At 44.1% G+C, this 49,171-nt stretch carries 42 protein-coding genes and 1 tRNA gene; 18 read left to right on the top strand and 25 right to left on the bottom strand.

What is annotated here, in order from left to right; translation table 11 throughout:
• Positions 1-629: 629 nt before the first annotated feature.
• The 3 genes from AC4II3_RS04045 to lysS all read right to left on the bottom strand — a co-directional run bounded on the left by AC4II3_RS04045 (position 630) and on the right by lysS (position 4,295).
• Positions 630-2,264, bottom strand: a complete 1,635-nt coding sequence (locus tag AC4II3_RS04045; RefSeq protein ID WP_488010044.1) for an alpha-D-glucose phosphate-specific phosphoglucomutase — start codon at positions 2,262-2,264, stop codon at positions 630-632.
• Positions 2,264-2,401 carry a hypothetical protein gene (locus AC4II3_RS04040; RefSeq protein WP_488010042.1) on the bottom strand — a complete coding sequence of 46 codons (138 nt, stop codon included), beginning with the start codon at positions 2,399-2,401 and terminating at the stop codon, positions 2,264-2,266. Before AC4II3_RS04040 ends, AC4II3_RS04045 begins: the two co-directional genes overlap by 1 nt.
• 175 nt (positions 2,402-2,576) lie before the next feature.
• Positions 2,577-4,295, bottom strand: a complete 1,719-nt coding sequence (lysS, locus tag AC4II3_RS04035; protein ID WP_488010040.1) for a lysine--tRNA ligase — start codon at positions 4,293-4,295, stop codon at positions 2,577-2,579.
• A gap of 511 nt (positions 4,296-4,806) precedes the next feature.
• Here lysS and AC4II3_RS04030 point away from each other — a divergent pair.
• The 6 genes from AC4II3_RS04030 (at position 4,807) to atpC (ending at position 10,728) form a co-directional block, all read left to right on the top strand.
• Positions 4,807-6,129 carry a four-carbon acid sugar kinase family protein gene (locus tag AC4II3_RS04030; RefSeq protein ID WP_488010038.1) on the top strand — a complete coding sequence of 441 codons (1,323 nt, stop codon included), beginning with the start codon at positions 4,807-4,809 and terminating at the stop codon, positions 6,127-6,129.
• Between the two features lie 190 nt (positions 6,130-6,319).
• Positions 6,320-7,114, top strand: a complete 795-nt coding sequence (gene minC / locus AC4II3_RS04025; RefSeq protein WP_488010050.1) for a septum site-determining protein MinC — start codon at positions 6,320-6,322, stop codon at positions 7,112-7,114.
• Entirely contained in the window at positions 7,111-7,905 is a 795-nt protein-coding gene (gene minD / locus AC4II3_RS04020; RefSeq protein WP_488010036.1) for a septum site-determining protein MinD, read from the top strand. Before minC ends, minD begins: the two co-directional genes overlap by 4 nt.
• 76 nt (positions 7,906-7,981) lie before the next feature.
• Positions 7,982-8,299: a cell division topological specificity factor MinE gene (gene minE, locus AC4II3_RS04015; protein ID WP_488010034.1), complete on the top strand. Its 318-nt coding sequence runs from the start codon at positions 7,982-7,984 to the stop codon at positions 8,297-8,299.
• A 319-nt stretch (positions 8,300-8,618) separates the two neighbouring features.
• Positions 8,619-10,067 (top strand): F0F1 ATP synthase subunit beta, encoded by a 1,449-nt coding sequence (gene atpD, locus AC4II3_RS04010; protein WP_488010032.1) that lies wholly within the window; start codon positions 8,619-8,621, stop codon positions 10,065-10,067.
• 250 nt (positions 10,068-10,317) lie between these two features.
• A complete protein-coding gene (gene atpC, locus AC4II3_RS04005; protein ID WP_488010030.1) occupies positions 10,318-10,728 on the top strand; it encodes an ATP synthase F1 subunit epsilon in 411 nt (136 codons plus the stop codon).
• Between the two features lie 272 nt (positions 10,729-11,000).
• On the opposite strand, the gene AC4II3_RS04000 is transcribed toward atpC, so the two are convergent.
• Positions 11,001-11,300 (bottom strand): 30S ribosomal protein PSRP-3, encoded by a 300-nt coding sequence (locus AC4II3_RS04000; protein WP_293075362.1) that lies wholly within the window; start codon positions 11,298-11,300, stop codon positions 11,001-11,003.
• A 174-nt stretch (positions 11,301-11,474) separates the two neighbouring features.
• On the opposite strand from AC4II3_RS04000, the gene AC4II3_RS03995 reads away from it, so the two are divergent.
• Positions 11,475-12,287 (top strand): TIGR01548 family HAD-type hydrolase, encoded by an 813-nt coding sequence (locus tag AC4II3_RS03995; RefSeq protein ID WP_488010048.1) that lies wholly within the window; start codon positions 11,475-11,477, stop codon positions 12,285-12,287.
• A gap of 181 nt (positions 12,288-12,468) precedes the next feature.
• Here the strand turns inward: AC4II3_RS03995 and AC4II3_RS03990 are convergent, their stop codons facing one another.
• The 3 genes from AC4II3_RS03990 to AC4II3_RS03980 all read right to left on the bottom strand — a co-directional run bounded on the left by AC4II3_RS03990 (position 12,469) and on the right by AC4II3_RS03980 (position 15,527).
• Complete coding sequence (locus AC4II3_RS03990; protein WP_070391914.1) at positions 12,469-13,296, bottom strand: carbohydrate ABC transporter permease; 828 nt, start codon at positions 13,294-13,296, stop codon at positions 12,469-12,471.
• A gap of 14 nt (positions 13,297-13,310) precedes the next feature.
• Complete coding sequence (locus AC4II3_RS03985) at positions 13,311-14,150, bottom strand: carbohydrate ABC transporter permease (protein WP_488010046.1); 840 nt, start codon at positions 14,148-14,150, stop codon at positions 13,311-13,313.
• Positions 14,151-14,270: 120 nt separating this feature from the next.
• A complete protein-coding gene (locus AC4II3_RS03980) occupies positions 14,271-15,527 on the bottom strand; it encodes an ABC transporter substrate-binding protein (protein ID WP_488010027.1) in 1,257 nt (418 codons plus the stop codon).
• A gap of 1,256 nt (positions 15,528-16,783) precedes the next feature.
• On the opposite strand from AC4II3_RS03980, the gene AC4II3_RS03975 reads away from it, so the two are divergent.
• On the top strand, positions 16,784-18,229 hold the full coding sequence (locus tag AC4II3_RS03975; protein WP_488010025.1) for an MFS transporter: 1,446 nt from the start codon (positions 16,784-16,786) through the stop codon (positions 18,227-18,229).
• A gap of 138 nt (positions 18,230-18,367) precedes the next feature.
• On the opposite strand, the gene AC4II3_RS03970 is transcribed toward AC4II3_RS03975, so the two are convergent.
• The gene (locus AC4II3_RS03970; RefSeq protein ID WP_488010023.1) at positions 18,368-19,189 is read right to left on the bottom strand and encodes a tetratricopeptide repeat protein; all 822 of its coding nucleotides are present in this window, start codon (positions 19,187-19,189) and stop codon (positions 18,368-18,370) included.
• Positions 19,190-19,266: 77 nt separating this feature from the next.
• On the bottom strand, positions 19,267-20,358 hold the full coding sequence (ruvB, locus tag AC4II3_RS03965) for a Holliday junction branch migration DNA helicase RuvB (RefSeq protein ID WP_293101911.1): 1,092 nt from the start codon (positions 20,356-20,358) through the stop codon (positions 19,267-19,269).
• Between the two features lie 41 nt (positions 20,359-20,399).
• Here ruvB and hisF point away from each other — a divergent pair, with 41 nt between their 5' ends.
• The 3 genes from hisF to AC4II3_RS03950 all read left to right on the top strand — a co-directional run bounded on the left by hisF (position 20,400) and on the right by AC4II3_RS03950 (position 21,659).
• Entirely contained in the window at positions 20,400-21,170 is a 771-nt protein-coding gene (gene hisF, locus AC4II3_RS03960; RefSeq protein WP_488010021.1) for an imidazole glycerol phosphate synthase subunit HisF, read from the top strand.
• 126 nt (positions 21,171-21,296) lie between these two features.
• On the top strand, positions 21,297-21,509 hold the full coding sequence (locus AC4II3_RS03955; RefSeq protein ID WP_075897842.1) for a hypothetical protein: 213 nt from the start codon (positions 21,297-21,299) through the stop codon (positions 21,507-21,509).
• Between the two features lie 77 nt (positions 21,510-21,586).
• A tRNA-Ala gene (locus tag AC4II3_RS03950) sits at positions 21,587-21,659 on the top strand.
• 137 nt (positions 21,660-21,796) lie between these two features.
• Here the strand turns inward: AC4II3_RS03950 and AC4II3_RS03945 are convergent.
• The 3 genes from AC4II3_RS03945 to AC4II3_RS03935 all read right to left on the bottom strand — a co-directional run bounded on the left by AC4II3_RS03945 (position 21,797) and on the right by AC4II3_RS03935 (position 23,232).
• Positions 21,797-21,991, bottom strand: a complete 195-nt coding sequence (locus tag AC4II3_RS03945) for a hypothetical protein (RefSeq protein WP_070391920.1) — start codon at positions 21,989-21,991, stop codon at positions 21,797-21,799.
• 272 nt (positions 21,992-22,263) lie between these two features.
• Positions 22,264-23,064, bottom strand: coding sequence for an MOSC domain-containing protein (locus tag AC4II3_RS03940; RefSeq protein ID WP_488010018.1), 801 nt, complete (start codon positions 23,062-23,064; stop codon positions 22,264-22,266).
• Between the two features lie 27 nt (positions 23,065-23,091).
• The gene (locus tag AC4II3_RS03935) at positions 23,092-23,232 is read right to left on the bottom strand and encodes a hypothetical protein (protein ID WP_488029141.1); all 141 of its coding nucleotides are present in this window, start codon (positions 23,230-23,232) and stop codon (positions 23,092-23,094) included.
• A gap of 427 nt (positions 23,233-23,659) precedes the next feature.
• On the opposite strand from AC4II3_RS03935, the gene AC4II3_RS03930 reads away from it, so the two are divergent.
• On the top strand, positions 23,660-24,772 hold the full coding sequence (locus tag AC4II3_RS03930; RefSeq protein WP_488010132.1) for a pentapeptide repeat-containing protein: 1,113 nt from the start codon (positions 23,660-23,662) through the stop codon (positions 24,770-24,772).
• A gap of 53 nt (positions 24,773-24,825) precedes the next feature.
• Here AC4II3_RS03930 and AC4II3_RS03925 read toward each other — a convergent pair whose 3' ends face one another.
• A complete protein-coding gene (locus AC4II3_RS03925; protein ID WP_488010134.1) occupies positions 24,826-25,668 on the bottom strand; it encodes a DUF4058 family protein in 843 nt (280 codons plus the stop codon).
• 400 nt (positions 25,669-26,068) lie between these two features.
• Here AC4II3_RS03925 and AC4II3_RS03920 point away from each other — a divergent pair, with 400 nt between their 5' ends.
• Positions 26,069-27,469: an amidase gene (locus AC4II3_RS03920; RefSeq protein WP_488010136.1), complete on the top strand. Its 1,401-nt coding sequence runs from the start codon at positions 26,069-26,071 to the stop codon at positions 27,467-27,469.
• 182 nt (positions 27,470-27,651) lie between these two features.
• Here AC4II3_RS03920 and ilvC read toward each other — a convergent pair whose 3' ends face one another.
• Positions 27,652-28,647, bottom strand: a complete 996-nt coding sequence (ilvC, locus tag AC4II3_RS03915; protein WP_070396553.1) for a ketol-acid reductoisomerase — start codon at positions 28,645-28,647, stop codon at positions 27,652-27,654.
• Positions 28,648-29,193: 546 nt separating this feature from the next.
• Here ilvC and AC4II3_RS03910 point away from each other — a divergent pair.
• From AC4II3_RS03910 to AC4II3_RS03900, 3 genes are all read left to right on the top strand, one after another.
• Positions 29,194-29,493 (top strand): ferredoxin, encoded by a 300-nt coding sequence (locus tag AC4II3_RS03910; RefSeq protein ID WP_488010138.1) that lies wholly within the window; start codon positions 29,194-29,196, stop codon positions 29,491-29,493.
• Positions 29,494-29,534: 41 nt separating this feature from the next.
• On the top strand, positions 29,535-29,825 hold the full coding sequence (locus tag AC4II3_RS03905) for a ferredoxin (RefSeq protein ID WP_488010140.1): 291 nt from the start codon (positions 29,535-29,537) through the stop codon (positions 29,823-29,825).
• A gap of 197 nt (positions 29,826-30,022) precedes the next feature.
• Positions 30,023-30,313, top strand: coding sequence for a ferredoxin (locus AC4II3_RS03900; RefSeq protein WP_488010140.1), 291 nt, complete (start codon positions 30,023-30,025; stop codon positions 30,311-30,313).
• Between the two features lie 236 nt (positions 30,314-30,549).
• Here AC4II3_RS03900 and AC4II3_RS03895 read toward each other — a convergent pair whose 3' ends face one another.
• The 5 genes from AC4II3_RS03895 to AC4II3_RS03875 all read right to left on the bottom strand — a co-directional run bounded on the left by AC4II3_RS03895 (position 30,550) and on the right by AC4II3_RS03875 (position 38,520).
• Positions 30,550-32,136, bottom strand: a complete 1,587-nt coding sequence (locus AC4II3_RS03895) for a SpoIID/LytB domain-containing protein (protein WP_488010153.1) — start codon at positions 32,134-32,136, stop codon at positions 30,550-30,552.
• A gap of 324 nt (positions 32,137-32,460) precedes the next feature.
• Complete coding sequence (locus AC4II3_RS03890; RefSeq protein WP_488010141.1) at positions 32,461-35,760, bottom strand: hybrid sensor histidine kinase/response regulator; 3,300 nt, start codon at positions 35,758-35,760, stop codon at positions 32,461-32,463.
• 208 nt (positions 35,761-35,968) lie between these two features.
• Positions 35,969-36,724 (bottom strand): DUF1995 family protein, encoded by a 756-nt coding sequence (locus AC4II3_RS03885; RefSeq protein ID WP_488010143.1) that lies wholly within the window; start codon positions 36,722-36,724, stop codon positions 35,969-35,971.
• 133 nt (positions 36,725-36,857) lie between these two features.
• On the bottom strand, positions 36,858-38,021 hold the full coding sequence (locus tag AC4II3_RS03880) for a cysteine desulfurase family protein (protein WP_488010146.1): 1,164 nt from the start codon (positions 38,019-38,021) through the stop codon (positions 36,858-36,860).
• Between the two features lie 118 nt (positions 38,022-38,139).
• Positions 38,140-38,520: a DUF7682 family zinc-binding protein gene (locus tag AC4II3_RS03875; protein WP_488010148.1), complete on the bottom strand. Its 381-nt coding sequence runs from the start codon at positions 38,518-38,520 to the stop codon at positions 38,140-38,142.
• A gap of 300 nt (positions 38,521-38,820) precedes the next feature.
• Here AC4II3_RS03875 and AC4II3_RS03870 point away from each other — a divergent pair, with 300 nt between their 5' ends.
• Positions 38,821-40,188 carry a phospholipase D-like domain-containing protein gene (locus tag AC4II3_RS03870; RefSeq protein WP_488010149.1) on the top strand — a complete coding sequence of 456 codons (1,368 nt, stop codon included), beginning with the start codon at positions 38,821-38,823 and terminating at the stop codon, positions 40,186-40,188.
• 344 nt (positions 40,189-40,532) lie between these two features.
• Positions 40,533-41,684, top strand: coding sequence for an aspartate carbamoyltransferase catalytic subunit (locus AC4II3_RS03865; protein ID WP_488010150.1), 1,152 nt, complete (start codon positions 40,533-40,535; stop codon positions 41,682-41,684).
• A 20-nt stretch (positions 41,685-41,704) separates the two neighbouring features.
• Here AC4II3_RS03865 and AC4II3_RS03860 read toward each other — a convergent pair whose 3' ends face one another.
• The 6 genes from AC4II3_RS03860 to AC4II3_RS03835 all read right to left on the bottom strand — a co-directional run bounded on the left by AC4II3_RS03860 (position 41,705) and on the right by AC4II3_RS03835 (position 48,985).
• A complete protein-coding gene (locus tag AC4II3_RS03860) occupies positions 41,705-42,592 on the bottom strand; it encodes a DUF8581 family protein (protein WP_488010151.1) in 888 nt (295 codons plus the stop codon).
• A 67-nt stretch (positions 42,593-42,659) separates the two neighbouring features.
• Entirely contained in the window at positions 42,660-44,732 is a 2,073-nt protein-coding gene (locus AC4II3_RS03855) for a hypothetical protein (protein ID WP_488010152.1), read from the bottom strand.
• Between the two features lie 1,173 nt (positions 44,733-45,905).
• Entirely contained in the window at positions 45,906-46,979 is a 1,074-nt protein-coding gene (locus AC4II3_RS03850) for a hypothetical protein (RefSeq protein WP_488017412.1), read from the bottom strand.
• A 668-nt stretch (positions 46,980-47,647) separates the two neighbouring features.
• Positions 47,648-48,082, bottom strand: coding sequence for a hypothetical protein (locus AC4II3_RS03845; RefSeq protein ID WP_488013727.1), 435 nt, complete (start codon positions 48,080-48,082; stop codon positions 47,648-47,650).
• 99 nt (positions 48,083-48,181) lie between these two features.
• On the bottom strand, positions 48,182-48,775 hold the full coding sequence (locus AC4II3_RS03840) for a Maf family protein (protein ID WP_488013725.1): 594 nt from the start codon (positions 48,773-48,775) through the stop codon (positions 48,182-48,184).
• Between the two features lie 42 nt (positions 48,776-48,817).
• Complete coding sequence (locus tag AC4II3_RS03835) at positions 48,818-48,985, bottom strand: hypothetical protein (RefSeq protein ID WP_488013724.1); 168 nt, start codon at positions 48,983-48,985, stop codon at positions 48,818-48,820.
• Between the last annotated feature and the right edge of the window lie 186 nt (positions 48,986-49,171).

Below are 49,171 nucleotides of genomic sequence, written 5' to 3'. Positions count from 1 at the left end.
AAAAATTGATTATTATATAACATCAATCAGCTAAGAATTATGAATGAGTAATTTTTCCCTCCCTCAGAGTATTTAGGGGTTATACTAAATCCGGGTTAAAGAATTATCTTTTTCATTCAGTCCCTCTTTAATTAAGTCATTGAGGTGTGCAAGCAAGTTTTTGCCCCAATCAATTTACTGTGGGGCAAAAAGGGTTAACACAAGAGAATTTAAGATTAGTTTAAAAATTAACTAATTTACAATAAATAATGTTGAAATGTGGCCAGCTATTTCTTTACTTGACGAAATATCCAAAAACTATCTGTTTAGATCAGCTAAATGTAACAATGATGAAAATTTTTATAGGTGCGCTTTCCGTGATGGCGAGCAATCCCTTGACCGTAGGTCACGCGGGGCGCGTTCGCCATCACGGGTCGCACCTCTAGGAATAAAAATCTGTTGCTATTGAAATCTAGGCGATCCACTATTACCGATACAGTTATTCATTGGTTACGGATAATAGGTAATAGGTAACTGGTCGGGGTTGTACCAATTACTAATTACCTATTACCTATTACCCGTGTTGCTTTGTTTAACTGGGTTTGAGGATTTCCCTTCAAACTTTAAAGGCAAACGTTACCATCAAAACTTTAGGTAATTACAGTGGGAACCTCCCGCTCTGTAAACTTCCGAATTTGGGCAATCTCATGGGCAAGGGAAATCAGTGGTTCCAATGCTTGTTGAGTATCCACGTCATGCTTAGTGGAATCTGGCTCATAGCTCTCTAAATAGAGGCGTAGGGTTGCCCCTTTTGTGCCAGTACCAGATAGGCGGAATACAATCCGAGAGCCATCAGTAAAGCCAATCCGAATCCCCTGCTTCTGGCTGACGCTCCCATCTACTGGGTCTGTGTAACTAAAGTCATCACCATACTCTACCTGGTAAGAGCCAAATTGCTGTCCTTTCAGGTCTGGGAAACTTGAACGCAGACGCTCCATCAGTTCCTGAGCTCGTGCCCCATCTACCTCTTCATAGTCATGACGGGAATAGAAATTACGACCATAGGTTTGCCAGTGGCTACGGACAATCTGCTCCACTGATTCACCCCGTACTGCCAGGATATTGAGCCAGAATAGCACTGCCCAAAGCCCATCTTTTTCCCGTACATGGTTAGAACCAGTGCCGAAACTTTCTTCACCACACAAAGTGGCTTTACCTGCATCCAATAAATTGCCAAAAAACTTCCAACCTGTTGGGGTCTCATAGCAATCGATACCTAACTGAGCCGCCACTCGGTCTACAGCAGCACTGGTTGGCATGGAACGGGCTACCCCTGCTAAACCTTGACTATAACCAGGTACAAGATGGGCATTGGCGGTTAACACGGCTATGCTATCACTGGGGGTAACGAAGAACGAGCTTCCCAGAATCATATTGCGATCGCCATCCCCATCAGAAGCAGCCCCAAAATCCGGGGCATTATCACCATAGAGAATATCCACCAAGTCCTTAGCATAGACTAAATTAGGGTCAGGATGACCACCGCCAAAATCTTCTAACGGTATACCATTAAGTACTGTACCGTCTGGTGCCCCTAAGCGTTTTTCAAAAATAGCATGGGCATAGGGACCAGTTACCGCATGTAATGAGTCCATACACATCCGGAATTTCCCAGAGGTTAGTAGCTGGTGAATGCGGTCAAAGTCAAACAGGGACTCCATTAATTGAGTATAAGGCTCAACTGGGTCAATCACCTCAACGCTCAAGGTTCCCAGAGTAAATGCACCTGGTCGGTCTAGATTCACATCCGCAGCCTCCAGGATTTTGTAACTATCGATGACTTTACTCCGAGCATAGATAGCTTCCGTCACCTTTTCTGGTGCTGGTCCACCATTACTGGTGTTATACTTGACACCGAAGTCACCTTTTGGACCCCCAGGATTGTGGCTAGCTGAGAGGATAATGCCACCTAATGCCTTATGTTTGCGAATAAGACAAGATGCTGCTGGGGTAGACAGAATACCACCACAACCGACTAACAACCGACCTAACCCATTGGCGGCTGCCATTTTGAGAATAGTCTGAATTGCTTGCCGATTGTAGTAGCGACCATCACCCCCTACAACTAGGGTTTGACCTTCACAGCCTTCTAGGGAGTCAAAGATAGACTGGATAAAGTTTTCTAGGTAATGGGGCTCCTGAAAAACGGTGACCGACTTACGGAGTCCGGAAGTACCGGGTTTTTGGTCTGTAAAGGGCTTAGTCGAGACAGTGCGTATGTTCATTACAAGCTAGCTACAGGTTGTACTGCTAATTCTTTATTGTTAACTGTTACCTGTTCATTGTTAATGAAAAATTCAAAAGTCTTTGACAAATGACCGATGACTTTTAGCGATCGCACTATCAATCCTTGCTTATTCACATTTTTGTTTATTTGTCAATGCTTCACCTTAATCTATCTAAGCTACAAGCGATTAGCTAAACTTGTGCAAAGCTAATCGCTGATTAAGAACTAAATTGTCATCTGACCGCTCAACTTATAATCCAATACCAAGTGACTAGATTATGGCTGATGAGCCTGAGGCTGAATCCTTACACTAAATTTCTCGGTCGAAGCCATATTTTTCGCGGATATGGGTATTAAAATACTGACCGATAGAAGGATTATCTTTCAAACCCTTGTAGATCTCCTCTGGTACATCTCGATACTTGTAGATACTACCATTATTGAATTCAACCCGAAGAATTTTTTTGTCTACGTCGTAGTCGAAGGATTTAATCACAGCGCTGGTACTTTTCAGCAATGGGAAAGCAATGACATCCCGAATACTAGGTGAATTAGTGAGTAGCATCACTAAACGGTCAATACCAATACCTAAACCACCAGTGGGAGGCATACCGTACTCCAGGGCAGCGAGAAAGTCTTCATCAACATCTTGAGCTTCCAAATCTCCTGCTGCTTTCCTGGCTGCTTGAGCTTCTAGTCGTTGCCGTTGATCTATAGGATCAGTTAACTCAGAATAACTGTTTGCTGTTTCTCTTCCTACTATAAACAATTCAAACCGTTCCACTAAGCCTGATTTTGAGCGATGGGGTTTAGTGAGGGGAGAGATTTCCACAGGATAATCCAGAACAAAAGTCGGTTGGATTAACGTTTCTTCTACCTTCTGCTCAAAGGCTTCATTGAGCAATTTGCCAATAGAATAGCAATCATTGGGAACCTCCACACCAGCATCTTTCGCTGCTGTTTTTGCCTGTTCAATGTCGGTAAATTTATCAAAATCTAAACCGGTTTGCTCTTTGACTAACTCGTGCATCGTTACTTTACGCCAAGGAGGAGTTAGATCAATTACTTCACCTTGGTAGTTAATGGTTAGTGTACCTAACACTTCCTTAGCAGCATTACTGATCAGATTTTCCGTCAACACCATCATCTGATTATAATCGGCGTAAGCCTGATAGATTTCAATCATGGTGAATTCCGGATTGTGACGAGTGGAAATTCCTTCATTGCGGAAGACACGCCCTAACTCATACACCTTTTCAAAACCACCAACAATTAGTCGCTTCAGATGCAACTCGGTAGCAATACGCAGATACAAGTCCATTTGTAAGGTGTTGTGGTAGGTGATAAAAGGACGGGCATCTGCACCACCAGCCTCACTCTGAAGTACCGGAGTTTCAATTTCAATAAAATCCTGTTGGTTTAAATAGTGCCGAATAGAAGCAGTAATTTTGGCACGACGACGAAAGGTTTCCCGCACATCAGGATTAACAATTAGGTCAACATAACGTTGACGATAGCGCTTTTCTGTATCCGTTAAACCATGCCATTTATCTGGCAAAGGTAACAGAGATTTAGTCAGGATATCATACTCCTTGACATAGATCGAAAGTTCCCCTTTTTCCGTGCGCTTGACGGTTCCTTTTGCCCCAATAATATCGCCAGTATCAGTGAGTTTTTTGAGAATATTAAAAGCATTAGGAAGGTCGGCCATTTTAGCAGTAATTCTCTTTTTATCCAGGTAAAGCTGAATTGTCCCAGTCTCATCCTGAATATTGAAGAAAGCTAATTTACCAAAGACACGACGAGCTATAATCCGACCAGCAACAGCCACTTCCACATCTACTTCTTCGCCATTGCCTAGGTCAGCATAGTTTTGCTGCAATTCGGCAGCCTGAGCTGTAGATTCCCAATTATAGGCATAGGGAATTAATCCTTCTGCTTTCAGTTGTTCAACTTTTTCAAGCCGTGTGGCGCGAATTTCTTCTAGAGTTGAAGTGCTTTGTGGTTCTGGACGGGATTGGTCTGACATAATTTATAGTGACAATATAGTGGACAAATAGTTTATAAACTGTGAATTATTGCTGCTTAGTGACCCCTTATTATATAGCAATTATATAAATTAAACGTTAACATCCTCGTTAAACTAGGTAATGGGTAACATCAGGGAAGTCTAACTAGTTATCAAGAATCATTTACCACTGCTCTATACTTCTAATTATAGCTGATTTTTTTGAGCTTATCAACTATAAAAAGCTTTATAGATTGTTTTCAAAATTGCCAATTTAGGATACATGGCTAACTTCCTGTTTTTCCATGTATTGTAACAGTAGTGCTCTCTAGCAAATGCTCAGGTTTTTTGTTGATTTTTTTATTTATTTTGGGATAGTATTCTGTTATCTAAATTGCTATATATACCTCTAGCTTGAGCTTGATTTATTAATGATTCTGATCATTGCTATAATAATCACCAATTAACGATTACCGATTCCCCATTCCCGATTACTATGGTAAATAACTGACTTTAATGACAGGCTTGGGAAATGAGCAAAAAACCAAAAATTATTGTCCTCGATGATGACCCTACTGGCTCCCAAACCGTTCACAGCTGCTTGTTGCTGATGCACTGGGATGTGGATACATTGCGGCTAGGACTAAGGGATAACTCCCCAATCTTTTTTATTCTTACTAATACCAGAGCTCTTAACCCAGAGCAAGCAGCAACTGTGACTCGGGAAGTTTGCCATAACCTCAAAATGGCCATAGACGCTGAAGGAATTAAAGATTTTATGGTAGTCAGTCGCTCTGACTCCACCTTGCGGGGGCATTATCCTGTCGAAACTGATGTAATTGCTCAGGAAGTCGGACCATTTGATGCCCATTTCTTAGTCCCCGCATTCTTTGAGGGAGGACGAGTCACTGTCGATAGTGTGCATTACCTAATCATTGATGGTATTAGAACCCCGGTGCATGAAACTGAGTTTGCCCGTGACTCGGTATTTGGATATCGCCATAGTTATTTACCCGACTATGTCCAAGAAAAGACCAAAGGTCAGATCAAGGCTGATGCGGTCGAGCGGTTTTTACTAGCAGATATTCGTAACAGTAGCTTGGAGCGCCTTCTCAAACTTTCCAATAACCAGTGTGGCGTTGTGGATGGGGAAACCCAAGGGGATTTAGATCAATTTGCGGCAGATGTCCTGAAGGCTGCTGCCCAAGGGAAACGCTTTTTGTTTCGCTCTGCTGCTAGTATTTTAACCTCCCTTGCTAGTCTTGGCCCCCAACCGGTAGCCCCTATGGATATGGCTCAGTATGTCCGACAGGGGAAACCAGGAGCTGTGATTGTGGGTTCCCACGTTAAAAAGACTACCCAGCAGCTGGAGCAGCTATTGGGAGCATCTGGGATTGGCGGTATTGAGGTCAATGTAGCCAATTTACTAGATGAATCCGAACAGCAACGGGCAAAACTTTTGGCAAGTATTCTCGATCGCGTTCAGGAAATTCACAGTGCTGGTAAGACACCGGTGGTTTATACCTCTCGTCAGGAATTGGTTTTTGAGGATGTGCAGAAACGGCTGGCCTTTGGAACAGTAGTTTCAGGCTTATTGATGGATATCGTGAGGGGATTACCTAAAGATATTGGGTTTTTAATCAGTAAAGGGGGTATTACCTCCAATGATGTCTTAAGTACTGGTCTGGCTTTGAGGTCAGCACGACTACTGGGTCAGATCCTTCCTGGATGCTCAATGGTGCTAACCGCTGCTGACCATCCCCAGTTTCCTAATTTACCTGTGGTGCTATTTCCTGGCAATGTGGGAGATGTGAATGGCTTGGTCACGGTTTACCGTCGATTGAGTGCAAACTAAGAATGTTTGACAGGATATTCGGTTGTGGGTGTGGGGTAACAGAGCAATAGTATTCTTAAGTATATTCCCCTTTTGCCCCATACCACCATTAGCTACAATTCTCAACACTTATCCACTAGAACTTGCTGAAGAAGGTATGATCACGAAAGAATCTTTCTTCGGTGCGTTAACCAATCTAGCTCCTTGTTGCATGACTTCTGATTCTGCCCAACCATCACCAGTTTCAACGGTTTCCGACGACCGCAACTCGGTAGTTAACTGCCAAGGGCAAGTTCGCTTAAAAAGTGAGGGGAAACGGCTGTTGTTGATCTTGCCACCAGCCACTAAAAACCCTAGTATTGCCAATTGGTTAGACCTATGGGAACAATTCAAGCATCGCCTCAATGCTGGAGAGCGCTTTTGGCAGCCTGAATCCAGTGTCCATCTGATGGCTGGGGATCAATTGCTGGATGGGATGAAGCTACAAGCGATCGCTGATGCCCTTGGGGCAGTCCAGTTAAGGCTAAAGCGAGTTTACACCACGCGCAGACAAACTGCTGTGGCTGCTGCAGCTGCTGGGTACTCAGTAGAACAAGAAACTCCTAAGTACTCTTTGAATCAGAAGATTGATGAACCTACTGAATTACTCGCAGAACCTCTGTACTTACAAATGACCGTGCGTTCTGGTATAGAGATCCGTCACCCTGGCACTATTGTTATAATAGGAGACTTGAACCCTGGTGGTGCATTGATCGCAGCTGGGGATATATTTGTTTGGGGGCATCTACGAGGCATTGCCCACGCCGGTGCAAATGGTAATCGAAAATGTCGGATTATGGCATTAAAAATGGAACCCACCCAGTTGCGGATTGCTGATGCTGTAGCTAGGGCACCGGAGACACCGCCACTTCAGTACTATCCTGAAGTAGCTTACGTGACTTCCCTTGGAATTCGTATTGCTAGAGCTGCTGATGTTGCTAAAACCCACTTGTCGTTGAATTCATGAGTCGAATTATTGTTGTCACCTCTGGCAAAGGAGGGGTGGGTAAAACTACCATTACCGCCAATCTAGGTTTAGCCCTAGCTCGTCTGGGTCGTCGAGTTGCCTTAGTGGATGCAGATTTTGGTTTGAGAAACTTAGACCTGCTGTTGGGACTAGAAAATCGCGTAGTCTACACGGCTATTGAAGTATTAACAGGTCAGTGCCGCTTAGACCAGGCTTTGGTCAAAGACAAACGGCAGGAAGGACTAGTCCTGTTACCGGCAGCCCAAAGTCGTAACAAAGAAGCCGTTAACCCCAACCAAATGAAAAAGTTGTTGGGGGTGTTAGCCAAGAATTACGAGTACATCTTGGTGGACTCTCCAGCAGGAATCGAAAGTGGGTTTAAAAATGCAGTTACGGCAGCTACTGAAGCCCTAATCGTTGCTACACCAGAGATTACTTCAGTGCGGGATGCTGACCGAGTTATTGGCTTACTGGAAGCGGAAGGAATCAAGCAGACCCGCTTAATTGTCAACCGCCTGAAAGCCACAATGGTAAAAGCGGATCAAATGATGTCAGTTCAAGATGTCCAAGAAATTCTTGCTATTCCCCTAATTGGTGTTATCCCCGATGACGAACGGGTGATTGTCTCCAGTAATCAGGGGGAACCCTTGATCTTATCAGAAAAGAAAACCCTGCCTGGAATTGCCATTGAAAACATTGCTGCACGCTTAGAAGGTGCAAATATTTCCTTCCTCGACCTGATGGCAGAACACGACAACCTAATCAGCCGCTTACGCCGCCTGTTCCAATAAGGTTTTACATTGTGAATTGCCAAAGAGCCTCTTCCTTCTCTCCCTGTGTGACTTATTCACTACTCCAAAAAGCCCCATGATTATTGAAATTCTAGAACAACTTTTTTCCTGGAGGAGTGCTCAAAGTAGCCGTGAAGAGGCTAAGCGCCGCCTCCAACTGGTAATTGCCCACGACCGCTCTGACCTGAGTCCTACAATGGTGGAGTCGATGCGGCAAGACATCCTGGAGGTGGTCTCTCGCTACGTTGAGATTGATCCCGATGGATCAGAGTTTTCCTTAGAAAGCAACCAACGGGCAACAGCACTAATTGCTAATCTACCCATCCGACGAGTTAAGGAAAAACTACTAGAGGAAGAATCTAAACCCTTGACTCCAGACGAAGAAGAAGAGTAAGTCTCTAGTAGCTAAACGAGTGACAAGCTACGTGAAAAGTAGGTCAGTTGACCGGGCGAACGGGTGTGGGGTGTCTGTTTAAATTGAGCCTATTACTTGGGTGAAAAATTATCGGATCACCTTTGAAGGTAATTATGAAGCAAGGGATGCTTCTCTGGTCACCCTCCCAGGATGGGAGCTAAAGTCGTGTTTATATTTAATTTGGGATCAAGTTGCGATACGGTTGAACCCCAACAGTGGTAATCTGGAGAGTGGCATTACTAAATGTTAAGACTGTTTTCCAAAATCTGTAACAATAGCTTGACTAAATAAGCGCAATATGGTAGGCACCGCAGAACAAACAAACACGGGCGCTATTGCCCAAATTATCGGTCCGGTTGTTGACGTAGAGTTTCCCAGCGGTAAAATGCCGCAGATTTACAATGCCTTGAGAATTGAAGGCAAAAATGAAGCTGGACAAGATGTTGCTGTGACCTGCGAAGTGCAGCAGCTTCTCGGGGATAACCAAGTGCGCTCTGTTGCCATGAGTGGTACAGACGGTCTGGTGCGGGGTATGGAAGTTATTGATACGGGTGCCCCCATTAGTGTACCTGTAGGCAAGGCTACCTTAGGACGGATTTTCAATGTCTTGGGTGAACCAGTAGATAACAGAGGACCGGCAGAATCTGAGGATCGCTTCCCAATTCACCGGCCTGCTCCCAAGTTAACTGAGCTGGAAACCAAGCCCTCAGTATTCGAGACCGGTATTAAAGTAATCGACCTGCTGACTCCCTATCGACGTGGTGGTAAGATTGGTCTTTTTGGCGGCGCTGGAGTCGGCAAAACTGTGATCATGATGGAGTTGATCAACAACATCGCCACGAAACACGGTGGAGTATCAGTATTTGGCGGTGTGGGAGAGCGTACCCGTGAAGGGAACGACCTCTACAACGAAATGATGGAATCCAACGTGATCAACGCGGATAATTTAGGCGAGTCGAAAATTGCCCTAGTTTATGGTCAGATGAACGAACCACCCGGTGCGAGGATGCGGGTCGGTCTGTCAGCTTTGACCATGGCTGAGTACTTCCGGGATGTGAACAAGCAGGACGTGTTGCTGTTTATCGATAACATCTTCAGGTTTGTACAAGCAGGTTCGGAAGTGTCTGCTCTTTTGGGAAGAATGCCTTCTGCTGTAGGATATCAACCTACTCTGGCAACAGACGTAGGTGCTCTGCAAGAACGGATTACCTCCACTAACGAGGGTTCAATTACCTCCATTCAGGCAGTATATGTACCAGCTGACGACTTGACCGACCCAGCGCCAGCAACTACATTTGCTCACTTGGATGGTACAACAGTGTTGTCCCGTGGCCTAGCATCTAAGGGAATTTACCCGGCTGTGGACCCCCTCGATTCTAATTCAACCATGCTGCAACCGAGCATTGTGGGAGAAGACCACTACGGAACAGCTCGTTCTGTGCAGGCAACTCTACAGCGTTACAAGGAACTCCAAGACATTATCGCGATTTTGGGCTTGGATGAATTGTCCGAGGATGACAGACTAACGGTGGCTCGCGCCCGCAAGATTGAGCGCTTCTTGTCTCAGCCGTTTTTTGTAGCGGAGGTCTTCACTGGTTCTCCTGGTCAGTATGTTAGCTTGGACGATACTATCAAAGGCTTCCAAATGATTCTCAAGGGCGAATTGGATGACCTTCCTGAGCAAGCCTTCTACATGGTGGGCAGTATTGACCAAGCGATCGCTAAAGCTGAAAAACTGAAGAGTTAAGTCAGGTTTGATGCTAATAAGGTTATCAAGGTTGAAGGTTGAACGCGCAAGCGTGGCCTTTTGGCCAAGGTTATCAAGGTTGAAGGTTGAAGGTTGAAGGTTGAAGGTTGAAAGTTTGGGATTTCCACAGCAACCTAGTAACCTGTAACCTTCAACCAGTTAACCTGTAACCTTCAACCAGTTAACCTGTAACCTGTAACTTTCAAGCTGCTAAACTTCCAAGGTCCAACAAAAACAATTCATTCTGCTGATGGCTTTAACTGTTCGTATTATTGCTCCCGACAAAACCGTCTGGGATGACCAAGCACAGGAAATAATTTTACCCAGCACTACCGGTCAGCTTGGGATATTGAGTGATCATGCTCCTCTGTTATCAGCGCTGGATACTGGTGTGATGCGAATTCGCTCGGACAAAGAGTGGATACCAATTGCTCTTATGGGTGGATTTGTGGAAGTTGAAGATAATGAAGTGACGATTCTTGTCAATGGTGCTGAGTCCGGAGATGAAATTGACAAGGATGCTGCAGGTGTTGAGTTCAACGAAGCACAAGCTCGTCTAGAAGAACTTCAAAGCGAGGAGAATACCCAAGAAAAAATCCAAGCAACTCAAGCCTATAAGAAAGCCCGTGCTCGCTTTCAAGCTGCTGGTGGCATGGTGTAGTAACGCAACGTTAAATTATAACCCCGTAAACGAAGTAAGCAAGGGATTTAAACCCTATAAGCTCCGCATAAGCTCCGCGCTCTCCAAACCCCCCCCGAAACAGGGGGGTAGGGGAGCTTCTGGATTTGGTCACGGTCAGTCTGTTACTTGGATTAAGGGGGTTGAATTAAGGACGTTCTTCAACTAAGGAATCATCTCAACTAAGGTCGGATGAGTGGTCAGTTACCAATTCCCCATTCCCCTCAATCATTAGATTAATCAGCAAGGCTGGATTAAGCACTACCAGTAAAAACGACTTCCGGGAACTTAGCCTGAGCCTCAGACATAGGTCTACGCCTACCTTCCTCTTGCCAGTAGTTAATTACTTCAGTGGCTTTGTTGAGGATTTCAATGCGATCCGATTCAGTAATCCAGTGTTTGGCTTCCATCTCATCCTTGAGCTGTTCCCAGGCATCGTTCCGGGGCCAGAAAAAGTAACAAGTTAATGGGCTGGTGCCTTTGCCGACAATTTGATCAACTGCCAGGGCTACATTCTCATCTAGCCAGAGAACTTTTAATAGAAATTTTGACAATCAGGCCTCCCTCAGATATCCCAGGTTATCTTTAACTATAATATATTGTAGAGTTGACCATTTTAGCGCAAGAAGACTCTTCTTGATCAAGATTCAGGGATAGGTTTGTGATCAAATTGTTGGTACTATTGGTGCTGATCAGCAATATTGGCTCAACTAGCCCAAGCGTGCATGATGCCTAGTTCAGAAACATTCATTTCTAACTTTAATGCCATAGTGGTGTTCGACATTGACGGCGTGGTGCGTGACGTTAGTGGTTCTTACCGTAGAGCGATCGCAGATACAGTAGACCATTACACTGGTGGTGCCTATCGACCGACTATGGTAGAGATTGACCAACTTAAATCAGAAGGGCTATGGAATAACGACTGGGAGGCATCGCGAGAATTAGTTTATCGATACTTTGAGGCTCAAGGGAAAATGCGTTCGCGTTTTCCTCTCGACTATGAAGCCCTGGTTGATTTTTTCAATTCTCGCTATCGAGGAACAGATCCCAACCATTGGACTGGGTACATTTGTGACGAACCGTTATTGTTACAACCGAGTTATTTAGAGAGTTTGACAACAGCAGGGATTCCTTGGGGTTTTTTCAGTGGGGCAACACGACAGGAAGCGAACTATGCCCTAGAAGGACGACTTGGTCTCGAACGGCCTGTTTTAATTGCCATGGAGGATGCTCCTGGTAAGCCTGACCCTACAGGACTGTTTGCCGTAGTTCTACAACTAGAACAGAACCACCAAGTTAAGGTGAAATTGCCAGTTATCTACGTTGGTGACACAGTTGCTGACATGTACACTGTTGAAAAAGCTAGAGACTCTCATCCAGAACGAGTTTGGGTTGGGGTAGGGATTTTACCCCCTCATGTGCAGGAGATACCAGAACACCGGGAGGCTTATGGAGAGAGGCTAAAAGCTGCTGGTGCAACAGCAGTTTTTAATAATGTTGAGCAGCTGACTCCTGAACAGATTCAGAAAATACTACATTAGGGTTAATGCTTAAAGGTTCAAAGCCCTTGAGCTTCAAGCTAAATAGTCAATATTTAAACAATTCAGAGGTTCACGAAAAAAAAGAAGGACAAGGTCAAGAGCTTCCCTGTCTTGACCTTGGCATTTGTGTATAAGTTTTCTGTGTGTTTGTAGTGAGACTTGACCGATACTTTTCAGCAGCTCATCCTTTAGAACCAGTAAATGTTACCCCAGAGATAAAGTAACGATTGAAAAAGGCGTAAATCCCCAAAGCCGGTATAGTAAAGACCATTGAGGCTGCCATAATGTAGTTCCAATAACTAATGTATTGCCCCTTAAAGGTATTTAAACCTAAGGGAAGGGTAAACATTCCTGGATCAGAAGTAATCATTAGGGGCATTAAGAAATTATTCCAAGACCCCATAAAAATAAAGATAGCTTGTGCTGCCAAAGCTGGCTTGGCTAAAGGCAACACAACCTGCCAAAAGGTTTCCCAGCGACTTAATCCATCCAAGGCAGCAGCCTCTTCAAGTTCCTTAGGAAAATTGATAAAGAACTGCCGCATCATGAAAATAAAGGTGGCATTCACTGCACTCGGTACAATCAATCCTTGGTAGGTATTGAGCCATCCCAAAGACTTTAAGATTAAATAACCAGGAATTAGGGTGACTTGTCCAGGAATCATCAAAACTGCTAAGATTATTCCCAACAATAATGAATTACCTGGAAACTTAACTCTGGCTAAGGCATAACCTGCCATTGAGTTAAATATAATATTCAATCCTGTTACACAAACACCAACCAAGACACTGTTTAAAAACCAGCGTCCAAACAAAGGGGATTCAATGAAAATATTGCGGTAGTTATCGAAGGTAAAATCATGGGGTATAAAATTCAACCCGCCAGCGATAATTTCCTCAAGGGGTTTAAAGGAGGCTGATAAAGCCCAAGCAAAAGGCAAAAACGTAATAATGGCATAGAGGATAAGAATGCTATAAAATATCCCTCTGATCCAACGAAAATTATTCACTCTTCTTTGATCTCCTAATTCGCTTTTTCTTCTCTAAAGAAGCCGCGTTGAATCAGTGTTGTCACTAGAATTACACCAGCTAACATTAATGCTAGTGCAGCGGCGTAACCCATATCCAGACTTCTAAACGCATACTGGTAGATCAGAAGCACAACCGTCAGGGTTGAGTTGTTTGGACCACCGGTGCCACCGGAGAAGATGTAAGACTGGTCGAATAACTGAAACGTACCGATGACACCCATAACCATAACGAAAAATGTCACTGGTTTGAGTAAAGGCACAGTAATATTTATGAACTGATCGAACTCATTGGCACCATCAAGTCTTGCCGCCTCATAAACGGATCTAGGTATATCTTGCAGCGCAGCCAGGTAAATCACCATGAAAAACGGTGCTGTAGACCAAATATTCATAATCATAATGGATTTGAGAGCCACGCTTGGGTCTCCTAGCCAGTTATAGGTCGGTAAACCAAAGAAGTCTAGTAATCCATTAAGTAGACCATTAGAATTATAAATCCAGATAAATATTAGGGTTAAAACTGCTGAAGAAGTGACAGTCGGTAGAAAGAAAATAATCCTAAACCATTTTTTTCCTTTAATTTCTTTATTTAGGACTAGAGCTAAAACCAGAGCCAGGATTGTTTGACAAGGAACAACAATAACGACATACTCAATTGTATTTTTTAGCGCAATCCAAACTCGCTCATCCTCAAAGGTACGAAGGAAATTTTTTAACTCAACAAATCGATAACTCAGCCCTCCTAAAATTTCAACCTTATGGAAGGAAAGGAAGATTGCATAGATAATTGGTGCAATCAAAAAAGTTCCTAAAACTAGAATAGTAGGAGCCATGAAGAGGTAGCCAGATATAGCTTCCCTAACTTTGGCTTTCTGCCAAAATCCCTTCAATTTGACATCCCTCGATTTGACGTTTTGGTCAACTTCAAGTTTAGCGTTAGCTAGTGACATTTGTTAGTAGTTACTTGCTTGAATTTCTTTGTTAGCAGTTTGTTGTGCTTTTTTCATGGCTGACTTCAAGGATTGCTCACCAAGTAAAGCACTAAGAAACTGATTGTCGAAATGGGTCATAAATGTTGGCAATTGTTCATCCCCTTGCCAAATCGTGGCGTAGTCAGCACCAGCGATAAAGGGGGTGTACAGAGGATTCTGTTCATAGCCAAGTTCTGATATGACCGATTTCCGAGCCGGGATTGCCAGTCCTCCCTTCGCCCAAGCTTTCATCCCTTCCTTGCCAGTCAAATAGGAAATCAGTTCCCAGGCAGCCTCTTTATTTTTAGCTTGCTTGTTCATGACATAAGCAACGGTATAAACCATGCTGCCTTTGTGGTTACCAATACTGGGAACTTCCGCAGTGCCAAAGTCAATCTTGGGAAATGTCTGTTGTAGGTAAGGAATCGCATAGCTACCTTCAATAACCATTGCTGCCTTCCCTTGACCAAACATTTCGCTTCCAGAACTGGCTCCAACGTCTGACGCTATGGCAGCAGAATGGTTTTGTCGATACATATCGATCAAAGGCGTTAAACCTGATAGGCTTTGGCGAGTCGCAAAGACAGCCTTGCCATTCTGGTCAACTAAATCACCGCCAAAAGCTTTGATCATGAAATAGTGACGAGAGAGTTCTGCCGTCATGCCCAACCCATATCGATCAACCCTGCCATTGTGAGTTGTATCGGTGGTCAATTTTTTAGCATAGTCCTCTAACTCTTCCCAGGTTTGGGGTGGTTCGGTTATATTGAGTTGATGGAAATATTTTTTATTGTAGAAAAGGGCAAGGGTTGTAAAATCCTTAGGCAATCCGTAGGTTTTGCCTAAGGATTGGAAGGCTTCCGAGAGATGGGGAGCAAAGTCATCTAAATCTAGGTCCTCAGTGATGTAATCATCAAGAGGTTCCAAGACTCCATGAGTCATGAGTAAGGGAGCATCTAGGGCATCTACATAGAAGACATCAGGAGCAGCATCACCAATCAACCGAGTCTTAATGACATCCATATATTGGTCAGTGATCACTTCAAACTTGACTTTTATACCAGGATGTGATGCTTCAAACTCCTTCAGTACCTGCTCAAGGAGCTGTTTTTCGGCTGGGTTGCTCTGCCACCCGCTCAGGGTCACAGTGGAAATGTCACTGGCGATACTGCGGCTACAGCCAGTTAGGAACACAATTAGAGATACTAAGATTAGACATCTCGAAAGAATTTGCTTCATGATAAGTAAGGACGCTTGGGCACCTCCCCTGGAAAACTTATTTCCCGTCTGAGGAGGTGGCTATGTACCTAGAAATAATTAGTAAATACAGATGAAGATATGGTTATTGAGATAACTCGACATCCAAGATGGCTTTCTACAGCTTATTTCTTAAGGTGTCCAAGATGGCTTTCTACAGCTTATTTCTTAAGGTGTCCTTATTTCTTAAGGTGTAAAGCTGTTACTAGCCATATTGATGGGGGTAAAGCTAGCTGTTAGTAGCCAACTTTATTATTGCTTATCTTTATTATACCACCACTTATCTTTAGCTTTAATTATGATTATCCATGATCCTCATCCTGGCTACAGTCTTAACTAACTGAACTACGTAAGGCTGAGATCAAGACTATGAAGGCGATCCCGCCTTTTTTTTTTTCTAGCTAGGTCGTGGTACCTCTTGGCTCGATCCGTCAGATCAAAGATTTCAGTGAATATACTTAATTGTATTTTTGTTGCAATATCTTACTTTTTTTGAGATATTATTTTTAAGGTACCTGTTGCCCCAGGGATAAAAAAGGCAACAGCTGTACTTAGGTCAGTATTGATATTTAGATATCGATTCTGGCTACATCGGGATTCCTAAACAAGGGAATAAGGCATTGGCGTGATTTTTCCTCATGATCCATGTCTAGCCCCCTTGCTTCCCCGTTAATTGAATAGCGTAGCCTCCGCTGCTATACCCCGTCATGACCATAGCTCTCCCCATAGGGCATAGCCCTTAGGAAGTAACCCTTAGGGATTATGGAAAAGTGCTACTTTTTCTATTCCTAAGGGGTTGGGTGAAGGCTAGAGAATAAGTGTTATTGAAAAGTAGCCCTTCTCGAAAAGTAAGGGTTACCGGAGTGTATAGCAGATGTCGCAGGAGCTAGACCTTCCCGGACTCTACCAGGAGTACGGAAGGCTATGGTAGGTCTTCTGCGAGAGTAAGCAAGTCTTACTTCCCTAGTGATGTAAATGGCATAGACTCCTCTTGTAAAACCCCTTTTAGCCAAAGGAGGTTTTACAAGAGGGTATAGGGGGAATTTAAGAGCAAGCCAAGAGGGTTACGCTATGGGCACGCTACGCCCATCAATAACGGGGATGCTATAGGGAGGATATGGCATAGGAGTTTCGACCTGCCTGCCGATCCAGTACAGGTGTTACCTGAACCAATACGATTTACTCGTCTCCATCAAATTCGCCATTTAAGTCCTCTCTATCTAGCTACCTGAACCGCTATGCTCAGACTCATATCCGATGTCGCCCCAGAAGCTCCGTCTTTGCCGCGATTGCCAGAGTTGCTCAAGCCCCTAAATAAGGAAGCGCGACCCCCCCTTAGCCCTACTGAGAAAATTCCCAAGGGAGATATTCGCTCTAGCCTGAGGGCTGCAACCCTTGACGGCGTGTTTTCCGCCTTCTTTTCCTCTATCACAGCTGAGGTTTTCCTCACTAACTTCTTGCTGCAACTGGGTGCTAGCAACTTTGAAATCGGTATTCTTTCAGGGATACCTCTACTGGCGAATTTTCTACAGCCTATTGGTGCTTATTTATCTGACCGATCCTACAGTCGCCACTGGTTTATCATCAAAACCTTCGTTCCTTCGCGACTACTATGGTTATTTGTCCTTGTAGGCATTGCGATGTTCTGCAATGGTCTGGCTCCAGCTCATCATCTAGTGTTGTGTACACTGGCGATTAACCTGATAACTCACATTTTTGGAGCTTTAGGTAGTCCCTCTTGGTCTAGCTGGATGGCGGTGTTAGTTCCTGTTCGCCTGCGAGGGCGCTATTTTGGACTGCGCAATAGCTTTACTAATTTAACTAACCTACTTTGTGTTCCCCTACTGGGATACATTGTTTCTACCTGGGACGGTGGGCAAGTTCAAGGCTATGGCGTAATTTTGATTTTGGGTATCATAGCTGGAATACTCAGTCTAGTCTTTCAGTTCTTCATGGTAGATGTGACTCCTCAGATACCGTCAAAGAAGACTGCGAAGACTGATGAGACTACTGATGAAACCTTAGAGTCTGAGGAGGAGCCGACACCTTCTGATTATGTCGCTCTATTGAAGGACACAAACTTCCTAATCTTTGTACTCTACTTTGGATTGTGGATGTTTGGCTTCACCCTCAGCGCTCCCTTTTTCAATGTTTATCTGCTCGACAATTTGGGCTTAGATGTTGGTTGGGTAACTCTCTATACCAGTCTGACTGCTGGCGCAAGTTTATTGACGCTGATCTACTGGGGTAAGTTGTCTGACCTGATCGGAAATCGTCCAGTACTAGTAATGGTTGGGATTCTCCTATCTGTGATGCCCTTACTTTGGCTTGGGATCAGCACCCCAACAACTCTCGCTCTTTGGGTTTGGCTACCCCTTTTATTCTTAGGGACAGGTTCAGCTGCGGCAGCCATTGACCTGTGTGCCAATAACATCCAAATCGAGATCTCACCAGCCCACAAACCCTCCACGTATTTTGCAGCTGCTGCATCATCAGCGGGATTAGGGGGTGCTATAGGTAGTATGTTTGGTGGCTTTTTAGCGGAGTTGCCTCACTTCGGTGGTTTGCCAACATTATTTGCCCTATCAGCAGTGGTGCGATTGGCTACCCTTTTACCTTTGGCATTTGTCCGGGAGCCACGGGGTCGGAACCTCAAACAACTGCTGCTTCGTAACCGTGCTTGAACAGCAATAGTTTAGTCAAGTGTTATGAGTGTAGGGTGCTTTATTAACGCACCCTACACTTATGCTTAAGACCTAAAATTATTGCGTAAGTCCTGAAGTCATGACTCTTGATAAAAGCTAAGGTTGATCAGGTTAATTTCACTTAAGGTTGAAGAAATTTGCTAACGCCTCAACCATCATTGGTGGCCAACGGCGGACATGCTCTACCCAGTCCAAGTCCTGGTATCGCTTATCGAGACCAACGGCTGCCACCCAATTACTCTCAGCTTCCCCCCGTTTTCCGTCAGCCCACAACACAGCTGTTAAAGCAGCTCGAAGATCGGCAAATTGGGGGTATTTTCGTATAGTATTGCGCATGATGCCCATGGCTTCTTTGGTCTCACCAATTTGATAGAGCGCCAGAGCATAGTTAGCATAGGCAAAGGCAAATTTGGGTGCTAACTCGATGGATTTTTGGTAATTTGCGATCGCTTCTGTCCATTGGCCTAGTCCTGCCTTAGCATTCCCCAAGTTGTTGTAAGCCATGGCATCCTTGGGATCAAGTTTTAGCAATCGCTCATAGTCAGCAATGGCATCTTGCCATCGCCCTTGTCCTTCGTAGGCAGTACCGCGATTTAGATAAGGGTCAGTGGCTTCTGGTGCTAATTCAATGGCATGAGTAAAGTCTGCGATCGCATCGTCTAATTTATTCTGGCTGACTCTAAGGTTACCCCGATTACTCCAACCGACGGGATTATCTGGCAACAGCTCAATTAGCTGAGTCCAGTAATTTTCAGCAGTTGGGAATTTCCCCTGATTCGTAGCAGCAAATGCCTTTTTCCTTAACTGGTTAATTTGTTTGATCTGAGCCTTAGTCAATTCTGGGAATTGGGTTTGCGCCATTGCTGGGGGTGTGATTATCGTAGCAGCCGATACAACGACAAGCAGTAAAATCAGTAAAATCCGAATCAAGCGTTTCATATATTATTTGAACTGAGACCGCAATCTTGATATTCCTTGCTACTGACTATTAACTACTAATTACTAACTACTAACTACTACTCATAGCCCAAATGTTTCCGAGCCGCTGAGGTGGCGACGCGACCCCGAGGTGTGCGGTGCAGGAAACCAATTTGTAACAAATAGGGTTCATAAACCTCTTCAATGGTTTGAGCATCTTCTCCAGTAGAGGCTGCCACTGCTTCTAAACCAACTGGTCCGCCATTGAACTGTTCAATCATTACCTTTAGCACTAGTCGGTCTGTCCAATCTAACCCCATCGGGTCTACATTAAAGATTTCCATGGCTTGAGCTGCTACATCCTGGTTAATTTGCTCAATGCCTTTGACTTGAGCATAGTCTCGCACTCGCCTCAGGAGTCGGTTAGCAATTCGAGGTGTGCCACGAGACCGACGGGCAATTTCCTCAGCACCATCTTCCGTTACTGCTGCCTTGAGCAATTGAGCTGTCCTCGTTACAATTAAACTCAATTCATCGATCTCATAGAAGCGTAAGCGTTGGATCATACCAAAGCGATCGCGTAGGGGTGAGGTTAAGGAACCTACTCGTGTGGTTGCCCCCACTAAGGTAAACTGTGGCAGAGGAATACTGCGGGTTTTGGCACTCTGACCCTTACCAATAGTGATATCCAATCGATAGTCTTCCATGGCTGGATATAGCAATTCCTCTGTCATGCGCGATAAACGATGGATTTCGTCTATAAATAAAATATCCCCAGGTTTGAGATTAACCAGAAGCCCCACAATATCTCGTGGACGCTCTAAGGCAGGTGCAGCAGTAATTTTACAATTCACCTCCATCTCAGTTGCCAAAATTAGGGACATGGTTGTTTTCCCTAATCCTGGTGGTCCATACAACAGCAGGTGATCCATGGCCTCATTTCTGGCTTTGGCAGCTTGAATCCCAATTTCCAAAACTCCTTTGAGTTCTTTTTGTCCGATGTAGTCGGCTAAGCGGTGTGGTCTAATACTCTCTTCTTGATGACCAACTTCCTCAGCGGTCGCCGTTGCTAGTAGTAGCTCCCCATCGTTTTGCCTCTGACGGGGTAAGCCGCGACCTTTTCGTTTCTTGCTAGATTTGGGTTCTCTATCTGGGTTTTGGTACTGTTGTCTAAAAGACGTTATGGCCATGGGTCATACTTTATCCTTCATACTTCATACTTAGTTTACTTATGCTGGCTAAGAGAATCTTACCGTGCCTGGATGTAAAAGCTGGGCGAGTTGTTAAAGGGGTCAACTTTGTTAATCTTAAGGACGCTGGTGATCCAGTGGAATTAGCACAAGTTTACAATGATGCTGGTGCAGATGAGCTGGTGTTTTTGGATATAACTGCTACCCATGAAGACCGAGACATTATTATTGATGTAGTCTACCGTACAGCCGAACAAGTATTTATTCCCTTGACGGTGGGGGGTGGCATCCAGTCTTTAGAAAATATTAAATTATTATTAAGAGCAGGAGCCGATAAAGTTAGTATTAATTCGGCTGCTGTACGGAATCCCGACTTTATTAATCAAGCGAGCGACCGTTTTGGTGATCAGTGCATCGTAGTGGCTATTGATGCTCGTCGTCGGGAAGACCCCGATAACCCCGGTTGGAATGTTTACGTGCGAGGAGGACGTGAGAACACCGGTATTGATGCGATCGCATGGGCAAAAGAAGTGGCACAACGGGGAGCTGGGGAACTTCTGGTTACTAGTATGGATGCGGATGGAACCCAGGCTGGGTATGACTTAGAGCTAACCCGAACTATGGCTGAACAGGTGGAAATTCCAGTGATTGCCTCCGGTGGTGCTGGCAACTGCGATCATATTTATCAGGCTCTGACTGAGGGCAAAGCCGAAGCAGCGTTACTAGCTTCCCTGTTGCATTACGGGCAACTGAGTGTATCTGAAATTAAAACTTATTTGAACCAGCATCAAGTTCCGGTGCGATTGCCATAGTAAACTAATTGATTATTTTTCCGAAAGATTTAAGTTTTGTTGTGTAGTATTAAGTAGTTTAATGGTTTGCAGCGATTTTTATAGCTGCTAAACTAAATATGGATCCAATATTAATTTTTGTAAAAAATGCTGGTGATAATTCTAATCTTTGATGTAGCTTTGGTGGCTTGGTCACTGCACCTGATGCAGGAAGCCTTTGATACCCAGGAGTTCTCTCTGATGCTGGCTGGTACCTTAGTAGCTATGTCAGCAGCAGCTATGTTAGTGGTTTATTTTTTGATGAACAGCTGCATGGGGTATCTTACCCAAATGGCTCAGTCTCCCAGCGTATTCTACTGATCGAGATAATTTCATTCTCAAAACACTTGACTTAGCTGAGCTATCAAGGTATACTAGGTAATGGACTATAGAATTACGGGGTTATAGCTCAGTTGGTAGAGCACCTCAATGGCATTGAGGGGGTCAGCGGTTCGAATCCGCTTAGCTCCATATTGATTAAATTTTAATTAAATATTGATAAAAGGCTGAAGTCTTTTAGCCTGAGGGGTTGCCGTAGGGTTGCTTGGCTATCAGTCTTCAGTAATAAGGTTAGAATTTGTTGACGGTTGACGGTTGAGGGGAAACTCTTAAAACAAGCCTTGGGAGTGGCGAGGGGGGAAAACCCGTGAGACTTGATGGTGAGATGTTGAGATCAAAACCTCTTTATCGAAGACGAATTCGCCGTAATCGGCGAGGTTATCTAGACCAATCAAATTTAGGATGATCTCAGCCACTAGCCAGGTGCTGACTTTCAGAAATACATTGTTCCACTGATGATTCATTGCTCTGAGGTTTAAACATTTAGTAGGTAGAGGTTTTGTCTGGCTTCTGTTTGTTCAGATGTACCTAAATCTCTACTTCAATTCCAGAGCGACGAATCCGCAAAAAAGTCAAAAAGTTTTATTTAATAAAATTTCCCATATTGATTGGTGTTGAAAGTTCACGGTTTAGGGTTGACAATTGATATCATGTTCGGTTAATCACTTTGTTGATTAGCGATCGCTGTCTTGATGCAGTCGCTTTTCCTGACTTCTCCAAAAAGCCTAGTCAACCTTCACGCTCCCTGAAGAATTTCGATGGGATCCCCTTGGTGCAACACTTTACCGGCTTCAGAAGCAGGCACGTTTGTATTCACGCTTAATTTGTAGAAATGATTGAAACGAGCGCTGGTTGTCCAGGATGGTAGGCTTTCCTTGCGCTTCGCCATGAAAGTCTTTTGGAAATTATCAGTAGCCTCTCCTGTTTGAGGGTCTCGTGCTAAAACAATACAACGTTGACAGGGATTAATTCCTTCTATGAAAGCTTCCCCTACTTTAAACTGAATAGATTGCCCTGATTCGGAAAACAATTGGTCTTCCCAGAAAGCAGGAACTCCTCCAATTTCTAGATTGGCTCGAACCCGACGTCGTATCTCTTCAGGAGTTATTTCAGGGAACCAAGAAGCAACGGTTTCAATGGTAGCGCTACTAATAATAGTAGGACCAAGAGCATTGGTATCGTCTGGAAAACCAGTGCTGGTGTTCTGCACTACTTTAACTGGAAAATCGAAGTAATCCTTTAACCAAGCTTCCAGAGCAGCTCGCCCGTGATCAATATGAAAGGTAATGTTTTGGTTTGTGCCCTGAATCTGTAGCGATAGCAATTGGGATTGGATATCGAAGACTGACCGCAGCAAGTGGACTTTGCCATTGCGCTTACCATTGACAAATTTACCTTGCTGATCAAATAGGGCAAATTCTCGGTCATGGTTTAGGGCACCACTTTTGAGGAGAGTGGCGGTTTCGAGTTCAATCCGATCTAGGGATTTAATCGGGTAGATATAGATAGCTTTAAGGTAAGGTATTGCAATTTTCATAACGAGTGAGCGACATTGCTTATCCTTTTAAGGCAATAGGCAATAGGCAATAGGCAATAGGCAATAGGCAATAGGCAATAGGCAAGAGGGTTTTAAGCGATGCAGTGCCTTCATGCGGGGGTTCCCCCCATGAGCAACTGCCGTGGTTTCCTCCATGAGCGACTGCATCAAGACAGGGAATCTGCCTCAAAGAAGACATTACCTCATCAGTGCAATCAACGCTATATAATCTATCAGAAATGACAGACAAAGAATGATATAGCAATAATAATAAAGACTCTATCAGCTTGATATTAGTTATAACTCTCTCTATAAAGTAGAGCATTTTTTTATAAACTTGGTAGGTGTTACAGGGCAAATTAACTGCAACTTAGTTAATAAATAAATTAATTTATGAAAATACCGGGGAGATCAAGGTAAGCGATCGCTTGCTGAGATTAGCGATCGCTAATGTTGGTTTTGTTACTTACCTTAAACAAACGTAATAAACTTTCAGGTGTAGCAGAAGAAATGAGTTAAGCGATCGCTAGGTTATAATTACAGCTAATTTATCCTAGAAAGCCACATATATAGGGTTTGCCCCGAGTTGGCAATCATGAAGCTGAATCAAATTATTAATCACATCAAAGTCTCTCTAACCCCTTCGTCAACCAAAACCCATTCCCAAAAGGTTGAAGAAATAGCTTATAAGATTTACCAAAATCGCCTACTAGTAAAAGGTGAAGGGGATGCGGAGCACGACTGGCATAAAGCTGAGCAAATTGTTAAAAATCCTTTGACGTTAGCGTTGTTCAAGTGCCATCAACCTTTCATCAGCATAGAAAAAAAGTTTTTAGAGCCTGTTCTGGATTATCTGAATAGATTAGCATTGCTAGAAATTTTAGGACTAGTTGGTAATCTATCTCTACTTGTTGGTGTGATTGTCTTTATTGCTGGTGAGCAGGATAGACGAAATGCTGAAGTGTATCAGGCATGGCAAGTAGTTACCGCAGCCCACGACCAAGCTGGGAGTGGTGGTAGAAAAGAAGCTCTGGAATTCCTAAACTCAAGACCAAGGCGTATTCCTTGGTTTTGGTTGACCTGGCGGAGACAGAGCTTAGATAGTTTACAAGCTCCAGAGGCTTATTTGAGGGGAGTCCAGCTCTCTGGTGCGGAGCTAGTTAACGCTAATTTACAAGACGCTAATTTATCTGAAGCTAATTTACAAAAAGCTCGTTTATCTAGAGCTAATTTACAGAAAGCTATTTTAGATGAAGCTAAGTTACAGCAAGCTTATTTAGTTAGGGCTAATTTACAGGAAGCTAGTTTATCTGAAGCTAATTTAAAGAATGCTAAGTTACAGAATGCTAACTTACAAGAAGCTTATTTATTTAAGGCTCAGTTACAACAAGCTAATTTAAATATAGCTAAGTTACAGCAAGCTGATTTAGAGCAAGCTAATTTAGAGAACGCTAGTTTAGTTGAGACTAAGTTACAGAATGCCCATTTAGCTGGAGCTAAATTACAGAACGCTAATTTACATAAAGCTAATTTAGCTGGAGCTGATTTATCTGGAGCTGATTTATCTGGAGCTGATTTAAAAGATGCGATTTATTCAAACAAAATAAGAGCGGAAAGCTGTAAATTTGAAGATATATATTATCATTGTCGCACTATATTTCCTGAAGGCTTTGACCCTAAAGCTGCTGGCATGAAGTTAATAAAATAAGTGAAAGATATACCTAAACGATAATTATTAAAATTCAACACTACATGCTACTCTTAAATCAAGACTTGCTTTACCCAACTTGCATCTGCGGTCGATAAAGGTGGTGGCGGATCTTGACTATAATCAATCGCTAAATCATAACTTCCTTGGTCGTAAAGGTTATGTAATAATTGTTGTAAATTAACCGTAGGTTCTCGATCGTCTGGTTGTAGAGGTAAAGGAAATGAAGGAATTGCTTGGGGGAGATTAAAGGCATATAAATCGGCTTGGGGACGTTCTTTAGAACGGCTGACCACGATTCGATAGTGGCTCTGGAAGGCTTGATTATTCATAGCCATTGGTTTTCCTTGACGCAGTAAATCAATTTCCACTAAATGGGTTAAGCTATCTAATATTTTTTGCCGTTTGGTTTCATAAGTGCTGCGCCCTTCTGCAGACCGTTTGTTTTTGGGAGAAAGAATTTCGATAACAGTAATGACTTTGCCAGTTTCCACCTTTCGCACTTCTAAATACCACTTCTTGATGCAGTCGCTCATGGGGGGAACCCCCAAGACCGCGCTGCATCGCTCTTTAACCATTTCAGTCATCGGTAGAGCAATCTTCATTGGTTTAACACTAGGAGCAGCAACGGTAACCAGAGCTGACGGATCTTGGTGGTTGCTTTGAGAACTTTGAACAACTACATGATCTTTTCGGGCGGGCAGGATGCCCACTCTACCTAGCATCGAATCATCACCAGTAGCATTGTAGACTCTTTCCTCAATTGCTACCCGATATTTCGGACGTAGTTGGGGGTTAAGGCTTTGGGCAATCAGGACAATTAGCCACTTATGAACTTGTGACCAATATTCTGGTTTCTCCAGGTAGGGATTCATCCCAGGAAAGGGTGAAGGCATCTTTTGTTATGAAGCTGTGAAGTGCTATATTACCTAAGTTACCGAAAAAGTTTGGCTCTTCGGTACCTGCAACCTAGCTAGTAATTTTGGGAAATTTCTGGAAAATCACCAGAATTTAACGATGTGTTATACCAATTTACAAAATTAAGTGGTATAATTGCTACTAAAATAAAATCATTATCAAGACAGCTATGGTATGGGCTCACCCCCTAAGCTGCTATAGTCTTCGATTTAAGCAACGTTTAACAAACAGTCTCTCAAACTCTTACTCTGTATAGCTTTGAGATTTTAAGAATTTAGTTTTTTCTAACTAGCATCTGAATGCCTAAAAGTTTTGCCTAGCAATACTCTTAGGCATTTTTTTTTAGAAAAAAGCATCCCTTGATCGCAAAGAAGCATTATGAATCAAGTTGACCTAGCCTTTACTCCAGCTCTAGAGCAAGCCCAACTGATCCGCAAGGGTGACATATCACCCCTAGAATTAGTCCAACTCTACCTTGAACGGATCGAAGCATTAAATCCCCAACTAGGCAGTTACTTCACTGTGGCGTCTGACATGGCACTGGCGGATGCTAAAGCCAAAACTGAACAACTTGCCGAAACTACTGATACTTCTAAACTTCCTCCATTTTTTGGTGTTCCAATTGCGATTAAAGACCTCAGAGCTGTAGAAGGACTCCCTTGTAGCTTTGGTGTTGCTGCGCTCAAAGACAATATTGCTGAGTATGATGATGGGGTAATCACCCGGATCAAGCAAGCTGGATTCATTATTTTAGGTAAAACTGCTACCTCTGAACTGGGTTCGTTACCCTATACCGAACCCCCAGGATTTCCACCGGCTCGCAATCCTTGGAATCTGGACTACACACCAGGGGGGTCTAGTGGCGGTTCAGCGGCAGCAGTAGCAGCTGGCTTATCTCCCATTGCCCAAGGTTCCGATGGTGGGGGTTCCCTGCGGGGTCCAGCCTTTTGCTGTGGTTTGGTGGGGATTAAACCGACACGAGGTCGTATTTCTTATGCTCCAGCAGGAGACTTTCAAAGTGGTATTCCCAGTATTGGTCCGATGGGACGGACGGTAGCTGATGCAGCTGCTTTACTGGATGTGATGTCTGGCTATATTACTGGAGACCCTTACTGGTTACCTGACCCAGAGATATCGTTTCTAGAGGCTACCGATCAACAACTGGATAATTTGCGGATTAGTTTTGCGACATCCATTAAACCGATAGGAGAAGCATCAGCTACATGTGAAAAGATTGTCCTGGAAACGGTGCAGCGACTGGAAGGGATGGGACATCTGGTTGAACGGGGTTGTCCAGATTTCAGTGAGATAGTAGAACCATTTAAGACAGTATGGCAAGCTGGCATAACGTCAGCAGGAATTCCCTTAGAAGCCTTAAGTCCGATGAATCGCTGGATTGCTGAACAATCAGGTACTGCTGGGGAATACTTACAAGCGGTGACTAAGCTACAAGTTATAGCGCGTCAAATTGTGGGATTCTTTAACAACTATGATGTGCTAGTCTTACCGACTTATTTACATCCACCGATTCGGGTAGGAGAGTGGGACAATTTGAGTTATGAAGAAACCTTGAATAATATTATTAATTGGATTGGACCGTGTCCACCATTTAATGCTACTGGACTTCCTGCGATCGCAATTCCTGCTGGTTTTGATGAGAAGGGTTTACCTGTCGGAATTCAGTTAGTGGGACCTCCAGCATCAGAAGCAAGACTATTAGCATTAGCGGCTCAGTTGGAAGCAGCAAACCCTTGGATTAATAATCGTCCAACTATATAAGGTAAAATCTCAAATTTACAGGACTTACGCCAAATTTGAGTTTAAATACTATTAGTAGTAGGATGAGTTATTTACCGATCCGACCAGTATAGTTATGACGTAAGTCCTGATTATAAATAAGTCCTGAGTTAAAAAGTCCTGATTTAAGATATAAATCGTAAACCGTCAACGGTCAACAATGCTTAGACTTTTTTCAACCAGCTGAACATAGCGCGTAAGTCTTTACCAACTTCCTCGACGGGATGTTCTTTATTCTGACGGCGCATAGCAGTGAAGACGGGTTTACCTCCCTGATTTTCCAAGACAAATTCACGAGCAAATTGACCTGATTGAATTTCTTTGAGGATTTTACGCATTTCGGCGCGAGTTTCATCAGTAACAATCCTTGGCCCACGGGTATAGTCACCATATTCAGCAGTGTTGGAGATGCTATCCCGCATGTTAGCTAAACCACCTTCGACGACTAGGTCAACAATCAGTTTGACTTCATGAAGGCATTCAAAATAGGCCAATTCTGGTTGATAACCAGCAGCGACTAGGGTCTCAAATCCGGATTTAATCAATTCACTCAAGCCGCCACACAATACGACTTGCTCACCAAATAGGTCAGTTTCTGTTTCTTCCCGGAAGGTAGTTTCAAGAATCCCGGCACGGGTACCACCAATTCCTTTGGCGTAAGCCATGGCGCGATCGCGTGCTTGGCCTGTGGCATCCTGGTAAACAGCAAATAGACAAGGCACCCCTTCTCCCTGTTCATAGGTGCGCCGCACCAAATGTCCTGGACCTTTGGGAGCAACCATGATCACATCTACGAATTCTGGGGGAACAACTTGACCAAAATGAATATTGAAGCCGTGGGCAAAGGCAATAACATTACCCTCAGTCAGATTTGGCTCAATTTCTGCCTGATAAATGGTTTTTTGCACTTCATCCGGCAGCAGGATCATCACCAAGTCAGCCGCTTTAGCAGCATCAGCCACTGTGTGGACGGTTAAGCCTGCTTCTTCAGCTTTGGCCTTAGACTTACTACCTGGATAAAGTCCCACGATCACATTCATGCCACTCTCTTTAAGATTAAGGGCGTGGGCGTGACCTTGAGAACCATAGCCGATGATAGCTATAGTTTTATCCGCCAGTAGGTCTAGGTTAGCGTCGGTATCGTAATACATTTGAGCCATTGTAATTTCTGTTCCTTTTTTGCTGGTCACTGTCTTGATGCAGTCGCTCATGGGGGAAACCCCCGCATGAAGGCGCTGCATCGCTGCAAACTTATCATGATACCGCAAAACCGATCTCAAGCTTGGCAACTGATATACCTTTTTATCCATCAGCCCATCACCGGATCACCTGATCTGTCGATACAGGTCTTAGATGCTAATGATAAGTATTTCTAATTATAAATTCCTAAGGATTTTGCCAAAGTTATCTGAGGGAGATAGGATCTTTAAAAAACCTGTTAAACCTAGATATTAGAGCATTTTCATGGACCGGTTTGAGAGCTAAATCTCTGGTGTAGATACTTGTGAATTTTATATAAGTAAAACTTATCAAATTGGCGATTTAGCCTTTCATTCTTAATCGGTCTTAATCTGCTGAGTGTTTTCCCGTAGTATCAGAGATGGAGTAAAAATAAGCATGCCAAGCTCCTTCAACCAAAGGATAGGCTTTTGCCGTATACTCACAACGTCTCTACTATTGTTTTAAATCGAGAGGATTACTAAAACATGGCAACTTACAAAGTCACCGTGAAAAATGAAGATGAAGGTATAAATACAACCCTTGAAGTTCCTGATGACAAGTACATTCTCGACGAGGCCGAGGAGCAAGGTTTAGATCTCCCTTATTCCTGCCGTGCGGGTGCCTGCTCTACCTGTGCTGGCAAAGTAGAGAGTGGTACTGTTGACCAGTCAGACCAATCCTTCCTGGATGATGACCAAATAGAGGCTGGCTTCGTTCTGACCTGTGTGGCCTACCCCACCTCTGATTGTGTGATCATTACTCATCAAGAGGAAGCACTGTACTAAATACTAATATAAGTACTTGTAACAAAGAGGATTACTAAAACATGGCAACTTACAAAGTCACCTTGAAAATGCCAGATGGGGAGAAAGTCATTGATGTTCCCGAGGACGAAATCATTCTCGACATTGCCGAGGAACTAGAGATAGATCTGCCTTATTCCTGCCGTGCAGGTGCCTGCTCTACCTGTGCTGGCAAACTAGTCAGTGGTAGTATTAACCAGGACGACCAATCCTTCCTGGATGATGAGCAAATAGAGGCTGGCTGGGTTCTAACCTGTATCGCCTACCCCACCTCTGATTGCACGATCATTACTCATCAAGATGAGAACATGTAATAAGTACTAATATAAGTACTAATAACAAAGGGGAAGTAGGAGAGCTTAGAAATTGGGTGTTGTACTCTTTGAGCTCTTTACTTCCCCATCGCCGAAAATCGGGTGATGAGATGATTAGGTAATAGGGTGATGGAGAAATCACGCTAAATCGAGGAAGCTCTTTTATAAGTAAAAATAACAAAGAGGATTACTAAAACATGGCAACTTACAAAGTCACCTTGAAAATGCCAGATGGGGAGAAAGTCATTGATGTTCCCGAGGACGAAATCATTCTCGACATTGCCGAGGAACTAGAGATAGATCTGCCTTATTCCTGCCGTGCAGGTGCCTGCTCTACCTGTGCTGGCAAACTAGTCAGTGGTAGTATTAACCAGGACGACCAATCCTTCCTGGATGATGAGCAAATAGAGGCTGGCTGGGTTCTAACCTGTATCGCCTACCCCACCTCTGATTGCACGATCATTACTCATCAAGATGAGAACATGTAATAAGTACTAATATAAGTACTAATAACAAAGGGGAAGTAGGAGAGCTTAGAAATTGGGTGTTGTACTCTTTGAGCTCTTTACTTCCCCATCGCCGAAAATCGGGTGATGAGATCCTTAGCTAATGGGATGATGGCGAAATCACGCTAAATCCAAGGTAAATCAAGGAGGAGAAGAAGGTAATTTTTCTGAAATTCTTCCGTATCTTCACTTTCTCCCCCCTTTTCCCCTTAATTAGACTAGGGCGTGACTAGTGCGCTGGCATTTTGCCAGAAGATAATAGAATTGTTCAAAGGCTGAATTTGAGTACCAGGATAATAGAAGCTGAGAATTTTTTCTGCGGACCAACCGAGTTTAGCTAAATTTTGGGAACCGTGTTGGCTAAAGCCAACCCCATGACCAAAGCCGCCACCTACGAACACGAAGCCTTTGAGGGTTTGGTTGGCTTTGTCATAAATCGGGTCTACGTAGAAGAGGGTGCTGCGGGGAGGACCAAAGGCGCTGCGGGCTTCATTTTTACTCAGCTCCAGCATACCCCGATCCGTTGTTACCGCCATTTTCAGCACTCGTCCTGCTGGTGAACGGTCTACCACTTCCATATGCTCAATGGTAGTGAAGTTGGCAAGGGGGTGTTTGGTTTTTTTGAGATAGCGTTGTAAATGGCTGGTGACTTGTTCCAAGGTATTGTTGTACTTCCAGCGGAATAAGTAACTGTTGTCAGTCTCATTAAATCCTTGCTTCAAGTTCATGAACTCACGGAAATTTTGTTCGTCTGCTAAGGATTTTTGTGACAAATTCCAGAGGGAGTATGGGGAGTCTACCACTGCTCTTAAGTAAGGACGTTCTGACCCATTCCAAACATCACTAAAAGGCGCACTGACTCCACCAGTTGCCGCTGAATACAGGGCATCTACTAACTCATTGTTGTAGGTCAGCACTAGACCTTTAGTAGCTGCGATCGCACGGTCAGCCACTGGATTGGTTTGATTTATTCCGAAATAAACCTGGCAGTGAGTATCGGCACAGAGTTCGTAACCGTCAACATTAAATCGGCGTCGGTTCCGCAAGGCGTAGGTGCGAGCAATAATGCTCTGGGCAGCTACGGTTGAATAGCGTGCTCCAGCTCCAATTTCGTGAGGTACTACACCGCGCAAATAGCTTTCTAGAGGTACCTGATTTACTAAGGTATAGTCACCATAGGCATTGGGCTGGATCCGTAGACTACCAGGATAAAGTCTTGTCCTACGGCTATTTTCTCCTTTGCTAACCCAGATCAGATTTTTGCCAGCAGTAATATCGATTTCCCGTCGATGGTAGCGATAGTCACCAATTACAAAGGAAGCATGGGGCACTTCGGTGACAACATTAGTATCGATATAGGCAGTGTTATCACCTTTGGCTTTGATACTTGCTAGCAGTAAACGTCGCAATAAAGGGGTTTGATAAACACTCCGTTTTGCCCACACCTGCCAGCGGTCAGGCTTGGCAATTTCCACCTCAATCCCCTTTTCCCGCCATTTATTGGCACTATCTTCTGCAGTTTCAAAGGTCCCATGGTTACTCAAGACCACGTACTCTTCGATCTGAGGCTGCTGTAAGGGTTTATTGACTATTTCCAGCTTGAGGCTGCTAAGCTGCTTGGTTTTCGGTTGCATATCACCGCCTAAAAATTTGACGGTTAGCTGATCGTCTGGGGCAGCTTTCAGGGTGAGCTTGTCAGTTTCTTCATCTCCAAAGCGCTGCACGACTCCCACTTTCAGTGGGATATCTGAGGCTTTGGCGGCTAACCCTGATAGGATAGGTAGTCCCCAAAACGATAGTGTCATCAATGGTATAAGGAAATGGGGATTGGAAGCTGGGGAATTGAGAGAGATCGGTTTTTTCGTGAACCCCACTATCCAATTGCGAAACCGACCTGTCTTACCCGATGCCGTATTTTGATGCGAATTCAAGTCAAACGCTTTTGTTGTCATTAGCTTATTTGTTAAAGTACCCAATCCATAATTCCCATTCCCCGATTCTAGATCCCGAAAAGTACGATCCTCCAGAGGTATTGTTACCCTAACCAGGTCTTTTCATGGTCTTTGGTTTGGGATTGGGATGATTTGGTTGAGGATGCTGCCCGCAGCTACCCATTGGGATTACCTGTGTTAATTACTTCGAGCTAACAACACTTCCCCTTGCCTGATTCGTTGGGCAGCATCTAGTAGCACGTCTTCTAGATAGGGTTTGGTAAAATAGCCTCTAGCACCGAGATCAGCAGCTACTTTCCGGTGTCGATCAGCCCCACGAGAGGTGAGCATGGCCAGGGGGATTTCGCACAAATCTGGGTCTTTTTGAAGGCGAGATAGCAGTTCTAGACCATCCATTCTGGGCATTTCAATGTCACAGAATACGATCTCGCAAGGCAAACCAGACCGGAGTTTATCCCACGCTTCTTGACCATCACGGGCTTGTTCTACCCGATAACCAGCTTTACTGAAGGTCATAGAAAGGAGTTCTCGGACTGTGATTGAATCATCCACAATCAACACCATGGGATCAGATTTGATTAGATTGGCCTCGGCTCCGGTGGCGGTTGGAGTTTCCATCCTTTGCCAGATCGCAACACCACCATCTTTACGAATCCGACCCATAGCAAGGTCAATCAGTTCTAAGACGTCAGCAATGGGCATCACGCGACCATCCCCTAAGACGGTCGCCCCGGTAATGCCTACTGGCTTGGGTGCAGGGCCTTCGATTTGCTTAATAACAATTTCTTGCTCCCCTAATACCTGATCAACTTCTACGGCGAGCATGTTACCTGTACTGCGCAGTACCACCACAGAAATCAGGTTGTCTTCCCGTTGGCTGCCATAGACACTAGCCCTGCTGAGTTGGCTATGGTAGGTCAGCAATTCTGAGAGGGGCTTGAATGGAATCTGGGTGTCCCGCCATTGAAGAAAGGCTTGACCTTGGGAATTGGTCTGAATGCAGTCAGGGGAGACATCCTGCATATCTTCCACCCCATCCATGGGAAAAGCAATTTTGGCGCGATCGCTTACACAGCAGAGGGCTTTACAAATACTCAGGGTCAGGGGTAAGCGAATGGTAAAGGTGGTTCCTTGCCCGAGAGTAGAGTCGATAGTAATGGTTCCCCGAATTTCACTTAAGCAGGTGCGCACCACATCCATACCTACTCCTCGACCTTTGGTGTCAGTCACTTTCTCAGCAGTGGTGAACCCAGGGTGGAAGATAAAATTGAACAACTCCAAGTCGCTCAGGGTTTTTGCCTCAGTTGGGGAAATCAGATTCTTTTCAAGGGCTTTAGCTCTAATTCGATTTGGATCAATGCCCCCCCCATTATCCGAAATGGAAATCACCGTCTGATTTCCCTGGTAGAATGCCCCGAGGGTGATTTTACCCGCCCTAGGCTTCCCTGCAGCCAACCGTTCCTCTGGTAGCTCAATCCCGTGGGTAATGGCATTGTTGACCAGGTGGGTCATAGGATCATAGAGGTGTTCCAAGATCATTTTATCAATCAAGGTTTCCCGCCCCTCAACGTGTAGCTCGGCTTCCTTGCCTTCCTGCAAGGAAATTTCCCTGACTGCACGGGGCATTCGGTCTGCTGCTTGGGCAAAGGGCACCATACGCGATCGCGTCAGTCCTTCTTGGAGTTGATTGGTTACCTGTCTGAGGGTACGAGTTACTTGGTCGGTTTCATCCACCAAAAACTCAATGTCAGATGCCGACTCCTTAACCCGGACAATCAGCTCAATGATTTCTTGGGATAGCAAATGGAAGCCTGTAAAGCGGTCCATTTCTAGGGGGTGATAATCTTCTAAGCTGGAGTAATTCTGGCTTCCTTGTTCCCGTTCTTGGATGCTTGTAGTTCGGTAAATCTTACTACTAGACAATAGGGAATTTTCCAGCAGGGTTCGCTCATACAAGTCCCGCATTTTCAAACCCACATCGTTTAGGCTCGATACCTGATGGGATAAATTATCTAAGAATTGCCGCAGCCGTTCTTGATCTTGCTCTAACGTATTGCGACCAACTACCAGTTCTCCCACTAAATTGCTCAGGGTGTCCAGTTGTTTAACCGGTACCCGCATGGTTTGTTCAAATAGCTTAGATCTCGGACGCCTTGTTTGGCGGGACAGCTCCTGATTTATCCCTCCTGGGATAGCCGATATGCTTTGATTTGCCTGCTCTAGCAAGTGCTCAAGGTCTTTAAAGTCATCATCTACTGAGTCCGGCTGATTGGTTTTCCGGGTTTCTTGGTCTAGGGAGTGGTTAGGTTCAGGGCTACTAGTTTCATTTAATAGGAGTTCTAGTTCATCAAATACTCTTGTCTGCTCCGATCCCACTTCAACAGTGGATAAGCTGACATCCAGGGGTTTTATACTGTCAAAATCAACGTTTTGGTAGTGGGTCGTAGCTTCTGCCAACAGCTGCTCTAATTGCTGCCATTGATCTTGGGTTGTTGGTAAGGGTTGTGGTGATGAATCTGGTAATTTGTTTGATTTTATGGGATCGGATTTTCTATTTTTTCCTTTTACACTTGAACTAAGACCAGGTGTAGACGGCTCACTGGGTCGATCTGAAGTCGAGGTGGGGTTTGAAGACCCTGTAATTGATGGGGATTTAATTGCTGGTTGGTCATGGTTTGCAGGGGGGTGAGTTGGAATCAGCTCCAACTCATTGACCAGATTGAAATCTAATTCATTGAGGTCGATGTGGGTGGGATCCGGGCGAGGGCTCTGGGTGGGCTCGACCTGCGGTGTGCTTGGTCGGATAGGCTGCTGTTTGCCCATCCCATAACTATCTAATTTTGTGGGAGGATTACTTTCTGAGCTTGAGCTATTTTCTTCAAAAAAGGTATCATCAAATAAACTGCTTAATTCATCCGCTGGGTTAGTTTTTTGAGTTAGGTTTGCCTCAGTACTCCCAACAGCAAATAATTCTTCAAGGTCTTTATCAGTCAGGCTTGGAGTAAGGTTAGGTTGAATCGCCTCTGGAGTTGACTCCCTTGACTGTAGTAACTCAAAAGCTGCTTCTTCTGGAAATTCCTCATCGAACAAACTGAGTAAATCTTCCTCGGTAGACTCTGCTGCCTCTGGAATGTCCAACCCATCAAGTTCTTTAATCAGGTCAGATAAATCCTTTGGTTCGTCTGTAGTTATAGAATTTTCTGATTGGCTAGACAACTGCTGGTTATCTGGAGCGATAATTTCTTCTTCTTGCCAGGTTTGATCCAAATCAGGGGTCTGACCTTCAAAGATATCAGCTAAGCTATTGAGTTCTGCCATGCCAACTTTTGGTTCTGCAGCATCATCGGACTCGATTTGGAGGATATCAGTGGTTGGTTGTTCTACTTCCTCTATATCCGGTATATCCTCGAGGAAGTTATCTAGCTTGAATTCGTCTTTGATTACTGCTGGTGGCTGAGCATCTAGGTTGTTAGACATTCGGAAAGCTAAAATTCCACATTACGCGATCATTTTTCACCTTTTGCCTTGGCAAGTTCGCCGCTTCCCTCTATGATAGTTCTAAAATTTCATCTCACTGACTAGCGAAGAGGTAGCTTAACACTCCCAGATCTATACAGACGAGGTTTTATTGCCTCCCTAGCTAGATTTTTTATAACGTTTTTCTGATCTGAGTTCAAGTGTGAGTTCAACGACTCAGAGCATTTAAGAATTTCTGGATACCTGAGAATAACGACTGTTTTTTTTGGGCAGATGGTATATTTTGAGCATCTTCTGGGCTAGTTGTGTTAGCTAGACTTGCCTTAAGTATAATTTGCTCAATAGCCTCTGCTGTCGGTTTGCTGGCTTCTTCAGTCACTAACTGGTACTCATCATCAATTTCTAGCCATACTTGCCACACAGAAGGGTAACAACGCCATAGAGCCCCTCCTGGAAAGGGTCGCAGATAATAACAAGACTCCAGAGTTTTCAGGAAGCGATCGCGCAACTGACGTGCGGCATAGCCAATCCCTACAATTGAGACATCTTCCAGCTGAGGATTTAGGATTACACAGGGGCGATCCCCAGCCAAATTACAAATCTTTTCCACTTGACCTACTTCCACGGCAGAGGGGCCTACTAGCAAGAAAACTTGGTCATCCTCATCAATTCTAGTTTCTGCTGGGGAGCGACTAGTGCCAACATCAGTAATTTTAAACGGTACCTCTCCCCAGTCACGACTGGCAAGGGCTGAAGCACCGGTATCAGGAAAGAAGATTTTCAGTCCGGAGCCATACTGCTCAAATATCGGAATAAATGCTTGAGCGATTGACTGGGCTTGCAGGGCAATTTCTGGAAAGACCAACTCCACTTGTACCCTGCTTTGACCGTCATCTAGGGCGGCTTTGGTCGCTTCTTTAGCTTGAGCGATCGCATCTTCTAAGCTCAAAGGAAGTTCATTCATGAGTCTATCTATGTGTTAATCAAAAACTCTAATATTAATGGCTTAAAAGAAAAAGGAAAACTAATGTCTTGCCACATTAATCCCGCCCAATCAACCCTACCCATAGGAGCAATTGAGCCTTTTTTGAACACAGTTAGACCTTGGATAATGCTGGTTGTGGCATCAGTCGTTCCAAAATTTGCTTGAGTACCATCACCGTCCAATCTACATCAGCTTCTGTGGTATCTCGCCCCAGTGTTAACCGAATTCCAGCCAAAGCAGCTGGAGCATTGTAACCCATTGCTAACAATATCGGACTCGGACTCAGTTTACCACTGTGGCAAGCGGAACCTGCACTAATCCCAATACCAGCCTGATTCAACTGGCGCACTATAGTTTTGCCAGTCACCCCCTCAGTAGGGGAAGTCACACAGAAACTAACATGATGGGGTAAGCGATAGTCTCTAGAACCAGTGGGAATGAGATTGGGGGTATCAGCCAGTTGGTCAAACATGCGATCGCGTAATCGAATTAACCGAGGTATCTCTGTTAGCATGTGCGCTGCTGCTAGTTCTGCTGCCATGCCAAACCCAGCAATTACTGGCAACGCCTGGGTTCCAGACCGCAATCGCGATTCTTGTCCACCACCGGAGATCAGGGGCACTAACTCCACACCAGGGCGGATATACAGTGCCCCTGATCCCATTGGACCATAAATTTTGTGACTGGAAATCGACAGCAAATCCACCGGTAGTTGTTGAACATCCATCGATAGCCGTCCGGCTACTTGAACTGCATCGGTATGAAACAGGACACCCTGTTGACGAGCAATTTGTCCGAGTTCATCAATAGGTTGGAGCGTACCTACTTCACTTTGACCGTAGATGACGGAGACTAAAACTGTATTTGCCTGTAGGGCAGCTTTTAAATCACCAGGATTGACCATTCCCACAGAATCCACTGGTAACCTAGTCACTTGCCAACCCCACTGTTCCAACCAGGCTACTGGTTGAGCGATCGCAGAATGCTCTACACTAGAAATAATGATATGCTGGGGTTTTTTGTAGCCTTGGGCAACCCCCATCACTGCCAAATTATCCGCTTCAGTACCACCAGAGGTAAATGTAACCGATTCCGCTGGTGCATTGATTAACCTAGCTACCTGTATTCTAGCTCGTTCCAGTACAATGGCCGCTCGCTGACCCCACTGGTGTAAGCTAGAAGGATTACCCCACTGCTGGGCAAGGACATCTTGCATAGTTTTAATGACTTCTGGGCGTGGTGGTGTGTTGGCGCTATAGTCCAGATAAATTTGCATGGGTTTTCAGGCAACCAGCTATCTCTACCTTCAGCATATAACCTTTCCAGGTCTCTATCCAACTGATGACTAATAACTGATGACTAATAATTAGTGACTAATAACTGATGACTAATAACTAACCACCTGGTTTTCCAACATTATAGTCCTCGTGGGAAAGAACCGCGTGAGGAACCAATAAGCTACCCTGGTCGTGACAAATCATTCGGTAGTTGCGAGTTACAGGAATACTGATGATCCAGCGGTTGTGGCGCAGCCGCTTGCCACCAAATTGTCTGTAATCTTGGTGATTCTCCAAACCAGCAATTATCCCACGGGCTTTGACAACCACATGGGTAGGAAGGTTTTTTAAGTCAATGGGATCATCTTCAAAACTAGACTCCCACTGCTGTTTTTGCTGTTTTTTCTCTTCCCGTGCTCGGTTTTTTTGATCACATCGGTGGCATGTTTTACCATACCCCTTGTGGCCACACGGGAATGTTTTCTTTCGTCTTGGCATAAGACACTAGTTCGGGTTAAAGTCCCTAACCCGCTAATTAGGCTTCGGTGTAAGCCATTCCATAAAAAAAAGGCAATTAGGGGGGGTAGTTGACAAGATGGCAACTGATATCCCCTGGTATTTTATGTTAATTCAACAACTGCATCTATTTGAAGATTGTGCTGTTAGCATGGGGAAATCAGCTATCCAATCGGGTTTTTTGATGCCTTGAGTTCCCAACCAGCGTGCATTTACTGGAATTTGTATTATCTTTTGCTGATACTATTGATTTTGTGTGGCTGTCAACAAGCTCAGCCACAGATGTCTCTTGAACCCCCTCTGCCCCAAGACCCTTGGGTTCAGGCTTACTTTAATCATAGTAGGTCAGCCCAATACACCGATTCTTACCGGGGAGTAACTCGGAACGGAGATAACTTGGAGCAAGTGATTGTGGATGCGATCGCATCAGCAAAGTCAACAGTAGATGTGGCGGTTCAGGAGTTGCGTATGCCCAGAATTGCCCAAGCTTTAGTAGAACGTAAGCAAGCTGGTGTCAAGGTCAGAGTCATTTTAGACAATAACTACAGTCTTCCAGTCAGTAAACGAACCGCTGAGTCAGTAGCAAAACTGCGCCAAAGAGAACGCTCACGCTACAATGAGTCCCTAATATTGATCGACCGTGACGGAGATGGTCAGCTGAGTGCAACGGAAATTTCACAAGGAGACGCTTTAATCATCTTAGGAAATGGTGGTGTACCTATGATTGATGACACAGCGGATGGTTCTCGGGGCAGTGGCTTAATGCATCATAAGTTTATAGTTATTGATAACAAAGTTTCTATTATTACCTCAGCAAACTTCACTCTTAGTGATCTACATGGTGACTTTCAGTTTCGAGAAAGTCGTGGCAATCCCAACAATCTACTTAAGATTGACAGTGTAGAGTTAGCTAACCAATTCACCCAGGAATTTAACGTGATGTGGGGGGATGGTGCTGGCGGTAAACCAGATAGTAAGTTTGGTCTCAAGAAGCCATGGCGACCAGTAGAGCAAGTGACACTGGGAGATACAACTGGGGGGGATACAACTGTGGGGGATACAACTATCGCTATCAAATTTTCTCCAACCTCCACTACCAAACCTTGGCATCAGAGTAGCAATGGTGCCATCGCTCAAATCCTTCCTCAGGCTAGGGAAACCATTAACATCGCTTTATTTGTCTTTTCTGAGCAACGGCTAACCAATGTTTTAGAGGAATCCCATCAACAGGGTGTTAAGGTCAAAGCGCTAATTGAGCCAAGTTTTGCCTTTCGCTATTACAGTGAGGGTTTGGACATGATGGGAGTAGCTGTTGCTCACAAGTGTAAATATGAGACTGGTAACCGTCCTTGGCGTCAACCGATTGCTACTGTCGGTGTGCCTCAGTTGCCAGAAGGAGATGTCTTACATCACAAATTTGCCATTCTCGATGGAAAGATAGTGATTACAGGCTCTCACAACTGGTCAAAAGCAGCAAATACCAGGAACGATGAGACGGTGTTAGTTATTCATAGCCCGATCGTGGCTGCCCATTTTGAGAGGGAGTTTCAACGCCTCTATGGCAAAGCAGTGAAGGGAGTACCAGTTACAGTTCAGCAAAAGATTAAAGCACAACAACAAAAATGTGTGCCTGTTGATCCACATTCTTGAGTAGAGCATACAATTGAACAGTTGGCATGACGGGTTATACCCCTTAATTTAAATTGAAAATGGTCTGTTGGGTTTTGTCGTTAGTAATTAGTCATTGGTAAAACTTCCACCAATCTGTCATGACCTGTTCACAAATCCGTGTTGTCCGAACATTAAACCAGCTTTTTTCCTTAACACAGGTTTGCGCTGAGGTTATCTTAGGTGTTGGGGCTCAATAATACTAAGTAGGTAATACTGCTCGACCTGCTAACTTTAATCGATATCTAGGGTTTTCCTGGGTGTCAGAAATTCTCAAAGCTGTTAGGAGCAGCAAAGCTAAATTATTGAATTGCTTGACGACTTATATGGCAAATGCCACCTGGACTCGCCGCCATATTCTTGCCCTGGCTGATTTTACGCCAGATGAATACAATACAGTCTTACAAACTGCCGCTAGCTTTCGGGAGGTACTGTCCCGACGCACCAAAAAGGTACCTGCACTACAGGGTCATGTGGTTGCGAATTTGTTTTTTGAACCATCAACCCGTACTCGTAGCAGTTTTGAACTAGCAGCTAAACGTCTTTCTGCTGATATCCTAAACTTTGCACCAGGAACATCTTCCTTAAGCAAAGGCGAAACGATTCTTGATACAGCAAAGACTTACCTGGCAATGGGAACTAATATGATGGTGATTCGCCATCGGCAGGCGGGAGTTCCTCAAATTATTGCTACTGAGATGAATCGACTCGGTGTCCAGGTAAGTGTACTTAACGCTGGTGATGGTCAACATGAACATCCTTCTCAAGGATTGCTGGATTTGTTTACAATTTGTTCTTGCTTAGACTGGGACAATCCCCGCATAGAACTGCTTGCTGGAAAAAAAATTACCATTGTTGGAGATATTTTGCACTCACGAGTTGCCCGTTCCAATATCTGGAGTCTCCTGGCGACAGGAGCAGAGGTTCATCTCGCTGGACCACCTACTCTACTTCCGCAATTATTTGCTGAATACAGTAGTACTCGTCTCCAACAACCTAGGGAAAAACAACAGCAACAGTTATTGGCTAAGTCTAGCCTTGCTCACCAGAGGCAGTACACCGAAACCCCTCTGATTTTAAAAACAACGGTACCGATCACAAGTCAAGCTAGCCATTCCCTTACGTCTACGCAACAGTTACCAATTGCTGATCCTAAGCTATATGTTCACTGGGACATTGAACCAGCACTAAAAGATGCTGACTTTGTCATGACCTTACGGCTGCAAAAAGAACGTATGACAAGTCATTTGTTGCCTAGTTTGAGAGAATATCATCAGCGTTATGGAATTACCACGGAGCGCCTCCAACTTTGCCAACCCAATGTTCACATTCTCCATCCTGGCCCAGTTAACAGAGGCGTTGAAATTAGTTCTGAGCTGATGGATGATCCCGATATTAGCTTAATCCCTCAACAGGTGACTAGTGGAGTTGCGGTTAGGATGGCGTTGCTTTACTTAATCGGTAGTGGTAAGTTTTGACATTTCATACACTGAGTGCGTTAATTGCGCCAAGGTAAACTCTGACCATTACCCCATTTAACTGACGCCTGTACCAAACCCAAAATAAATTCTAGCAATCCTCTCCACTGCTGTTGACTAGCAGTGACTCCTTGCTTATGGATGTGTAGAATCAAATCTCGATCAGGATGGTTAACAATTTCCTGAGCATAGCGGTTGATCACATCACCATCTAGTTGAATCACAGTTTGGGCGCAAATTAAATCATTGATTGACTTGACATTTGCCGGTTGGTGTGAATTAGTTTTTAGCAATGCCTGATTTCGACTATCCAGTGCTGCTTTCAGTTCACTGAGCTTACGCACACAACGTAAGAAACGATGGTTCTTAAGAATCTGTTGCGCTTGAAGCATTTCCTCAGAACTGCTGGTTTGAGTGGGGTTTGGTAGTCGGGTGTTAATTTGGTGCAGTTCTACTGTGGGATCGGTGAGGATTTCTTGGCTTCCTCTAGCCTGGTCTACAACAGTGGGATCATACAAGGGTGAATTGGGATCACTCAGAAGCACGGTATACTCTAGTTCCAAGGTTTTACGTAACTCAAGGTAGCGATCGCGTAAAGACTGATGAATTCCCTGTTGCTCTAGATAGTCTGCTGAGATCGGGTAAATATCTCGGTAGGTTTCCCAGGGGATGAACTTATCTCCCTTAATTTCCTCCACTACCATGGTGTTAACTTCTAACGCTGTGATGTCAATCAAGACATCCCCCAAAGAGCTATAAAATTCATCTAGGGTTTGACCTAATCTAGAAGTAACATCAGGTGCGACCCGTGACGAATTTAATTCGCCACGGGTCGCACCTGGTTTTAAAGATGATATTGCATCAGTAGTTGCTGGTTGCTTACGGTTTCTGGTCTTGGTCACGGCCATGGTAATAATATATGAACTACCCTAATATAAGTGGATATAAGTGGAGGAATTATCGATTTCAACTAAACTAATCCTGTTGTTTACGTGGTTTCTTAATAAATAGTGACTCTTCCAGGCTAGACCAATTATCATCATCAAGTTTTATGGGCTCAGGTTCAGTCTGTTGTGCCACAGGAAAGTCAAACAAGTCTTCCATGAGGTCCTCAGATGCTTTCTCTGATTGATCGGTGATATCAGAGATTTCTAGAAACGGATCTAACTCTTGAGATTCATCCTGATTAAAGTTATGGTCATCAGTTAGGTCATTTGTCAGTTCTGAAGTATCTGGATCTTCCGAAGGTGCCGATAGATCCAAACTATTTCCTAGAGATGGATAAGATTCCAGTTCATCAGTTGCGAAATCATCCCAGTCTTCATCAAGTTCTAAATCTGTTGCTGATCCATTGAGATTGCTTGGTGCAGTGAACGGATTAGCGTTTTTCGTTAATTTCTCCCACTCATTATCCTCAGAGACATCCAATGAATCTATCTCAGGAGTTGTCAATTCTAGTGATGACTCCTCCGGTTGTTCCAACATCCAATCATCCCAATCCTCATTTTCTTCTAGCTCCAATGATTCTAGGCTGAGCAGGTTAGGGTTTTCATCAATCTGTTGTGTATCTTCTTTAAACAAATCACCCCATTCATCTTCTAATTCTTGGTTTGAAGCTTCAGTTGTGGGTTCTGGTGATGGGGGCGTTGACTCCAAATCTTCTAATGTCAGGAGTTCCCAATTTTGATTATCCACTGCATCGGATGACTTTAAATCAGGTTCCGATTGTTCTTCAACGAATTCCTGCCATTGTTGATCAATTTCTGCCTCTGAAACGTCTTGGTCAGTTAGTTGCTCATCAGGCACAGACTCCAGTAATTCCCACATCGAGTCATCCCAATCGTCCTGTTCAGTTTCCGGTTCTAATGCCTGGGTGCTATCTGTCGATGGCATCAGTGAGGATTCCAGTTCTGCAGAGGGGACTTCTAGCACTTCAGGCTCAGTTTGTAGGAAAGTGTCGGGACTAGCCTGGGTTTCTTCTGGAACTGGGGGTGGAGGTACCAAGATTGACTCCAGTTCTGGTGCCGTATCCGGTAGAAAGTCAGAACTAATCTCTGTTTCTTCGTCAATGGGGGGTGGAGGTACCAAGACTGACTCCAGTTCTGGTGCCGTATCTGGTAGAAAGTCAGAAATAATCTCTGTTTCCTCTTCAATGGGGGGTGGAGGTACCAAGACTGACTCAGTTTCTGACCACCTATCCTCTAGGAAGTTTGCTATTGCTTCTTCCTCCTCCAATTCACTAATCTCTGGCAATTCAGTAGTCTCTGGAAACAAACCAGCATCAGAAACGACTTCATCGACTACTTCATCGACCAATCCAGGTTTTATGATTGGCTCAGTTACGGTGTAGGGATTAATCAATGAATCATCAAGGTTCCCTGGGGTAGGAGCTGTTACTGACTCAAGGTCAGCAGAGATGGTTGGGGGTATCTCTGGTGCTGCCTCAGTCGGTTCTACTTCCGCTGGGGGAGGTTCTGCTACTAATTCCGAGGCAGAGGCAACTGCTGCTGCTGCCAATCCAGTCCCCAAAACGGCTTTAGTAACTGTATCGACAGGATGCTGTGTTTGTGACTCGACTGACTCGACTGACTCGACTGACTCTATGGCTACTCTAGTTTCAGTTACCGGTTCTATGCTTGGTAATAAATGGGTTTCACCCCTAGGGGATTCAGGCTCTATAACCCCAGTAGTGCTAGTTGGGTAACCTAGAGTGAGTAGAACCTCAAAGAGCTTATGCAGACTCTTAAGGTTGCTCTGAATAATTTGATTGCCTTGAGCCACTTGATCATTGTGAAATTGCCGCAGTTCCCTATAGCGACCATTGCCGATAAACTGGTCTCCCACTTCATTGTCGATGGCACCGTTAATGGTATCAATGCGGGTACACATACGATGACCAGGTTTTGCTTGGGCTGCATCTAAATCAGCATTGGTGTCGGCTACCCAGGTGGTAATTTTCAAATCAACTGCTTCGCTCAGGGCTAGGACAAGAGCCTCTTTAATATTCCCTGTCTTAAGGTATTGTCTGAAGTCATCGCTAGGAGCCATAATACTATACTCGCGCTTATTAGGGTAGTTTTGTAATTTAGTTTAGATTGACTAATTATGAATAATTTTTAATATTCCCACAGCCACCCTTGGGTTGTAATCATGGGATTATTTAAAAGATATAGCTGTTGTTGAGAGTTTCTTGCTGACTGTGAACACCCAACCGTCAACCGTCAACAAACACTCGGTTACTTACAATTATTTAGGTTAAATATATATCAGATGACAACGAATTGAGCAACCTAGCAGCGCCCATTACTGCTGAACACTTTGTCTGTCGCCGAAGTAGCAGATCACCCCAATACATGGATTCAATGTTAGGCTTAGTGGGTTAGCATTCAGCCAGCAGTTGCCTCACGTCATACCCGATAGGGGAGCGGTTGTTGAATGGGAACCAGGAATTAATTTTAATTTTTACCGAACATATAAGAAGTTACTGGATTACATAGCAGAAAAATCTGGGGCAGTAACAACGATCAATTTTATTACAAGTCAGGCCGAACGTGTTCCTCACTATAAAACGTGCCCTGAGGAAATCCAGTTATTGATAGTCCTGTAACCAATAGTACCTCCTTCGCCCAGGGTCTCCAAAGGAGAAAGAAGTTTTAGTAGCCTGCTGGGGTGCTAGAAGCCTACCCTTACAAGGGTAGAGAAGTGTAGGAGCGTCAATCGGTCATCAACTTTTAGAACGGGGTTATGCACTGGCAGTAAAAATTGATTCAAAACCCGATGAGTACATGGAAGACGGGCTATTGGTATACCCATCAATCCAGCAGGTTTATAGCGCTACGCGCCAGGCATGCTAGCAATAGGCATGAAGCGCAATAGTGAAGAAAAAAGCTTACTAATCAAGGGATTGAGCTATTTTATTTTTCATTCATTTGTCTTAACCATAGTGCGTAGTGCTATATCAGTACACCGTCTTTTGATGGATCAACAAACTATAAGCTGTTAGGGATTAAAATCCCTAACAGCTTAGTACAAAAAAGCTGAAAACCCACACCGGTGAGTTGGTGTTAGTTATCAACTAGTTTATCTAACTTTTTAAAGTTATCTAGCTTTTTAAATTTGTTTAATGGTTATCTATGGGTAAAGGGTAAAGGTTAAATAAAAACTAATAACACCTTTAACCTTTCTCACCTTAAGGTAAAACTAGTGAACCCTATGTATCTATCAGTTGCAGTTGAACATTGCGCTTTCCACTACACCTACACTGGGTCGCATCGTACCGAAGTTTCCGTCTACTGGTCTAAAAGCTAGTCCAGCTACCTCTGGGGGTGCACTTGACAAATCAACGGTTAAGTCATAACTAAAGGTTCCACCAACAGCTACAGTGCCTGATGGTGCGGAATTGAAAATATACTCCAGTTCGTATGGGACATAATCACCGGTTGCGTTTGTTGACCATAGTTGCAAGGTATCTTCAGGATAGTTACTGAAATTCATTTCTCGGTCACCGTTGTTGCGTACAACAACCTGCATTGAGATGCCTTTAATACCTGAAAAACTAGGTTCGCTTTCGTACCAATAGGATTGGGCTGCAAGATTTTGAGGACAGGTTTTGTCTTGACAGCAATCGCAATCTCCATCTGCTAATTGTAAACTGCCTGAAGAAAAGGCATCAAAGGCAAAACCAACTACGTTACTTCTGGGTCTTTCACTGTGAAGTTTGATAGACTTAATCACTGGTTTGAGAAAACTGAAATACCATTCAGTGGCACGCCCATCACCTGATTCGTAATCTGCACCTGTAGGTGCTGGATCAGTGTATTCTTTAGTTCCGCCATTGGGAAGTGGGTTCCCATCTTCACCCCGAGCTGTTATGGTGAAGCTCTCCTGGTAGGTTCCTTCAAGATCAAGAATCAAGCCACTAGCTGTTTGCACAGGAGTTGTGTAGGTGATAATTAAATCAACTGGTTCTCCAACAGCTTGGTCAGTTACGATAAAATACTGACCTACCATTTCATTGTCCTCGGCAGAGACAGCATTAGCTCCGTTAGAAGAATAGAAAGCTACTAACTCTGAATCACCTACTTTGGCAAGTACAGGAAATTCCGTACCCTCTTCGTTAGTGGAAAATGTAACACCATACTCTGCTTCAAACTGTGTACTGATTTCCACTCCTGGTGCAAGTGTATCTACTCCAGGAACAGATTCAAAATCAATTATGGAAGTAGCCCAGGCATTAGGGCTAATCAAAAGCGCGGCACAAAACAATAGTGCTGCTAACAAAAGAATCTTTTTCATTGTGATCCTTGACAGGCTTAATTTGACTACACTTTTAGCTTGCAGTCATAAAAAATCATTAACCAGTGGCAATCCTATCAAATTTACTTTGATTCAACAAGAAAAAAACATTAACAGGATTTGGGCAATTATCCAATTATCATAAAAACTGTGACAATGAAAGATTTATTATAAAACTTTACATCGTGTTCGATTTGCAAAATATATCCTCTAGATCCTCGAATTGTGCTAAAATAACCTTAAATCTTGGCTCAGGGGGTGACAAGCGCTCTTTAAAATCTTACAGGGGTTAGGTTAATGGGGTTAGGTTTTAGGTAAGATTGCCCTTGCGGGATGAATTGATTAAAACTATCTATGCAGTTGGATTGGTGAAAATTGCTTCAACTGCTGGAAAATACAACAACACGAGTTGCGCTCATTAAACCCAAAACCTAAAACCTAAAACCTAAAACCTGCCTAGGTTTGAGCTTTGTTGTCACCCTTTGAGAAATCTTGGACTCTGTTACTTCTGCGATGGAGATAAAAGTCTCAGGTTTAGTTTTGACAAGGAGTCGGATGGGCCACTGTCAGACTTGGCATTCAACTAGCATCTGATTTCCCATCTCCCCATCTCCCCATCTCCCCATCTCCCCACAACTCCCACACTTCCCACACTTCCTTCTGTTTCCTTATTCCCTATTCCCTTTTTTAGTAGATAGCCTAGAGCTACTATCAGTAGCTAGATCAGAGCCTTGAGGTAGCCGACCCATGGTAGTACTCAGAACAGTAAACAGTTGTTGCAAATTTTCCAAATTTTGCTGAATAGTCTGGCGTCCTTGTTGTACCTGCTGTAGGTGAAATTGCTTCAGTTCAGTGTAAGGCCCATTGCCCATAAACTGTGAACCAACTTCGTTGTTGATTTCACCATCAATAATATTCATGCGAGTACGCATTTGGCAATCAGAGGTTGGCTGGTCTAGCTCGGCTGAGGAATGAGGAGCTGGGCTAGATGAGGATACCCAAGTGGTAATTTCTAACTCCACGGCTTCACCTAGGGATAGGGTCAGGGCATCCCTAATGTTACCTGCCTTGATTTGTTGTTTAAAGTCGTCTTTAGTGGTCATAGATTTTTTTGTTGCCCTAATCCTTAGTTCTTAGTTTTTAGTAGTCAGCTAACAGTCTACTGGTAATTACAACAAATGACTAATCACCAATTACTATGCCTATTTCCAAAAATCAGTAACTTCATATCCTAGTTCCTTTAACATTTGATGGAGTAGGGGTAAGCTAAGACCAATAACATTACTATGACAGCCTTCGATTTTGTCAACAAAGAGTCCCCCTCTACCTTCCAAAGCAAAGGCACCAGCACATTTAAGGGGTTCACCAGTAGCAACATAGGCTTCTATAGCGCGATCGCTTACATTGGCAAAATAAACTCGAGTTACACCACAGCGCACTATGGTTTTGTTCCGAGATAAGTCAATTAAAGCATGACCTGTATAGAGTTCTCCAGTAGTCCCTCGCATCTGTTGCCAACGAGCGATTGCTTCAGAGGGGTTAGGGGGTTTGCCATAAATCCTACCCTCCATACTCAATACAGAATCACAGCCTAATACCAGAGCGTCACTAAATTGATCAGCAACAGTTTTTGCTTTTTGTTCAGCTAGAATCTGCACTAAGGTTGCTGGCTCTGGATGCTGCACTTGAGATTCGTCAAAATTGCTTTGGCAGACCACCGGTTCAATACCAGCAGTTTGCAATAATCGTTTGCGAGCTTTAGAAGCTGAAGCTAATACAAAAGTTGGCACATCCATATAGCAATTTTCAGAAACGTTTGAGCGACATTGCTTATTTTTTTAAGGCAAGAGGCAATGGGCAATGGGCAATAGGCAAGAGGCAATGGGCAAGAGGCAATAGGCAATGGGCAATAGGCAATAGGGTTTTAATGCAATCAGCGTCAAAGAAGACTGTACCTGATCAGCACGCCTTTGGCGAACAACTAAACAACCTGTAACCTTGGCCAAAAGGCCACGGGTGCGCGTTCAACCAAACAACCTGTAACCAACCACCAAACAACCTGTAACCAACAACTAAACAACCTGTAACCAACAACCAAACAACCTGTAACCAACCACCAAACAACCTGTAACCAACAACCAAACAACCTGTAACCAACAACCAAACAACCTGTAACCAACAACCAAACAACC

Source organism: Moorena sp., assembly GCF_982860115.1.
Note: the sequence above shows the minus strand (reverse complement) of the source record. Positions and strands in the feature narration are given on the sequence as shown.

Coding starts and splice junctions, on each gene's coding strand:
- AC4II3_RS04045 (WP_488010044.1), bottom strand. CDS start 2,264: ATGAACATACGCACTGTCTCGACTAAGCCCTTTACAGACCAAAAACCC.
- lysS (WP_488010040.1), bottom strand. CDS start 4,295: ATGTCAGACCAATCCCGTCCAGAACCACAAAGCACTTCAACTCTAGAA.
- AC4II3_RS04030 (WP_488010038.1), top strand. CDS start 4,807: ATGAGCAAAAAACCAAAAATTATTGTCCTCGATGATGACCCTACTGGC.
- minC (WP_488010050.1), top strand. CDS start 6,320: ATGACTTCTGATTCTGCCCAACCATCACCAGTTTCAACGGTTTCCGAC.
- minD (WP_488010036.1), top strand. CDS start 7,111: ATGAGTCGAATTATTGTTGTCACCTCTGGCAAAGGAGGGGTGGGTAAA.
- minE (WP_488010034.1), top strand. CDS start 7,982: ATGATTATTGAAATTCTAGAACAACTTTTTTCCTGGAGGAGTGCTCAA.
- atpD (WP_488010032.1), top strand. CDS start 8,619: ATGGTAGGCACCGCAGAACAAACAAACACGGGCGCTATTGCCCAAATT.
- atpC (WP_488010030.1), top strand. CDS start 10,318: ATGGCTTTAACTGTTCGTATTATTGCTCCCGACAAAACCGTCTGGGAT.
- AC4II3_RS03995 (WP_488010048.1), top strand. CDS start 11,475: ATGCCTAGTTCAGAAACATTCATTTCTAACTTTAATGCCATAGTGGTG.
- AC4II3_RS03985 (WP_488010046.1), bottom strand. CDS start 14,150: ATGGCTCCTACTATTCTAGTTTTAGGAACTTTTTTGATTGCACCAATT.
- AC4II3_RS03980 (WP_488010027.1), bottom strand. CDS start 15,527: ATGAAGCAAATTCTTTCGAGATGTCTAATCTTAGTATCTCTAATTGTG.
- AC4II3_RS03975 (WP_488010025.1), top strand. CDS start 16,784: ATGCTCAGACTCATATCCGATGTCGCCCCAGAAGCTCCGTCTTTGCCG.
- AC4II3_RS03970 (WP_488010023.1), bottom strand. CDS start 19,189: ATGAAACGCTTGATTCGGATTTTACTGATTTTACTGCTTGTCGTTGTA.
- ruvB (WP_293101911.1), bottom strand. CDS start 20,358: ATGGCCATAACGTCTTTTAGACAACAGTACCAAAACCCAGATAGAGAA.
- hisF (WP_488010021.1), top strand. CDS start 20,400: ATGCTGGCTAAGAGAATCTTACCGTGCCTGGATGTAAAAGCTGGGCGA.
- AC4II3_RS03955 (WP_075897842.1), top strand. CDS start 21,297: ATGCTGGTGATAATTCTAATCTTTGATGTAGCTTTGGTGGCTTGGTCA.
- AC4II3_RS03945 (WP_070391920.1), bottom strand. CDS start 21,991: ATGAATCATCAGTGGAACAATGTATTTCTGAAAGTCAGCACCTGGCTA.
- AC4II3_RS03940 (WP_488010018.1), bottom strand. CDS start 23,064: ATGAAAATTGCAATACCTTACCTTAAAGCTATCTATATCTACCCGATT.
- AC4II3_RS03935 (WP_488029141.1), bottom strand. CDS start 23,232: ATGCAGTCGCTCATGGAGGAAACCACGGCAGTTGCTCATGGGGGGAAC.
- AC4II3_RS03930 (WP_488010132.1), top strand. CDS start 23,660: ATGAAGCTGAATCAAATTATTAATCACATCAAAGTCTCTCTAACCCCT.
- AC4II3_RS03925 (WP_488010134.1), bottom strand. CDS start 25,668: ATGCCTTCACCCTTTCCTGGGATGAATCCCTACCTGGAGAAACCAGAA.
- AC4II3_RS03920 (WP_488010136.1), top strand. CDS start 26,069: ATGAATCAAGTTGACCTAGCCTTTACTCCAGCTCTAGAGCAAGCCCAA.
- ilvC (WP_070396553.1), bottom strand. CDS start 28,647: ATGGCTCAAATGTATTACGATACCGACGCTAACCTAGACCTACTGGCG.
- AC4II3_RS03910 (WP_488010138.1), top strand. CDS start 29,194: ATGGCAACTTACAAAGTCACCGTGAAAAATGAAGATGAAGGTATAAAT.
- AC4II3_RS03905 (WP_488010140.1), top strand. CDS start 29,535: ATGGCAACTTACAAAGTCACCTTGAAAATGCCAGATGGGGAGAAAGTC.
- AC4II3_RS03900 (WP_488010140.1), top strand. CDS start 30,023: ATGGCAACTTACAAAGTCACCTTGAAAATGCCAGATGGGGAGAAAGTC.
- AC4II3_RS03895 (WP_488010153.1), bottom strand. CDS start 32,136: ATGACACTATCGTTTTGGGGACTACCTATCCTATCAGGGTTAGCCGCC.
- AC4II3_RS03890 (WP_488010141.1), bottom strand. CDS start 35,760: ATGTCTAACAACCTAGATGCTCAGCCACCAGCAGTAATCAAAGACGAA.
- AC4II3_RS03885 (WP_488010143.1), bottom strand. CDS start 36,724: ATGAATGAACTTCCTTTGAGCTTAGAAGATGCGATCGCTCAAGCTAAA.
- AC4II3_RS03880 (WP_488010146.1), bottom strand. CDS start 38,021: ATGCAAATTTATCTGGACTATAGCGCCAACACACCACCACGCCCAGAA.
- AC4II3_RS03875 (WP_488010148.1), bottom strand. CDS start 38,520: ATGCCAAGACGAAAGAAAACATTCCCGTGTGGCCACAAGGGGTATGGT.
- AC4II3_RS03870 (WP_488010149.1), top strand. CDS start 38,821: ATGTCTCTTGAACCCCCTCTGCCCCAAGACCCTTGGGTTCAGGCTTAC.
- AC4II3_RS03865 (WP_488010150.1), top strand. CDS start 40,533: ATGGCAAATGCCACCTGGACTCGCCGCCATATTCTTGCCCTGGCTGAT.
- AC4II3_RS03860 (WP_488010151.1), bottom strand. CDS start 42,592: ATGGCCGTGACCAAGACCAGAAACCGTAAGCAACCAGCAACTACTGAT.
- AC4II3_RS03855 (WP_488010152.1), bottom strand. CDS start 44,732: ATGGCTCCTAGCGATGACTTCAGACAATACCTTAAGACAGGGAATATT.
- AC4II3_RS03850 (WP_488017412.1), bottom strand. CDS start 46,979: ATGAAAAAGATTCTTTTGTTAGCAGCACTATTGTTTTGTGCCGCGCTT.
- AC4II3_RS03845 (WP_488013727.1), bottom strand. CDS start 48,082: ATGACCACTAAAGACGACTTTAAACAACAAATCAAGGCAGGTAACATT.
- AC4II3_RS03840 (WP_488013725.1), bottom strand. CDS start 48,775: ATGGATGTGCCAACTTTTGTATTAGCTTCAGCTTCTAAAGCTCGCAAA.